Source organism: Acidocella sp. C78, from assembly GCF_907164655.1.
The window spans coordinates 1-56,812 of record NZ_CAJQZK010000083.1 but is presented as its reverse complement, the minus strand read 5'-3'; the positions used below and the strand labels follow the sequence as shown (position 1 = coordinate 56,812).

General features: G+C 63.5%; 53 protein-coding genes and 1 tRNA gene (1 of these 54 cut by a window edge). 24 read left to right on the top strand and 30 right to left on the bottom strand.

Going from position 1 to position 56,812, the window contains the following annotated elements; translation table 11 throughout:
- The 5 genes from ACIDOCELLA78_RS92345 to ACIDOCELLA78_RS92325 all read left to right on the top strand — a co-directional run.
- Positions 1-1,025, top strand: the 3' portion of a protein-coding gene (locus tag ACIDOCELLA78_RS92345; RefSeq protein WP_201729239.1) for a glutamate-5-semialdehyde dehydrogenase. Its footprint begins 238 nt before the window's first position; the window shows 1,025 of its 1,263 coding nt (coding positions 239-1,263); its start codon lies beyond the left edge, outside the window; the stop codon is at positions 1,023-1,025.
- Positions 983-1,666, top strand: coding sequence for a nicotinate-nucleotide adenylyltransferase (locus ACIDOCELLA78_RS92340; RefSeq protein ID WP_307850923.1), 684 nt, complete (start codon positions 983-985; stop codon positions 1,664-1,666). Before ACIDOCELLA78_RS92345 ends, ACIDOCELLA78_RS92340 begins: the two co-directional genes overlap by 43 nt.
- A 155-nt stretch (positions 1,667-1,821) precedes the next feature.
- The gene (rsfS, locus tag ACIDOCELLA78_RS92335; protein ID WP_374223260.1) at positions 1,822-2,187 is read left to right on the top strand and encodes a ribosome silencing factor; all 366 of its coding nucleotides are present in this window, start codon (positions 1,822-1,824) and stop codon (positions 2,185-2,187) included.
- Positions 2,184-2,660, top strand: coding sequence for a 23S rRNA (pseudouridine(1915)-N(3))-methyltransferase RlmH (locus ACIDOCELLA78_RS92330; RefSeq protein WP_249676289.1), 477 nt, complete (start codon positions 2,184-2,186; stop codon positions 2,658-2,660). Before rsfS ends, ACIDOCELLA78_RS92330 begins: the two co-directional genes overlap by 4 nt.
- A 54-nt stretch (positions 2,661-2,714) precedes the next feature.
- A tRNA-Met gene (locus ACIDOCELLA78_RS92325) sits at positions 2,715-2,789 on the top strand.
- 242 nt (positions 2,790-3,031) lie between these two features.
- Here the strand turns inward: ACIDOCELLA78_RS92325 and ACIDOCELLA78_RS92320 are convergent.
- The 5 genes from ACIDOCELLA78_RS92320 to flgF form a co-directional block, all read right to left on the bottom strand.
- Positions 3,032-3,786, bottom strand: a protein-coding gene (locus tag ACIDOCELLA78_RS92320; RefSeq protein ID WP_374223207.1) for an IS5 family transposase whose coding sequence is annotated in 2 segments (ribosomal slippage) — positions 3,032-3,463 and positions 3,466-3,786 — 753 coding nt in all. Because the reading frame shifts where the segments join, the coding sequence is not laid out codon by codon here.
- Between the two features lie 212 nt (positions 3,787-3,998).
- Positions 3,999-4,778 carry a flagellar basal body L-ring protein FlgH gene (gene flgH / locus ACIDOCELLA78_RS92315; RefSeq protein WP_201729244.1) on the bottom strand — a complete coding sequence of 260 codons (780 nt, stop codon included), beginning with the start codon at positions 4,776-4,778 and terminating at the stop codon, positions 3,999-4,001.
- The gene (gene flgA / locus ACIDOCELLA78_RS92310; RefSeq protein ID WP_201729238.1) at positions 4,771-5,769 is read right to left on the bottom strand and encodes a flagellar basal body P-ring formation chaperone FlgA; all 999 of its coding nucleotides are present in this window, start codon (positions 5,767-5,769) and stop codon (positions 4,771-4,773) included. Before flgA ends, flgH begins: the two co-directional genes overlap by 8 nt.
- 10 nt (positions 5,770-5,779) lie before the next feature.
- The gene (flgG, locus tag ACIDOCELLA78_RS92305; protein WP_201729237.1) at positions 5,780-6,562 is read right to left on the bottom strand and encodes a flagellar basal-body rod protein FlgG; all 783 of its coding nucleotides are present in this window, start codon (positions 6,560-6,562) and stop codon (positions 5,780-5,782) included.
- A gap of 27 nt (positions 6,563-6,589) precedes the next feature.
- A complete protein-coding gene (gene flgF / locus ACIDOCELLA78_RS92300; protein WP_201729236.1) occupies positions 6,590-7,333 on the bottom strand; it encodes a flagellar basal-body rod protein FlgF in 744 nt (247 codons plus the stop codon).
- A 168-nt stretch (positions 7,334-7,501) separates the two neighbouring features.
- Here flgF and ACIDOCELLA78_RS92295 point away from each other — a divergent pair, with 168 nt between their 5' ends.
- The 8 genes from ACIDOCELLA78_RS92295 to ACIDOCELLA78_RS92260 all read left to right on the top strand — a co-directional run bounded on the left by ACIDOCELLA78_RS92295 (position 7,502) and on the right by ACIDOCELLA78_RS92260 (position 16,638).
- On the top strand, positions 7,502-8,098 hold the full coding sequence (locus ACIDOCELLA78_RS92295) for an ImuA family protein (RefSeq protein ID WP_249676284.1): 597 nt from the start codon (positions 7,502-7,504) through the stop codon (positions 8,096-8,098).
- The gene (locus ACIDOCELLA78_RS92290) at positions 8,037-9,323 is read left to right on the top strand and encodes a DNA polymerase Y family protein (protein ID WP_201729235.1); all 1,287 of its coding nucleotides are present in this window, start codon (positions 8,037-8,039) and stop codon (positions 9,321-9,323) included. The genes ACIDOCELLA78_RS92295 and ACIDOCELLA78_RS92290 overlap by 62 nt, the downstream gene beginning before the upstream one ends.
- Positions 9,323-11,938: an error-prone DNA polymerase gene (locus ACIDOCELLA78_RS92285; RefSeq protein WP_249676280.1), complete on the top strand. Its 2,616-nt coding sequence runs from the start codon at positions 9,323-9,325 to the stop codon at positions 11,936-11,938. Before ACIDOCELLA78_RS92290 ends, ACIDOCELLA78_RS92285 begins: the two co-directional genes overlap by 1 nt.
- Positions 11,939-12,056: 118 nt before the next feature.
- Positions 12,057-12,446 (top strand): OB-fold nucleic acid binding domain-containing protein, encoded by a 390-nt coding sequence (locus ACIDOCELLA78_RS92280; RefSeq protein ID WP_249676277.1) that lies wholly within the window; start codon positions 12,057-12,059, stop codon positions 12,444-12,446.
- A gap of 117 nt (positions 12,447-12,563) precedes the next feature.
- Positions 12,564-13,031 (top strand): flagellar basal body-associated FliL family protein, encoded by a 468-nt coding sequence (locus ACIDOCELLA78_RS92275; protein WP_249676274.1) that lies wholly within the window; start codon positions 12,564-12,566, stop codon positions 13,029-13,031.
- A gap of 49 nt (positions 13,032-13,080) precedes the next feature.
- Complete coding sequence (locus ACIDOCELLA78_RS92270) at positions 13,081-13,605, top strand: DUF6468 domain-containing protein (protein ID WP_201729233.1); 525 nt, start codon at positions 13,081-13,083, stop codon at positions 13,603-13,605.
- Positions 13,595-14,320 carry a hypothetical protein gene (locus ACIDOCELLA78_RS92265; protein WP_201729232.1) on the top strand — a complete coding sequence of 242 codons (726 nt, stop codon included), beginning with the start codon at positions 13,595-13,597 and terminating at the stop codon, positions 14,318-14,320. The genes ACIDOCELLA78_RS92270 and ACIDOCELLA78_RS92265 overlap by 11 nt, the downstream gene beginning before the upstream one ends.
- Positions 14,317-16,638, top strand: coding sequence for a hypothetical protein (locus ACIDOCELLA78_RS92260; RefSeq protein ID WP_201729231.1), 2,322 nt, complete (start codon positions 14,317-14,319; stop codon positions 16,636-16,638). The genes ACIDOCELLA78_RS92265 and ACIDOCELLA78_RS92260 overlap by 4 nt, the downstream gene beginning before the upstream one ends.
- A gap of 58 nt (positions 16,639-16,696) precedes the next feature.
- Here ACIDOCELLA78_RS92260 and ACIDOCELLA78_RS92255 read toward each other — a convergent pair whose 3' ends face one another.
- The 13 genes from ACIDOCELLA78_RS92255 to ACIDOCELLA78_RS92195 form a co-directional block, all read right to left on the bottom strand.
- Entirely contained in the window at positions 16,697-17,179 is a 483-nt protein-coding gene (locus ACIDOCELLA78_RS92255; RefSeq protein WP_201729230.1) for a nuclear transport factor 2 family protein, read from the bottom strand.
- 28 nt (positions 17,180-17,207) lie between these two features.
- Positions 17,208-18,407, bottom strand: coding sequence for a pyridoxal phosphate-dependent aminotransferase (locus ACIDOCELLA78_RS92250; RefSeq protein ID WP_201729229.1), 1,200 nt, complete (start codon positions 18,405-18,407; stop codon positions 17,208-17,210).
- 31 nt (positions 18,408-18,438) lie between these two features.
- A complete protein-coding gene (locus tag ACIDOCELLA78_RS92245; protein ID WP_201729228.1) occupies positions 18,439-20,628 on the bottom strand; it encodes a hypothetical protein in 2,190 nt (729 codons plus the stop codon).
- Positions 20,629-20,632: 4 nt separating this feature from the next.
- Positions 20,633-21,418 carry a hypothetical protein gene (locus tag ACIDOCELLA78_RS92240; RefSeq protein ID WP_201729227.1) on the bottom strand — a complete coding sequence of 262 codons (786 nt, stop codon included), beginning with the start codon at positions 21,416-21,418 and terminating at the stop codon, positions 20,633-20,635.
- Positions 21,419-21,468: 50 nt separating this feature from the next.
- Positions 21,469-22,341: a DUF1217 domain-containing protein gene (locus ACIDOCELLA78_RS92235; protein ID WP_201729226.1), complete on the bottom strand. Its 873-nt coding sequence runs from the start codon at positions 22,339-22,341 to the stop codon at positions 21,469-21,471.
- Between the two features lie 21 nt (positions 22,342-22,362).
- Positions 22,363-22,704 (bottom strand): flagellar biosynthesis regulator FlaF, encoded by a 342-nt coding sequence (locus tag ACIDOCELLA78_RS92230; protein WP_201729225.1) that lies wholly within the window; start codon positions 22,702-22,704, stop codon positions 22,363-22,365.
- A 33-nt stretch (positions 22,705-22,737) separates the two neighbouring features.
- Positions 22,738-23,136 (bottom strand): flagellar biosynthesis repressor FlbT, encoded by a 399-nt coding sequence (locus tag ACIDOCELLA78_RS92225; RefSeq protein ID WP_201729224.1) that lies wholly within the window; start codon positions 23,134-23,136, stop codon positions 22,738-22,740.
- A gap of 70 nt (positions 23,137-23,206) precedes the next feature.
- The gene (locus tag ACIDOCELLA78_RS92220; RefSeq protein ID WP_201729223.1) at positions 23,207-24,100 is read right to left on the bottom strand and encodes a flagellin; all 894 of its coding nucleotides are present in this window, start codon (positions 24,098-24,100) and stop codon (positions 23,207-23,209) included.
- A 96-nt stretch (positions 24,101-24,196) separates the two neighbouring features.
- Positions 24,197-25,258, bottom strand: coding sequence for a flagellin (locus ACIDOCELLA78_RS92215; protein WP_201729222.1), 1,062 nt, complete (start codon positions 25,256-25,258; stop codon positions 24,197-24,199).
- A complete protein-coding gene (flgK, locus tag ACIDOCELLA78_RS92210; RefSeq protein ID WP_201729221.1) occupies positions 25,255-26,715 on the bottom strand; it encodes a flagellar hook-associated protein FlgK in 1,461 nt (486 codons plus the stop codon). The genes ACIDOCELLA78_RS92215 and flgK overlap by 4 nt, the downstream gene beginning before the upstream one ends.
- A 43-nt stretch (positions 26,716-26,758) precedes the next feature.
- Positions 26,759-28,303 (bottom strand): flagellar hook protein FlgE, encoded by a 1,545-nt coding sequence (gene flgE / locus ACIDOCELLA78_RS92205; RefSeq protein ID WP_249676255.1) that lies wholly within the window; start codon positions 28,301-28,303, stop codon positions 26,759-26,761.
- 94 nt (positions 28,304-28,397) lie between these two features.
- Complete coding sequence (locus tag ACIDOCELLA78_RS92200) at positions 28,398-28,691, bottom strand: hypothetical protein (protein WP_201729220.1); 294 nt, start codon at positions 28,689-28,691, stop codon at positions 28,398-28,400.
- A gap of 168 nt (positions 28,692-28,859) precedes the next feature.
- Positions 28,860-29,090 (bottom strand): hypothetical protein, encoded by a 231-nt coding sequence (locus tag ACIDOCELLA78_RS92195; RefSeq protein WP_201729219.1) that lies wholly within the window; start codon positions 29,088-29,090, stop codon positions 28,860-28,862.
- A gap of 115 nt (positions 29,091-29,205) precedes the next feature.
- Between ACIDOCELLA78_RS92195 and ACIDOCELLA78_RS92190 the strand changes: the two genes are divergently transcribed.
- The 5 genes from ACIDOCELLA78_RS92190 (at position 29,206) to ACIDOCELLA78_RS92170 (ending at position 36,031) form a co-directional block, all read left to right on the top strand.
- Positions 29,206-29,955: a flagellar hook-length control protein FliK gene (locus tag ACIDOCELLA78_RS92190; protein WP_201729218.1), complete on the top strand. Its 750-nt coding sequence runs from the start codon at positions 29,206-29,208 to the stop codon at positions 29,953-29,955.
- 48 nt (positions 29,956-30,003) lie between these two features.
- Positions 30,004-30,756 carry a flagellar hook assembly protein FlgD gene (locus tag ACIDOCELLA78_RS92185; RefSeq protein ID WP_201729217.1) on the top strand — a complete coding sequence of 251 codons (753 nt, stop codon included), beginning with the start codon at positions 30,004-30,006 and terminating at the stop codon, positions 30,754-30,756.
- A gap of 738 nt (positions 30,757-31,494) precedes the next feature.
- Positions 31,495-32,322: a response regulator transcription factor gene (locus ACIDOCELLA78_RS92180; protein WP_201729216.1), complete on the top strand. Its 828-nt coding sequence runs from the start codon at positions 31,495-31,497 to the stop codon at positions 32,320-32,322.
- 419 nt (positions 32,323-32,741) lie between these two features.
- The gene (locus ACIDOCELLA78_RS92175) at positions 32,742-33,065 is read left to right on the top strand and encodes a hypothetical protein (protein ID WP_201729215.1); all 324 of its coding nucleotides are present in this window, start codon (positions 32,742-32,744) and stop codon (positions 33,063-33,065) included.
- On the top strand, positions 33,065-36,031 hold the full coding sequence (locus tag ACIDOCELLA78_RS92170) for a glycosyltransferase (RefSeq protein WP_201729214.1): 2,967 nt from the start codon (positions 33,065-33,067) through the stop codon (positions 36,029-36,031). Before ACIDOCELLA78_RS92175 ends, ACIDOCELLA78_RS92170 begins: the two co-directional genes overlap by 1 nt.
- Here ACIDOCELLA78_RS92170 and ACIDOCELLA78_RS92165 read toward each other — a convergent pair.
- From ACIDOCELLA78_RS92165 to ACIDOCELLA78_RS92130, 8 genes are all read right to left on the bottom strand, one after another.
- Positions 35,991-36,959 (bottom strand): L-threonylcarbamoyladenylate synthase, encoded by a 969-nt coding sequence (locus tag ACIDOCELLA78_RS92165; protein WP_201729213.1) that lies wholly within the window; start codon positions 36,957-36,959, stop codon positions 35,991-35,993. The genes ACIDOCELLA78_RS92170 and ACIDOCELLA78_RS92165 overlap by 41 nt on opposite strands.
- Positions 36,956-37,378 (bottom strand): 30S ribosome-binding factor RbfA, encoded by a 423-nt coding sequence (rbfA, locus tag ACIDOCELLA78_RS92160; protein WP_201729212.1) that lies wholly within the window; start codon positions 37,376-37,378, stop codon positions 36,956-36,958. Before rbfA ends, ACIDOCELLA78_RS92165 begins: the two co-directional genes overlap by 4 nt.
- Positions 37,348-40,026 (bottom strand): translation initiation factor IF-2, encoded by a 2,679-nt coding sequence (gene infB / locus ACIDOCELLA78_RS92155; protein ID WP_201729211.1) that lies wholly within the window; start codon positions 40,024-40,026, stop codon positions 37,348-37,350. Before infB ends, rbfA begins: the two co-directional genes overlap by 31 nt.
- A gap of 55 nt (positions 40,027-40,081) precedes the next feature.
- Positions 40,082-40,840, bottom strand: coding sequence for a DUF448 domain-containing protein (locus ACIDOCELLA78_RS92150; protein WP_201729210.1), 759 nt, complete (start codon positions 40,838-40,840; stop codon positions 40,082-40,084).
- On the bottom strand, positions 40,773-42,287 hold the full coding sequence (nusA, locus tag ACIDOCELLA78_RS92145) for a transcription termination factor NusA (protein ID WP_201729241.1): 1,515 nt from the start codon (positions 42,285-42,287) through the stop codon (positions 40,773-40,775). The genes ACIDOCELLA78_RS92150 and nusA overlap by 68 nt, the downstream gene beginning before the upstream one ends.
- A gap of 30 nt (positions 42,288-42,317) precedes the next feature.
- Complete coding sequence (gene rimP / locus ACIDOCELLA78_RS92140) at positions 42,318-42,842, bottom strand: ribosome maturation factor RimP (protein WP_201729209.1); 525 nt, start codon at positions 42,840-42,842, stop codon at positions 42,318-42,320.
- Between the two features lie 136 nt (positions 42,843-42,978).
- On the bottom strand, positions 42,979-43,605 hold the full coding sequence (locus ACIDOCELLA78_RS92135; protein ID WP_201729208.1) for a phospholipid-binding protein MlaC: 627 nt from the start codon (positions 43,603-43,605) through the stop codon (positions 42,979-42,981).
- A gap of 39 nt (positions 43,606-43,644) precedes the next feature.
- Positions 43,645-44,454: a VacJ family lipoprotein gene (locus ACIDOCELLA78_RS92130; RefSeq protein WP_249676234.1), complete on the bottom strand. Its 810-nt coding sequence runs from the start codon at positions 44,452-44,454 to the stop codon at positions 43,645-43,647.
- Positions 44,455-44,652: 198 nt separating this feature from the next.
- On the opposite strand from ACIDOCELLA78_RS92130, the gene metF reads away from it, so the two are divergent.
- The 3 genes from metF to ACIDOCELLA78_RS92115 are packed head-to-tail and all read left to right on the top strand — an operon-like array spanning position 44,653 to position 48,685.
- The gene (gene metF, locus ACIDOCELLA78_RS92125; protein ID WP_201729206.1) at positions 44,653-45,585 is read left to right on the top strand and encodes a methylenetetrahydrofolate reductase [NAD(P)H]; all 933 of its coding nucleotides are present in this window, start codon (positions 44,653-44,655) and stop codon (positions 45,583-45,585) included.
- Complete coding sequence (locus ACIDOCELLA78_RS92120) at positions 45,582-47,768, top strand: ATP-dependent helicase (protein ID WP_201729205.1); 2,187 nt, start codon at positions 45,582-45,584, stop codon at positions 47,766-47,768. Before metF ends, ACIDOCELLA78_RS92120 begins: the two co-directional genes overlap by 4 nt.
- Positions 47,768-48,685 (top strand): 50S ribosomal protein L11 methyltransferase, encoded by a 918-nt coding sequence (locus tag ACIDOCELLA78_RS92115; protein ID WP_201729204.1) that lies wholly within the window; start codon positions 47,768-47,770, stop codon positions 48,683-48,685. Before ACIDOCELLA78_RS92120 ends, ACIDOCELLA78_RS92115 begins: the two co-directional genes overlap by 1 nt.
- A 46-nt stretch (positions 48,686-48,731) precedes the next feature.
- Here the strand turns inward: ACIDOCELLA78_RS92115 and ACIDOCELLA78_RS92110 are convergent, their stop codons facing one another.
- Positions 48,732-49,001, bottom strand: a complete 270-nt coding sequence (locus ACIDOCELLA78_RS92110) for a DUF1127 domain-containing protein (RefSeq protein ID WP_201729203.1) — start codon at positions 48,999-49,001, stop codon at positions 48,732-48,734.
- A 165-nt stretch (positions 49,002-49,166) separates the two neighbouring features.
- On the opposite strand from ACIDOCELLA78_RS92110, the gene ACIDOCELLA78_RS92105 reads away from it, so the two are divergent.
- The gene (locus ACIDOCELLA78_RS92105) at positions 49,167-50,924 is read left to right on the top strand and encodes an aminopeptidase P family protein (protein ID WP_201729202.1); all 1,758 of its coding nucleotides are present in this window, start codon (positions 49,167-49,169) and stop codon (positions 50,922-50,924) included.
- 13 nt (positions 50,925-50,937) lie between these two features.
- On the opposite strand, the gene ccmB is transcribed toward ACIDOCELLA78_RS92105, so the two are convergent.
- Both ccmB and ccmA read right to left on the bottom strand, forming a co-directional pair.
- On the bottom strand, positions 50,938-51,591 hold the full coding sequence (gene ccmB, locus ACIDOCELLA78_RS92100; protein ID WP_201729201.1) for a heme exporter protein CcmB: 654 nt from the start codon (positions 51,589-51,591) through the stop codon (positions 50,938-50,940).
- The gene (gene ccmA, locus ACIDOCELLA78_RS92095; RefSeq protein WP_201729200.1) at positions 51,588-52,193 is read right to left on the bottom strand and encodes a heme ABC exporter ATP-binding protein CcmA; all 606 of its coding nucleotides are present in this window, start codon (positions 52,191-52,193) and stop codon (positions 51,588-51,590) included. The genes ccmB and ccmA overlap by 4 nt, the downstream gene beginning before the upstream one ends.
- Positions 52,194-52,310: 117 nt before the next feature.
- Here ccmA and acnA point away from each other — a divergent pair, with 117 nt between their 5' ends.
- Together acnA and ACIDOCELLA78_RS92085 are read left to right on the top strand one after the other, a co-directional pair.
- Positions 52,311-54,998: an aconitate hydratase AcnA gene (acnA, locus tag ACIDOCELLA78_RS92090; protein ID WP_201729199.1), complete on the top strand. Its 2,688-nt coding sequence runs from the start codon at positions 52,311-52,313 to the stop codon at positions 54,996-54,998.
- Positions 54,999-55,099: 101 nt separating this feature from the next.
- Positions 55,100-55,801: an SDR family oxidoreductase gene (locus tag ACIDOCELLA78_RS92085; RefSeq protein WP_201729198.1), complete on the top strand. Its 702-nt coding sequence runs from the start codon at positions 55,100-55,102 to the stop codon at positions 55,799-55,801.
- Positions 55,802-55,962: 161 nt separating this feature from the next.
- On the opposite strand, the gene ACIDOCELLA78_RS92080 is transcribed toward ACIDOCELLA78_RS92085, so the two are convergent.
- Positions 55,963-56,812: UDP-glucose/GDP-mannose dehydrogenase family protein (locus ACIDOCELLA78_RS92080; RefSeq protein ID WP_201729197.1), on the bottom strand; the 850-nt coding region annotated here is incomplete at its 5' end.

Here is a 56,812-nt window from a genome sequence, read left to right as displayed (position 1 = left end):
TCGAGTCGATCGCCGCCGGCATCGAGGCGATCGCCGACCTGCCCGACCCGCTCGCAGGCAGCCTCGCCGAATGGACGCGGCCCAACGGCCTCGTGATTCGCCGCGTGCCGCAGCCACTCGGCGTGATCGGCATGATTTATGAAAGCCGCCCCAATGTCGGCGCCGATGCGGCGGCAATCTGCATCAAGTCGGGCAATGCGGTGATCCTGCGCGGCGGCTCGGAAAGCTATCATTCGAACACCGCGATCTATCTCGCGATGACCAAGGGGCTGCGCCAGGCCGGGTTTCCCGATGGCTCCGTGCAGATCGCCCCGAATATCGACCGCGCCTTCGTCGCGGCGATGCTGGGCGCGTCCGGGCAGATCGACCTCATCATCCCGCGCGGCGGCAAGTCGCTGGTCGAGCGGGTGCAGCGCGAAGCCCGGGTGCCCGTGCTTGCCCATGCCGAGGGACTCAACCACACCTACATCCACGCCGAGGCCGATCTCGAAATGGCCCGATCCGTTCTCGCCAACGCGAAAATGCGGCGCACCGGCATCTGCGGCGCCACTGAAACCCTGCTGATCGACGCAGCCATCGCCCCTGCCGTGCTGCCGCATCTCATCGAGGATCTCGCCGCCCTGGGCTGCACTTTCCGCGCCGATGACCGCGCGCGGGCGATCGTGCCGCACCTTCCGGCCGCCGGACCCGACGATTTCAACACCGAGTGGCTCGATTCGGTGCTCTCGGTCAGCGTCGTCGACGACATTGACGCCGCGCTCGACCATATCGCCCGGCACGGCTCGTCGCATACCGAGGCGATCATTACCGAAAACGCCGATGCCGCCGCCCGCTTCCTCGCCGGCACCGACAGCGCGGTGGCGATGTGGAACGCCTCGACCCAGTTCTGCGACGGCGGCGAATTCGGCTTCGGCGCCGAGATCGGCATCGCCACCGGGCGAATCCATGCCCGCGGCCCGATCGGCCCGGCGCAACTGACGACATTCCGCTATCACGTCGTCGGCACCGGCCAGGTGCGTCCCTGAGCAAAGACCGGCTGCCGCGCTTCGGCGACCGCAGGCCGCTGCGCATCGGCCTGCTCGGCGGCAGCTTCAACCCCGCGCATGAAGGCCATCGTCACGTCGCGACAGCAGCGCGGCGCGCCCTGCGGCTCGATCAGGTCTGGCTCATGGTCTCGCCCGGCAACCCACTGAAAAGCCGCGCCGATATGGCCCCCTTCGCCGAACGCCTCGCCTCCGCGGCGCGCCTCGCCGATGGACGACGGCTGGTGGCGACCGGGATCGAAGCCGCGCTCGGCACCCGCCGGACGGCCGACACCCTGACCCAGCTCCGCCGCCGCTTTCCCCGCGCAAACTTCGTCTGGATCATGGGAGCCGACAACCTCGCCCAGCTCCCCCGCTGGCACCGTTGGCGGGACATCGCCGCCGGCGTGCCGATCGCCGTGCTGCCGCGGCCGGGCGAAACGCGCGCCGCGCTGGCCGGGCGGGCCGCCGATGTGCTACGGCATGCGCGGATCGCCGCACGTTCGGCGGCAGCCCTCGCCGGCAGCCCGCCGCCGGCCTGGACCTGGCTGCCCGCGCGCGAAAATCCGTTATCAGCCACCGCGCTGCGCGCCCGTGCCCGCAAGGCCCGCGCGTCGCACGGCATTCAAGGAGACCGGCCATAGCCCGCCCGCCGACCCGCCCGACCCCGCCCGCCACCGCATCGCGCAAGCCGGCGCCGAAGCGCAAACCGCCGCTTCCCGCCGAGGTTGCGCCCAAAGCCCCCGGAACCCCGCGCAAGAAGGCCGCCATCGCCGGCCCCGCGCCGCAAGCCGCCCGCATCCGCCGCAGCGCGGACAAGGCGGCCGAACGGCTCGCGCAGATGGAACAGGTCATCACCGAGAGCCTCGCCGACGACAAGGCCGAGGATATCGTGACGATCGACCTTGCCAGCCGCGCCAGCTTCGCCGACCGCATGGTGGTCGCCACCGGGCTTGCAGACCGGCAGATCGCCGCGATGGCGACCCATTTGCTCGAGAAGCTCGCCGCGATCGGCGTCAAGCGTGTGCAAGTCGAAGGCGCCGGCGGATCGGACTGGGTGCTGGTCGATGCCGGCGACATCGTCGTCCATCTCTTCAAGCCGGAAGCCCGCGAGCTCTACGCGCTCGAAAAGATGTGGAGTGCGGATCTGGACGAACCGGCTTGACGGTTGCGGGCGCCCGGTTGCGCATCGTCGCGATCGGGCGCGACACCAGGGGGCCGGAGGCCGACCTCGTCGCCCGCTACGCCGAACGGCTTCAGCCACGGCCGGAAATCGTTTCCCTGCCGGACGGCACCGGCAGCCCGGCCGAGATCAAGCGGCGCGAGGCCGATGCCATCCTCCGCCGCCTTACCGCCGACGATCTGGTCATCGCCCTCGATCTCGATGGCAAGACGCCTGACAGCGCCGCCTTCGCCGCGATGCTCGCCTCCTGGCGCGAATCCGGCCGGCCGCTGGCCTTCGTGATTGGCGGCGCCGAGGGGCTGGAGCGGCGCATCATCGAACGCGCGGATGCTGTGCTGTCACTTGGCCGGCTGACCCTGCCCCATCTTCTCGCCCGCGCAGTTCTCGCAGAACAGCTCTACCGGGCACAATGCATCCTCACCGGGCACCCCTATCACCGGGCGGGGCGGCCATGAAGACAACATGATTGACTTGCCTCTCCGGTGAGGCTACCTCAGCGCCAGCCATGGGGCGGCGTAGCTCAGCGGTAGAGCAGGGGAATCATAATCCCTTGGTCGGTGGTTCAAATCCGCCCGCCGCTACCACGGCTTTCAATTCCATTTTTGTTTTGGCTTGTGAGCAGATCCCGGTTTAGCCGCGTCTGTGTCAATTGTATTCGACTGTTTGTGGATCGTGTAACTGTCGCACAGCGCAGAACTTGACCTGCCGTCCACGATGATGACTTTGAATCGCTGTCGATATTGACATCAATCGGTAAAACCCGAGCCGTATGACAGATTGACGAGGCTTGCCCGCCGACAGGAGCGGCTTCGCCTAGGTTCTGGACTCAACTGATCCAAGATGTGACGGCGAGGACGAGGCAGATACCTGCGAGGAAATTTCGTGCGGTTTTGTCGTAGCGTGTGGCGATGGCGCGCCAGTCCTTGAGCCTGCAGAAGGCGCGTTCGATGAGATTGCGCTTTCTGTAGGCGACGGGGTCGAAGGGCGGAATGGCGCGGCGGTTGGGCATGGGCGAGATCACGGGCCTGGTGCCTTGGCGGGTGAGGAAGGCGCGCAGGTCATCGGCGTCGTAGGCTTTGTCGGCGATCAGCTCTTCTGGTGGCGGTATTGTGGGCAGAAGCGCCCTGGCGCCGCTGATGTCGGAGGCCTGTCCCGGCGTCAGGAGGAGTGCGGCGATGCGTCCCTGCTCATCCGCGACGGCGTGGATCTTGGTCGTCCGTCCACCCCTCGACCGGCCGATAGCCTGGCTTTGCGCCCCCCTTTACCGCCCGCGGCCGCGCGATGTGCCCGAACCGAGGTGCTGTCCACCATGGCGATGCGCGGCGGATACGCGCAGGCGACCAGGGCCGCAAAGATCTCCTGCCAGAGGCCACGCTGGCTCCAGCGGTTGAACCGGTTGAACACCGTGGTTCGTGGCCCATAGGCCTCAGGAAGCGCTCGCCATCGCAAGCCCTCGCGAAAGCGATGCAGGATGCCGCTCAGCACCCGGCGGTCATCAACCCGAGGCTTGCCGCCAAGCTTCGGCAGCAATGGTTCGATCGCAGCCCATTGCGTGTCGTTCAGCCAGAAAAGTTCCGCCATGTTCCAAGTCCTCCAAACAGACTTGAATCAGACGCTCCGTAGTCATGGCAATAGGTACAGAACCTAGAGCATCATCCGATCAGATGGAGTCATCTGATCGGATAAAGATGCTCTGATTATCAATATCATAGAGCACTACATCCGATCCGGATGGATCGGAAAGTGCTCTAGATGACGAGCCCGCCCTTGCGGTCAGCGCCTCTACCGCAAAATCAGAACGGGACGATATCGTCGAGAATCTGCTGACCGTAGCGAGGCGATTGCTGTCCGCTGACAATGCCGCGGCCGCCATAGGATATCCGCGCTTCGGCCAGTTGGTTCGACTGGATGGTGTTGCTGCTCGAAATATCCTGCGGCCGGCAAATGCCGGAGACGGTCAAAACCCGCAATTCATGATTGACCCGCATTTCCTGCTTGGCCATCACCACGAAATTTCCATCCGGCAGTACCTGGGTGATCTCGCCCGCAAGCGAGAGCGAAACCGCTTCGTTGCGCTGGATCTGCCCGGTGCCGGTCGAATTGCCGGCGCTGGACACCGACACAAGGCTCGACGGGCTGACAGCCTTGCCGATCACCCGTGGGATCAGGCTCTCCAGACCGAACAGGTTCGGCACGCCGAGGGATTCCGACCCGGTTCGACCAAGTGTCGTCTGGTCTTTCAGATTGGCATTGTCATTGATGTTGATCAGGATGGTGATGATATCGCCAACCTGTGAAGCCCGCTGATCCTTGAAGAATGCGCGCGCGCCCCGCCGCCAGAGACTGTCGGGCTCGGTCGGCGCCTTCCGAAGCGGCGGCATCGGCATGCTCACAGGACGCCACGATGGCTCCTTGGTCGGATTGACGATGGGCGACATCGGCGGCGGCCGGCCGACATAGGCGAGGTTCGAAAACGTGCCGCAGCCCTGCAATAGCGATACGGCGGCAAAAACGGAGATCCTCAGCCCGCGTCGACGCTGTTTCGACAGGAAGACGAGAAAGGGTTCAGCCATTCTGTCCGACCATGCGGTTGTAATATGGCACCGTTCCGTTCTGCGGCGTGGGATGGCTGCCGGGGATGACGTGGGCATGATTCTGGCCATCCACCACGGCCTGCACCACCTCGCGCGAGCTGGGGTTCAAAACCGGGATCACCGCACCTTCCGGGCCAGAAGCCAGCGCGACACCCTCGGCGGTCACTTCAAGACCGGGCGTCTCGACCGCGAGGCTGACCGTCGCCCCACGGGTAACCATCATGACCCGGGCGATGTTTTGCCGGCTCAGCGGGGTGCCCGCAGCAAGGCGGCGGCTGATCTGCATGCCGAGAACCTCGGATGCGCTGGTCAGCATGCCCTGTGGCAATGCCGCCCTCGCGACCCATGCCATCTTGACGTCATTGATGGTGACGACATCGCCGGGTTGTAGCGTATGACGGGCGACAATCACCCGCTCGGCGGGTGCCGCGATTCCGGAAATATCGAAGCTTTCTGGCTTCATGCCCGTGGCGCTGATCAGGACGGAGGCGGCGAACTGACCATTGACCTGATCGTAGCGAATATTGTTGACCACGATATCAGGCAGCGCGCCGGGCGGGATCATCGGCAGGCGATCGGAGCCCAGCTGAACCACGAAATGATCAGGCGCCCCCGCGCCGAGCAGGGCGGGCCGCAACGCGCGCGTGATCGAAGCAGCCCGGACCGGCACGCCCGGGCGCTCGATGACCACGACATTGTCGGGGCCACCGCCCGTCCAGCCGACGCCATAGGCACGGGCAATGGCCGAGAGCTGCGCTCCGCCCACCTCGATACGCTGACCCGGCGCAGGGGCTGGGCCCAGCACATCCTTGGCCTTCGGCCCCGCATCGCTGAACAGATCCTGGAGCTGAACGACGGAGCGGTTGATCGTGACGATCCCGCGCGGCGCCGGCGCCGCGACCGCGACACCGGCGGCAAGGCCGATCATGACGGTCAGAACCGCAATCGTGCGTCCGGTCGATCGGGGCATGTCGCAATCCTCAGAGTTGCGTCAGGGTCTGAAGCATCTGGTTGGTTGCGGTGACGACCTGGCTGTTCATGTCGTAGGCGCGCTGGGCAGTGATGAGATCGGTCACTTCACTGACAACGTTGACATTCGAGTTCTCGACGAAGCCCTGCATCACCGTTCCGAAACCAGGGGCGCTGGGCGCGCCGGTCACCGGGTTGCCGGAGGCGGCGGTCTGGAGGAAGAGGTTCCCCCCCTGCGCGGCAAGACCGGCATCGTTGGGAAAGACTGCGAGCTGCAACTGACCAACCGTTTGCGGCGCGGTCTGCCCAGGCAGCGAGACCTGAACCTGGCCGGAGGCGTTGATCGTGACATTCGTGGCGTTTGTCGGAACCTGGATGCCCGGCTGCACGATATACCCATCCGCCGTCACGATCGTGCCATTCGGCGACAGCCCGAACGTGCCATCGCGCGTGTAGGCGAGCTGGCCGGAGGGCAGGGTCACCTGGAACCATCCGTTCCCGGAAATCGCCATGTCGAGCGTGTTGTTCGTCTGCTGAAGATTGCCCTGCTGATCGATCCTGTAGATCGCGGCGGTCTTCACGCCGAGGCCGATCTGGGTGCCGGAGGGCACGATCGTGCCGGCATCCGAACTGTTCGACCCCGCACGCCGCAGATCCTGATACAGCAGGTCCTGGAAGGCGACCCGCTGGGCCTTGTAGCCCGTGGTCGTCATGTTCGCGATATTGTTGGAAATGACTTCCACATTGGTCTGCTGGGCCTGCATACCGGTGGCGGCGATGTCGAGTGCGCGCATTCTTGCTTTCCTGTCAGGACAGTGGCGTCAGCTGGTCGTGCCGCCGAGGATCTGGGAGATGGCGGTCTGGCTGCGGCTCTTCTCGGAGGTCAGGAACTGGGCGAGCATCTCGTAGTTCCGGCTGGCCTGGATCATGTTGGTGATTTCCGTGACCGGCTGGACATTCGATTCCTCGATCGCCCCCTGCACGATCTGCGGGTTGGGCGATGGAATCGGCGGAGTTGTCGTCTGGAAGAGATTGGCGCCCTGGGCAGTCAGGGTTTGCGGGTTCGCAACGGTGACAACGCCGACCTGCCCGATAATGCCCTGCTGGGTGCTGACCGTCCCATCGGCCGCGATGGTCAGCGCGCCGCTCTGCGGCGGCACCGTGATGGGCTGACCGTTCGTGCTGAGAAGACTGTAGCCATCGGCATTGGCGATCGTGCCGTCGGGCATCAGGTTGAACTGCCCGTCCCGCGTCAGGCGGGGACCGTTCGGGGTCTGGACGGTGAAATAGCCGCCGGCCGGAAGTGCGAGATCGAGAGGATTGCCGGTGTTGCGGATGGTCCCCGGCTGCGCGTCGCGCCACGTGCCGTTGGCCTGGGTATAGGCTTGGGTGGACCCGCCGGGCGGCGCGGTAACGCCGCGCATGTGATCGAGCCAGGATGTCGAGGCGAGGTGCAGCGACTGATAGCCGGGCGTGGACGCATTGGCGATGTTGTTCGCGATCACGTCGACATCGCGGGATGCCGTCAGCATGCGCGAAAGAATGATCGTGCTGGTATTCTGCATCCTGACCTGTCACCCTTTTGGGACGTCACACCGGAACGTGCAGGGAAACAATGGCGGTTAAAGCTTAATGTTCGGCTAAGCAGGCGAATAAATTTGCCCCGCCACCATCGCGATATCGGGATTGACGCCCGCCCGAAAAAGAACAAAATAAGAACAAAGGACAGGATCATGACCAATGTGGCGCTATTTTCCGGCCTGCCATGCCCGGAGATCCAGCCGGGGACGGTGCATGAAATCGCCGGCGATCAATCCATCATGAGTTTCGCGGCGTTACTGCTTGGCCGCACGCGAGGCGCGCCGGTCTGCTGGGTCGGCACCTCGGTCGATCTCTATCCGCCGGGGCTCGCCGGGCTGGCGCTCGATCCCGGCCGGCTCGTGCTTGCCGAGGCGGAGCGGGAGCAAGACCGACTGGCGCTGCTCGAAACCGCCCTGGCCGGTGGCCTGCACGCGGCTGGGCCGGTGGAGCGGATCTCCCGTCTCGCGGTGCGCCGCCTCGCACTGGCGGCACGGCGGGGCCAGGCTGTCGGGCTGGTGCTGAACATGGGAAAGGCAAGTGATTCCAATGCGTTCTCGACGAGATGGCGAATTGGCGCAGAACCTTCCGGGCCGGATGGCGCGCGGCGCTGGCGGGCCGAGTTGCTGCATGCGCGCGGCGTGCCGCCGGGCGCCTTCGGCCTAGAGCTGGGCCATGACGGAGCGACGCATGCTTTCGATCTGGCTGGCGGCGGGATTGCCCGCCAGCAACCCCTCAGACGCGCCAGCTGAGCGCGCCCTCGATCAGCTCGCCCTGCGCTGCCAGGGCTTCACGCCGCTGGTGGCGCCGGACCCGCCGGATGGTCTCCTGCTCGACATCACCGGCTGCGCCCATCTGTTTGGCGGCGAGGCCAGGCTGTGCGCGCGGATCGGAGCCATGCTGCCCGGCGCCCGGATCGCGATCGGCGGCACCGCGATGGCGGCGCGGGCGCTGGCCCGGCACGGCATAACGTCGGACGCCAGACTCGACACTCTGCCGGTGACAGCTCTTGGGCTGGAAGCACCGGTTGCGCGGCGGCTGCACCGGCTTGGAATCAGACGGATCGGCGCGCTGACGCGCCTCTCGCGCAGCGAGATCCGGGCCGGTTTCAGCGAAGACCTGCTGCTCAGACTCGACCGCCTGCACGGAAGGGTCGCCGAGCCGCTGCATTTCCTGCCGCCGCCGGCCGCATGGCGCGAGGCGGAATCGCATCACGAGCCACTGCTGACGGCCGAACAACTGCGGGCGGCGCTGGCCCGGCTTGTCATCCGCCTCTGCGACAGGCTGGAGGCGGCCGAATGCGGCCTGACGATTTTGCAGGTCCGGTTCCGGCGGGTCGATGCGCGCGTGGTCGGGGAGACGATCGGCTTCGCAGCCCCCGCGCGCGATGCGCCGCATATCTGCCGCCTGCTGGCCGAGCGTCTGAACCGGGTCGATCCGGGATTCGGCGTGGAAGGCCTGGAGATCGAGGGAGAGGTGGCAGCACTGCCAGCGGGACAGCCGGAGCTGGGCGGCGCTTTTCGGCCGGAACACACCCAAACCTTCGACCTTCTGGCCACCCGGGCCCGGCTGTCGCGGCTGGCGCCAGTGGCGAGCCATGTGCCGGAGCGCGCGATGCGCCGGATTCCGGTAACGGAACCGCCGCCAGGCTGGCCACCCGCCGGCCATCCACGGCCGGTCCGGCTGTTCGTCCGCCCCGAGCGGATCGAGGTGATCGCGCCGGTGCCCGACGATCCGCCGCTGCTGATGCGATGGCGCGGAGCCAGCCATCGCATCACCCGCGCCACCGGGCCGGAGCGGATCGCACGCGAATGGTGGCGTCACGAATCCCCTGAGGCAGCCGGCCGCGCCGAGGTGGAGATGCTGCGCGACTATTACGCGATCGAGGATGAGGCGGGGCAACGTTTCTGGGTGTTTCGCACCGGGCTGCACGGCGGCGCGCGGCCGCCCCGATGGTTCATCCACGGGGTATTCTGATGACAGAATATGCCGAGCTTGCCGCCGCCAGCGCGTTCAGCTTCCTCGAAGGCGCGTCGCACCCGCAGGAACTGGTCGACCAGGCCCTGTTCCTCGGCCATGCGGCGCTGGGCATCGCGGACCGGAACACCGTCGCCGGCGTGGTGCGCGCGCATGTCGCGGCGAAGCGGCGCGGTCTGCGCCTGCTGGTCGGCAGCCGGCTAGGCTTCGAGGATGGACCGGACGTCATCGCCTATCCGCGCGACCGCGAGGGCTGGGGTCGGCTCTGCCGGCTGCTCAGCCTCGGCAAGGGGCGGGCAGCGAAAAGCGGCTGCCGGCTTCGCCTCGACGATCTGGAGGACCAGGCGGCCGGGATGGCGCTGATCGTGATGCCGCCGCCCTGGCCCGATGCCGCCTTCGCCGCCAGCCTCGACCGGATCGCCGGCTTCGGCGCCCTGGTCTGGCTCGGGGCGGCGCGCCGCTATGCGCCGGACGACGCCGCGCGGCTGGAGGCGCTCGCCGCCCTGGCCGGACGGCGGCGGCTGGTGGCGGTGAACGACGTGCTGTATCACGCGCCCTCGCGCCGGCCGTTGCAGGACGTGATGCGCTGCATCCGCCATGGCTGCACGATCGCCGAGGCCGGTCTGCGCCTCGAGCCGCATGGCGAGCGCCACCTCAAGCCGGCCGCCGAGATGGCCCGGCTGTTCCGCGGATATGAAGGGGCGATCGCGGCTCAGGCCGAGATTCTGGAAGCTGTAGGCTTCACCCTTGGCGACATACACTATGAATATCCCGACGAGCCGGTGCCGCCGGGCAAAACCCCCGACGGCCATCTCGCCGACCTCGCCTGGGCGGGAGCGGCGATCCGCTATCCCGGCGGCGCGCCGGCGGCGATCACCGCGACGATCCGCCGCGAGCTCGACCTGATCGCCCAGCTCGGCTACGCGCGCTATTTCCTGACCGTGAACGATATCGTCGGCTTCGCCCGGCGGCAGGGGATTCTCTGCCAGGGGCGCGGCTCGGCGGCGAATTCGGCGGTCTGCTACGCGCTCGGCATCACCGCGGTCGATCCCGCCGAGATCGACCTGCTGTTCGAGCGCTTCGTCTCGGCCGAGCGGGGCGAGCCGCCGGATATCGACGTCGATTTCGAGCATGAGCGGCGCGAGGAGGTGATTCAGTATATCTATGGCCGCTACGGCCGCGCGCGGGCGGCGATCGCGGCGGCGGTGATTCACTATCGGCCGCGCAGCGCGATCCGCGATGTCGGCAAGGCGCTCGGCCTGGAAGCGGCGACGATCGAGACGCTGGCGGCGCAAAGCTGGAATCCGGGCGATGCGCTGTGGTCGGACGAGCGGCTGCGCGAGGCCGGGCTCGATCCGGCCTCGCCGGACCTGCGGCGGGCCATCGGCCTCGCGCGCGAGCTGGTCGACCTGCCGCGGCATCTGTCCCAGCATGTCGGCGGGTTCGTGCTGACGCGCACCCGGCTCGACGAGATCGTGCCGGTCGGCCCGGCCGCCATGGCGGAGCGCAGCTTCATCGAATGGGACAAGGACGATATCGACGCGCTGGGGCTGATGAAGGTCGACGTGCTGGCGCTGGGCATGCTCACCTGCATCCGCAAATGCTTCGCCCTGCTGGGGATCGCCGATCTGGCCGACGTGCCGCGCGAGGACCCGCGCGTTTACGACATGCTGTGCCGGGGAGATGCGCTCGGCGTGTTCCAGGTGGAAAGCCGGGCGCAGATGAACATGCTGCCGCGGCTGCGGCCGCGCACCTTCTACGACCTGGTGATCGAGGTCGCGATCGTCCGGCCGGGGCCGATCCAGGGGGATATGGTGCATCCGTATCTGCGGCGGCGGAACGGGCTGGAGGCGACGAACATGCCCTCGCCCGCCCTGCGCGCCGTCCTCGGCAAGACGCTCGGCGTGCCGCTGTTCCAGGAGCAGGCGATGCGGATCGCCATCGAGGCGGCCGGCTTCACGCCCGGCGAGGCCAACGAACTGCGCCGCGCCATGGCGACCTTCCGCAGCCCCGGCGCGATCGAGCGATTCTTCACCCGGATGGTCGAGGGCATGGTCGCGCGCGGCCATGAGCGCGATTTCGCGGAGCGCTGCTTCCGCCAGATCGAGGGTTTCGGCACTTACGGGTTTCCCGAAAGCCATGCCGCGAGCTTCGCGCATCTGGTCTATGTCTCGGCCTGGCTGAAATGCCACCACCCGGCGGAATTCGCCGCCGCTTTGCTGAACTCGCAGCCGATGGGGTTCTACCAGCCGGCGCAGATCGTGCGCGATGCGCGCGAGCACGGCATCGCCGTCCGCGCCGCCGATGTGGCGGCGAGTGCGTGGGACTGCACGGTGGAAAACGGGGCGCTGCGGCTCGGCCTGCGGATGATCAGGGGCTTCAGGGCCGACTGGGCGGCACGGATCGACGCCCTGCGGGCCGAGAGGCGAATCGGCCTGCCCGAACTTGCGTCGCTGCCAAAAGCCACACTCGAAGCGCTGGCCGAGGCCGGCGCCCTGCGGTCTCTGGGCATGGGGCGGCGCACCGCGCTCTGGCAGGCCGGCCTGGTGGACAATGCGCCCCCTTCCCCGCTCGGGCCGCTTTCCTGCCCTGCCGCCGCCCCGAACTGCCCCTGATGCAGCACGGCGAGCACGTGGCCGCCGACTATCGCGCCACCGGCCTGTCCCTGCGCGCGCATCCACTAGGCTTGCTGCGAAGCCATCCCCGGCTGCGCGCACCATCACCTGCAAGGACATGGACGAACGCGTCCAAGACGGCGGCCAGGTCCGCCTTGCCGGCCTGGTCACGGTGCGCCAGCGCCCCGGCAGCGCCAAGGGGACCGTATTCATCACGATCGAGGATGAAACCGGCATCGCCAACCTGATTGTCTGGCCCGCCCGCGTCGAGGCACTGCGACAGGAGATCGTCTCCGCCCGGCTCCTCGGCGTGCGAGGCCGGGTGCAACGCGGCGTCGAGAGGGATGTCACGATCGTGCATGTTCTGGTCGATACGCTTGCCGATTTATCGCCCCTGCTCGACCGGCTCGACCGGCTCGACCCGCCAGAGGCAGCGAGCGAGGCGGGCGGTCAAGGGAAATCGAGGCCGGAACGGCGAACAGCGCCACGAAGCCGTGATTTTCACTGATGCCCAAACGGAACATAACCATCCATTAATATTCATCCAAGATAATCGCCTCAGAGGATCAGAGGACAATCTATGGCCAAGCCACCGACAGCCGCAAAAAATGCAGCCGACGAAACCTTGCCCGAAGCCGAGGGCGAGGCGGTGCCGGCAAAGCCGTCAAAGCGCAAGCTGATCTTCATCGGCGGTGCGGTCGCCGCGTTTCTGCTGCTGATCGGCGGCCTGTGGATCACCGGTATCCTGCCGCGCATGCTCGGGGAGAGACCACCGCCGAAAGTAACCGGGCCGGTTTACGTCAAAATCCCGGAAATCGTCGCGAATCTCGACGTCCCCAATGGCCAGGACTCCTATGTGAAACTTGAAGCCACCATCGAACTTGCGGATCAGAAATCCGCAAAAATCGCGACGGCCGACATGCCCCGCATCGTCGATGTGTTCCAGACCTATCTCCGTGCCATGCGTCCAGGCGAACTGCGCGGCGCATCCGGCACCTACCGCCTGCGGGAAGCCCTGATCGATCGCGTCGAGGTGGCGACGGCGCCTGCCGTGGTGAAAGACATCCTGTTTCAGGAACTGATCGTTCAATAATACTGATATCTACCAGCGTCGAAGCAAAAATTGTCGAAATGGTGAAAAAATGCTGACCTATATCCTGACTTATGGCGCATGGGGATTTCAGAGCGTATTATTTGGAGTTCTTGTTTTCACGCTGGTTTATGCACGCCGCCTGGACAAATCCATTCTCCAGATGCGCGCCGATCGCCATGCCCTGCAGGAACTGGTCGACCAGATCGGCACATCGGTCAGCTCCGCCATATCCGCCACCGAACGTCTGAAGGAGCAGGCCGGCCAGAGTTTCACCGCCCTGGAGGAGGCGTGCAAGGCCGCCGCCGCCTCCACCACCCGTCTCGACGAACTGATCAGCCAGGCCAATATCGCCGCGGACACCCAAAAGCGCGCCGAGAGCAAGGAGGGCTTCGATATGTCCGATACGTCTGCGGCCGTGATCGACCTGAAGCCTCAAGACGCCGTAGCTTCGCCGCGCGGGGTGCTGATGGCAAAACCAAACCCCCTGCACCGTTCGAACCAATCCCGGCGCCCCGCGAAGCTGCAAAGCAGAGCCGAGCGCGACCTTGCCCGGATGCTGCTAGATGCCACCTGATGAGCTGCAATCCCGCGGACTGCCACGCCTACTGCCGATCGTGACGTTTTGTCTGTGCGGAACCATTCTCTTCAAGTCGGCCGGGCTTGTGGATGCAGCTTTCGCGGGCGCCTCAACGTCCGAAAAGGCGTCCACAAGCCTTCACCAGGCCCAGGACAAGCATTCCGGAACAAAGAGCGGGAATTCCGCTCCCTCGGCCTACGAACCCGTGGCCAACTGGAAAGACAAGCCCCCGCCTCCTCCTCTCTGCAAGCCAGACCCTCTGGACCAGACCGGCGAACGCAAGCTTTTGCTTCAACTCAAGCAACGGGCCGAGCAGCTTGATTCGCGCGCCGCGGCACTGAACCGCCAAGAGGCGGAACTGGCCGTGGAAAAGGAAGCCATCGCCAAGCAAATAGCGGCGATCAAGCCGCTGGCGCAGAAGCTTGAGCAGATCAATGCCGCTCACAAAGCCGCAGATCAAAAGAAATGGACCGCTTTGGTTTCAACCTACGAAACGATGGATCCCCGGAGCGCTGCACGCATATTTGACGGTCTCGATCCCAAAATCGTCCTGAATGTGATCCAGCGCATGAGCAGCCGAAAATCGGCGCCCATTCTGGCCGACATGAGCCCAGAAAAGGCACAAATCGTCACAGAGAAGCTCGCCGGCATGACGGCCATGACGCCCAAGCCTCAACCAGTCGCATCCCTTCTGCCTGATGGTGCACCATGACCCGCTCCCGCATGGCCGCTGCCAACAGGAAAAAATTCAGATATGTCGCCTATATATCGCTTGCGCTCGGCGGAGGTATTCCGCACGCAGCCTTCGGCAATTCATCGTCATACTGGTTTCGTATCCTGGTGCCGGATAACCTGGTGCCCGCCAATGTCGGACAATCCATTTTCGAAGAGGGAGGCAATTCTTATCTGGTATTGGCTGGCAGCTTTCCAATAAAAGCATATGCGCTCAAAAAAATAACTGGCAATCAGAAAGCCGCCGTCATTCATCTTCAGAATTCCACAGTTCTCAAGATACCGACACCTGCAGGGCAATCATTATCGACGCAGGCCGGCAACAGCTCAATCCATGTCAACCTGACCCAATCGGCGCCCCAAAACAACGTCAAGATTTCTTTCGACAAGGGCTTTATAAACCTCGGTTGCACCGATGCCGGGCCCATCGTCACAATGGCCGATCCACAAACCGGAAGACCCTTGTTGATCGGTACCGTGACCGGGACAACGGCCTTGAGCGACGCGCCAAGCGGGCCAGGATACAGGTTTTTGCCAACATCCCGAGGCATTGCCGTCATCGCATCGTCCGATGAGGTCGCGCTGTCCCGTCAAGCTGGCGGGTTCAGCCTGGGCTCCCTGAAAGCCGGCACCGGTCTGCCAATCGGTAATCCGCTTCTGGTTCCTCCCCTTACTGCGGCTTCAAGAACACCCGATGGCCTTGATCTTCCACGTTACAATCTGATCGGCCTACGACAGCGACTAGGGCTGCAACGCATCGCCGTGACCCAGGCGCCGGCTCTCGATAAAGAAGAAGCAACATTCAAGCTGGTTCGGGTGATGCTCGCACTCGATATGGGCCCCGAAGCCATCGGCGCACTTGACCGGCTTGCGCAAACTCAACCACTGATTACAGAAGGCGAGCAATGGAACCTTTTGCACTCCGTCGCGAATATCATTTCCAATAACCCCGCGGGGGCACTAGATAATCTCGGAAAAATCAAAAATAATTCAAAAATAAAAGACACACTAAGCGCCTTGGCATACGCCAAGAAAGGCAAATATAAAAAGTCCATCAATGGAATAAAGTCTGGAATAAATTATATATTATCTCTTCCGACACTAATAAGAAATGGTATTCTTCCAACCGTTGCAAAATCACTTATAAATACAAGTAATTTTGATACATTCAAGAAATATATGAATTTTTTTCCAAAAAACTCAATATTTAATTTTTATATTGGGAACTATTATGAAAAAAATGGCAATCTCAATAAGGCAATTTCTATCTACAACAATATCCTTCACACGCGAAATAATAAAGCATTTGGACTTGCCAATTCACATAAGATATATCTCGAATACAAAACACATAAATTAAGCGCACATTCCGCAGCCGATCAGCTATTGCGTCATGTTTATGACTGGAGAGCGGCGAAGCACGAATTAAATCTTCGCATGGAGGTGGCAAAATTGTATGCAAAAGCCAATGATTGGCCCTCCGCGATGTCAGAACTCAAGCATGATTTAATGCTATTTCCCAGCAAATCCAACAAAATCAATCGCCTTCGACAAAAATTATTTTCAGATCTAACGAGTTCCAACCAGTTATCCAAGCTCGGGCCATTAGGGTCAGCATCGATCCTCCAAGATAATATTGACCTTATTCCAAAAAATAATAATGAGTTAAAATATGTGAAATATATGATAAATAATTTTAATCAATTAGGGCTTCCAGAAAACTCAATTCCTGCGCTTGAATATCTCATACAAAAAAATGAAAAACCAGAAAATCTGCCTTCACTTGGACTAATGTTGGCAAATGAACAATTCAAGAATAATCAATTCAATTTTGCAAAGAAAACACTAGATAAAACGAACGGATTATCCAATAACGACGACATAATTCAGAAAAGACGCACGTTATACAAGCTCATTTCAGAAAAACTGAATCCAACTGTAACGAACCACCCTTCCAGCAAAAAGAGTCACCTGATTGCTGAAGCAGATCACTCGCACACGCAAAAAAACTGGCAAACTGAAGAAGAAAGACTCTCTAACTATGCATCAAAATATCTCAAAAATATAAATAAATTGAACAAGAAACAGTCAGATATTATAAACCAGCTCGCGACAGCGGCTTATAAAAACAATGACAAAAAAACAATTGATAATTTGCGCCAAACCTATCTCAATCGGATACTTCCTGGACCAGAATCAGCACTATTTCAAATAATAACTAGCGAGCCTATTTCTAAAAATTCAGATCTTCAGGATGCAATAAGGAAGATTAAATCCCTTGAAGATGTCACAAAGTGATTCTTATTTATATGACGCGATTCCCGTCCGATTTTCAATATGAAAATTTTTGCAGTTTTTAAGGTCGCGAACCGAAACCCAACATCTCTATCCCAGGATGATGCTCTGGACGGGCGCCCAAAGGCCACAAAAACCGTCTTTCAGCGGCGTCAATTGGTTTGTCGTTGATACTAGCTTCGCGGCGTCTCATCAGGCCATTTTCATCAAATTCCCACTGTTCGTTGCCATAGGCCCGAAACCACTGGCCATCTGCACACCGGTATTCATACTGAAACCGCACAGCGATACGATTATCGGTAAATGCCCAAAGCGCCTTGGCAAGCCTATATTCCAGCTCCCTTTCCCACTTTCGTTGGAGAAACGCGATAATCGAAGTGCGCCCCACGAAAAATTCATCTCTGTTGCGCCAGGCGCTGTCTTCAGTATACGCGCCAGCCACGCGCACAGGATCTCGGGAGTTCCAAGCATCTTCCGCAAGACGAACTTTCAACGCCGCGCTTTGCGAATCAAAAGGTGGAAAAGGGGGCTTCTGGACGGTCACGGCAATCACCTCAAGTGTTTTACTTGAATTAGACCAAAGCTTTGCAGAAATCCACGATGCGGGAACACGCGATGTCGAGGTCCATGTCAGCCGCGGCCGTCGATAGTCGAATATGACCCGACATGGCAAAAGCTGTCCCCGGAACAGTCGCCACAAGAGCTTCCTCAAGCAGTGCGCCGGCAAAGTCCTCGTCGTTTACCAGCAGACGGCCTCTTGGAGTACGGCGCCCAAGGAGGCCTTTTACTGACGGAAACGCATAAAATGCGCCTTGGGGAGGAGAGCAGGAAAGACCAGGTGCCCGAGCGAGCGCGTCAACAACCCTGATGCTTCGCTGGTGATAGACAGCTCGGCGCTCCTCCAGAATGTCCTGGGGACCATCGAGTGCAGCCACCGCCGCAGCCTGACTGATCGTTGACACACCAGCTGTCGAGCTGCCCTGCACAACCAGCATCCCATCGAGCCAATCGCGTGGCCCCGTGCAAAACCCCAGCCGCCAGCCAGTCATCGCATAGGACTTCGATACACCAGACATCGTCAGAATGCGGTCTGACAGGTCTGGCGCTTCGGCAGCCAGAGTTTTGCACAACCCATCGAAAACCAGGTGCTCATAGATATCGTCCGATACCACCCGTAATTGAGGGTGTTTTCGCAACACCTCTGCAATGTCACGCAGCATGGCCGCATCAGCAACAGCCCCGGACGGATTGTTGGGGAAATTCAAGAGAAGTAACTTACTGCGCGGTCCAATCGCCGCGGAAAGGTCCGACGCAGAAAGCCGAAAGCCGTTTTCCGCCGGGCACGGGACAAAAATAGGGCTCCCGCCCGCGAACTCAACGACCTGAATATACCCGGCCCAGCACGGCGCGGGGATAACCACCTCGTCACCTTGTTCAACAACAGCCATAACGGCATCGAAAATTGCCTGCTTGCCGCCGTTTGTTACCAAAACATCCGTCGGCGCCACCTTGAGCCCTTGATCTCGTCCAAACTTTCGAGCGACAGCACAGCGCAGGGCCTCAGTGCCCGCAATCGGCGGATATCGTGTCTGCCCGTCAAGTGCAGCTTTGTGAGCGGCTTCAATGACGTGATTGGGCGTCGGAAAATCAGGCTCGCCGATGGCCAGCGAAATAACATCACGACCCGCAGCTCGGAGAGAGCGTGCAAGCGCAGCAGTTGCAAATGTAGCGGCAGGTCGGGTCCGGGTGACACGTAAAGAAAACGGGTTCATCCCGCCTCAGCACCACACCCGACCAAAATATTCAAGTGCATGCGCCGAGTTGGCAGCATTCCTTCCAAGCGCTCCTTAGCGCGTTCCCAAGATTTCGTCCGAAGCGCGGGGCATCACAAAGTGGGCTTTCCAAAACCCGCTGCCGGAGACCCGCACGAAGGCTCGCTAGGGCTTCCAGATCCGACGCCATCGCAACGGCCTTATCAACATAGGAATCCGTACTATCGGTCACGCAATCACAAAGACCGACATTGGAAAGATGGCTGACTGAGTGCCGCGCAGCAAAAAAGTCTCCAGCTAGTGTGATGACAGGAACCCCCATGAACAAAGCTTCGCACGTCGTCAATCCGCCAGAATAAGGTATCGGATCTAGAGCAACATCAACATCTTGATATCCAATTATAAATTGATGGTGCCCAGCACGCCCCCGCAATTCAAGTCGGTCAAGATTTATGCCAATTTCAGCTGCCCGCTTTAGAAACCTATCCGGAACACCAACTTCAGAAAATTGTGGGCATCGCAAAATTAGCCGTGAATTTGGAAGGTGAGACAAAACTCTTCCCCACAGAGAGAGAGATTCGTCAGTAATTTTTGAAAGATTATTAAAGCAACCGAAAGTAACATATCCATTTGCACGGGCAGGAAGCGCCGTAACTGAAGGCGGGTCAGGTGGCGGCGAGTAACAAACATAGCCATCAGGGAGCCGCAATAAACGTTCTGTGTAAAACTGCTCATAACCCACAGGCGTTTCCCACCGGTCCGTGAGTATCCAGTCCACACGCTTCATACCCGTTGTAGATGCTTGTGTGCCAACCCACTTTATTTGAACCGGCGAAGGCCGGTAAGCCAAAGCACCCAATAAACCACCGTCACCGATACCGCTTAGGTCAATAAGGATATCAATCATATTCTCGGCGATCAACTCTGCAATCTCTCTGACCCCCATGCCAGTGCATTCGTGCCATGACGCACTGAAGCCGGAAAGTCTTTTTGCAAACCGATCGTGGTCAGTATAGTGCCCGAAGCAATGCAGCTCGAACATTGACCAATCCAAATTTTCTAGCCCAGCGAAAGTAAGCCAACCAACAGGATGCTGCCTCAATGTATGTGAGAGAACTCCCACCCGCAGAACCTTGTCGGGTCGGAAATCAGTTATCTTTGCGAGGGGAGGACATTCTTCGGGTAGCGTGGAAGCCAATCTCCGCATAGCGGCAAAGAGATCACCAGCTGTTGTACCGTATTTATAAGGAAGCAAAGTACTTTCCGTTTGATACAACAAACCTTTTTCTGCGTAAGGAGCCGCAGTTTGAATATCATCAATTGAACCTGAAATATTACCAGACGATGCACGAATAGTAGCACGATTAAGAAGAACAGTTGAAGAACTTTCAGGTGGAATTATTAATGAGTCTAATAGATCAGCCGCCTCTCCATATCGATATTGCCGACCAAGAGAAACGGCCAAATCATTTGTTATATCGATATCCCCCGGCCGCTGCTTGAGCGCATCTCGGAGAAAAAGTTCAGCCCGCTCAGGCTCTTGGCAAGATAATTCGAAATCCGCATGAAGTTGGAGTAAGTCAGGATCCCCGGGCTGAAGCTTTAACGCCGCTTCTGAAAATGCAATCGCCTCCTGAAGATAGCCCAGGCGACGCGATTTCCGCGCCTCAAGGGCAAGCTGTACGGCGGGTGTCCATTGGGGTACCTCAACCGAGATATCAGAACTACCGGACACTACCGCAAGGACGTCACTGTGCATCATTGCATACCGCAAACAATGTGGCGCTAATACGCCTGCTCGAGTGACAGCCTCAAGGGATAATCCAACAACTCCAAGTGCAAGACACGCAATCGAAAATGCATGCCATGCCTCATCATTATCTGGCGCCCGCCTGGTAGCTTCCTCAAGATATGAAAATGCTTCAAGAGGATCATTGTCTCGCAGCGCCAAAACACCCGCAGCAATGAACGGTTCATTACGACATATAGGCAAAGATGTCGCCCTGCGATAATATTCCCGGGCCTCTACAATCTTGTTTTGCCCACGCATATATTGCGCAAGCCTAATCCATGGCTCATCCCAACTAGGAGCAACGTAAGCTGCCATTTCAAGTAAACACAGCGGAGATTTATCAGAGCAATCTACCTCAGCAGCTAACGCCATCGCTATAAAATCGGCCGCCCGCCGTCTATCTTCCGCCACCACGGCACGCCCATTCATAGAATCAAACAGTCCGCGGTAAAGAGCGCGTCGCGGCGTTAAATAATGTTGTCGCCTCCTCCCAATTACCTGTATTTGTGGCCACCTGTACGGCAAGAAGGCAAGTATCAAGATTGGCAATGCCGTCAATAATAAGATCGCTGATAAGAGATGAGGCTTCCTCAAAGGCACCACGCGCAAGGAGTGAAGAAATCAAGACATGCGTGAGTTCCAATTTCTGTGTTTGATCTCCATCAGCACGAGACCCAAATCGATCAAGGGCCGCCTTCGTAGCGATTTCCGCCTCACCAGGAGCCGACCGCGCTAAAGCACGTAAAATTTGTAGATTATCTGGCATATCGACCAAAGCCTCACGCAAGCAAACAACTCCTTCGTCTTCCTGCCCGAGTTCTAGCAATGCTCGACCAAGCATAGATTTCGAAGTCGCATCTCGTGGATTAAAGGTAATTGCTTCCGCTGACGCTTTTGCGGCCTCGATCCAATCATGTTCATCGAGGCTGATCTCAGCGGTCATGCGTAGCAAAAGCGGATGACCAGGATGCTCAATAAGCGCATCCGCCACGATCTGTTTGGCGCGACCGCGATCACCCAGGCTAAATTGAATCATGGCTTCAAGCACCGCAATCATACCAAAATCTTCGCCAAGGCGCCTCAACGACGGCAATAGAAGCGCGGCGGCATTCAACTGTCCGCGCTCAATCAACTGCCGCACTCGATTTCGAATTATTTCATGCGTACTCGGTCTTACAGATATAAATTCGAACGGAATATTGCTTTCTACTTCATTCATTTTATGTTCCTTTTGAACATCTTTATTTTTCCTCGACGTACTCGATTATACTATGCAGTAAGAGAACTGGCTTGAACAGCAAGAGAGATCAGGTTAGCCGATGCACCATTACCACCCATTTGACTCGCTTGGGTCACGGCTAGGAAACGGTCTGTAAAAGACTGCACAAAATTCTTGTCCTGAAATTTCGTTACGTCCAGGCGACTATTTATCGCTTGCTCTTGTGCATTTAGAGGCTGAAACGCTATTTGCTGGGGTAATCCGAGCGCTGTTGTGACAACCGATCGCATGACAGCGTCACCTAGAATTTGCGTGGCGTTCGTAAATTTTGAGGCATTTTGAATAAAATAAAGGGCATTAGATAAACCAGGCGTTTGCTTATCAAGAGACTGACGCCATAATACCTCTGCATAAGCATTTGTCAAAGTTGAGATTGTTGACTGCTTTTTAATTACTGACAGCCCCTGCGAGTAAAATTGATATAGCTGTGCTGTTGCCAGCCATTGCGTGTTCGTTGAGGCTAATTGATTTGCGAGACCGTTGGGGTCTTTTGGATTCGATAGCAACGCCTTTTGCGCAAGCGCCGGAAATCCTGCCTCTGCACCCAGTCCATTTGCAGTCAGAAGTACCTTTAGAACTGTTGGATTTGATAATAGTTCTTTAGGTGATTTTGCTTTGTTAACCGCCTTTGTAAAAGCGGCGATATCCCTCTGAACTTGAGGAGTTTTAGCCTGCGCTTGGATATCTTTCGTCTCATTCCGCTGCGCGATGTCGAGGGCAAGGATGGGATTTTGTGAGCTAAATGTTGTTGCGCCTACTGTTCCACCGTAACTCGCCTGAAGCAGAGATACTGTGTTGGATGATGAACCAACGCCGGATGCCGCAAATAGCGAATTTATGTTGGACGAAAACGAAACAGACACAGATTGCTCCGTAGCTTTATGTTACGCCCTACCACTCAAGCCATTTGCAAAATTATCGCAAATTGTTGCAATGAAATCAACGTCTATGGTTTCTAAATTCATCTGTCTAAGAACAGTGTTTGCAACAGATACAATTTGAACTCGCAATGATTCTGGTAATGGATTTAGTGGGTCTAGATTTGTAGCTAAAACTGTTTGCCAAACTCTTCTTGCTGTAGACAGCGCCTTGACACGTTCAAGTTCATTATCTGCCGACCGTAATAACACACTGACGCTACGAAAGACCTCTGCGTCCTGCTGCCGCTGATCACGGAGGCTATTGGCGGACTCGTAAGCTTTAAGAGCTTTTGCTTGATAAGACATCGATGATCCCTTTTGGTGACCCACATTTCGTTATCACTGACATGACCCCAGGACCGCTGCCTCGTGCCGCATGATCCTCCGTGACAATTTTAGAGCTTCGTAACAATCATCTGCCTTCGCACATTCAAGCGCCCGGTCTAGAATTTCCCGGGCTAGGGGGGAGGTGGTTGCCTGCTTGAACTGCTCGATAAGCTCACGCGCCCTTAAAAGGGCAGATTCACGTTCTTCAGTTGTTCCAATATATGCAGTTTGTAGAGCAAAATATATCTGCTTCGCTGGCGTATTTACTTCATCCGGACGTAGTATTTGCTTTCCGAACATGAAGCGAGCCTTCGCGGTTAGCTCTATCCGCGATTTTGTGCGGAAGCGGATCGGTGCGCCATTCAAAACCATGATATCGCCTTGGCGAAGCTCCAGCACCAGAACCGACATTCGAGTATCCTTTTTAAGGCGGGAGACGGAGCCGGCCTGCCTAGTCTCCAGGCCGGCCCCTGGCTGATGGCTAGATCAGCTTCGTGAGAATTGACGGCTGCTGATTCGCGATGGAGAGAGCCGATGTCGCAAGCTGCTGCTGGATCTGGAGGGACTGAAGCTTGGCAGACTCAGCCGCCATGTTAGCGTCAACAAGCGCTCCAAGACCGTTGCTCAGAGCATCCATTTTGTTTTGATTATATGTAATTTGGGCGTCGATTTGGTTAGTTAAATTACCATATGTATTTAGGTAAGAACCGACACTGGAGACCTGTTTGCTGAATGAGCCAGTGGCGGTCAAAAAGTTCGCAACTGTTGCGTAGCTGTATGTGCCGGAAGCAACTTTTGCGAGCGACGCTCCGATTGTAGACAACGCACTGTATACACTGCCGAGGGAGTTTGCTGTGATCGATATTGTGTTGCCGTTAGCATCAAGTGACACGTGCAGGGCAGAGGACGTAAATGTGGCCGAAGATGTTTTGAGAGTGCCGCTGCTGGACCCAATCAGGGTCTGCCCATTATATCCGGCTCCCTGGATATAAAATTGGAGATTTTTTAGCTGAGACGTAAACTGAGCTGCGTACTGTGACTTTTGGGAGTCCGAAATCGACGAGCTCGACAAGTTCACCAGCGTCGAATCCATGCTCTGCATCAGATTCGAGATATTGGTCAGGGCGGTATTAGTCGTCGAAAGCAGCCCCTGGGTATCACCAAGCTGCTGGTTTGCCGCCGTAAGGCCGGAGATGTTGGTACGGACCGACTGGGCCACCGCGAACGCGGCACCGTTGTCAACGGCGCTGCTGACAGAATAGCCCGTCGAAATCTGGTTCTGAACGCTGTTCAGCGCCGTGTTAATTGAGTTGAGGGTTTCAACGCCCACCATAGCGGCGGAGTTGGTGATAATCGAGCTAACCACACCGGACATGCTTTGTATCCTTGGCTATCATTCAGTCTTTGGTCCGCATTTTGCGGAGATGACGTATATTACGCCGCACTCGTTAACGCCCGATGAAGTTCGGCCTCAAATATATTGAGTGAGGCTCATCGTTTTCACCGCGGCGATAAGCTGATAAGAAGCCTGCAATTGCGTTTGCGTTGACGACAAATGCGTGAGAGTCTTTGCCATATCAACCTGATCGAAGCCTGCAACCTGGTTTGTGAAGGCCGTGTATGTGTTCTGCAGATCAGATATTTGCGTATTCACCAGCGCCTGGTTATTTCCGAGCGCGCCAGCATCCTGAGCCATCGTGTTGATTGCGTTTCCGAGGCTGGACGACATCGCGCTGGCAAAGCCGTTGAAATTCGGATTTGATATCTGACTAGAATTGAGACTGCCAATCGCGGAAAGCGTTGTGAGAATGTCCTTGATGTAGGACCCAGTTGTGTTGCTTCCCGTCGACTGCCCGATGAACTGGTTACCGCTAGCGACGATCCCCGTGGTGATCGGTACCCCGCCGGCACCTAGAACAACCGGAGCGGCCGCGTTGCTCGATAAAGTGCTGGAGAATGGGCTGTTCGATGCACTCGTCGCCGCCGCGAACACACCCGAAACCGAAAGGTTGCTGGTCGCACTCTGGATACTCACGTAAAACGCGGCACTGGTAAAACTGGTCGCGTTCGGCACCGGCGGTATCGTGCTGTCCTGCCCGGCGAAGATATACCTCGTGCCATCCTGGCTGTTCAGCAGGCTGGCAATCTGGGTCACCGCTGTTCGCGCGGTTGCCGCCGCAGTGTCTAGCGCTCCGCTCGTGAGCGAGCTTACACTCTGGAATTGTTGCAGCGCCTTTGACGCGATATCGCTGATCGTCTGGATCGCATTCTGCTGCACGCCCATTTGCCCCTGGGCAACCTTCAGATTTGAGATCGTATTATTGAGCGTATTGAGCGATGCGTTGACGGTGAGCGTGGGGCTGGCCGATCCAGCCTGCGCGCTCTCAAGACCCGCATAGGTCGTTGCGACATATCCCGTCTGTGACTGGATCGTCAGCTGGCCGAGCTTCTGATTGATGACGTCCGAATTCGCCGCGAGCTGCTGGATCAGCCCGAAATTGCCGGTGGAGAGTCCTGATATGGATGCACTCATTGGACCATCGCCTGCACCGCCTGCCACATCTGTTGGGCGATCGTCACCGTTTTGGCGTTCGCCGCGTAAGCGTTCTGCAGCGTGACGAGCAGACTCATCTGCTGATCTATATTCACGCCACTGGTGGACGCAGCCTGCGTCTGCAAGGCTGTTGAAAGGCTAGTCGCATTCGTCGCGGCAGTTTTTGCCGTACTGCTGAGCGTTGCCTCGTTGGCGGTGAAGTTCGAGGCAACGGTCGTAAGCGATCCGGAACCGGAATAGGGGAGCGTCGCGGTGCCTGACGCATCCGTATAGGTGGAAATCGCTGCGGGCTGCGCCGACCCACTCAGTGTTGTGGTTCCGAGCGCGGCGTTCAGAACATTTTGGATCAGCCCGGTGAAGCCCGCCGGACCATTAGAGGGGTTTGGTGTAAACAATACCCCACCGGATGAATTCGTTACGGTATTGGTGCCATCGCGCACCAGCGCGGGATTGGCGGTAACGGTGGGGTTAACGGTAATGGATGCCGAATATCCGTTGCCAGCACTGGTTGGCACCGCACCCGAGGGATCCGTGAACAGGCTCAGACCGGCATTGGCGAACCGGCTTGAGAGAGCCTGGGAGAACGAGTCGAGGCCTGCCTGGATTTGAGGAAGCGTCGTGTTGACGAGCTGCTGAGCACCGCCAAGCTCGCCACTGAAGCTGACGGCGGTACCGCCGACTGAAAATGTGGTCCCGCCCGCGGTCGACGAAACATTGACCTGGGACTGGCCGCTCAAGGGCAACTCGATCCCGTTCGGCGAAAACAGGGAAACAGCGCCGTTGGCTTGCGTGATCGTCTTCGCACCGGTCAGGGAGGCGACGGTCTGAATAGCCAGGTCGCGCTTGTTTGTCAGATCCGCGGTGCTTTTGTTCTGCTGCCCGAGATTGATGATCTGCGCATTCAACGAACCGATCGTGGTTAGCGTGGCGTTCAGTTTCGTGACGTCAGCAGCAACCGTAGTCCCGGTTGATTGCACCGCCGATTGGACGGTATTGGCAATCGTGTTGATCTGGCTCGTGAGAGACTGGGCGGCATTCACGACAGAGAGCTGCTGAACCGCGCTTGAGGGATCGGTCAGCAAGGTCTGGAAGCCAGATTGCAGATTGGCCACCAGGCTAGGCAGGTCATTGCTCTGGCCCGGCGTCCCCATGACCTGATCGATCCCGGACAAGGTCGAGGAGACGATGCCCTGATAGGAATTCTGCGCCAGAGACTGATTGACCTGCGTCTGAATGGCCGTGTTGAGCTGCCGCGTCGCGGGACCGGCGATGACGCCAGACCCTTGGCCACCGGCGGTTTCGGTCGAAAGATTGACGGTCTCGACCGAATAGCCGGGCGTCGTTGCGTTCGCCACGTTCTGCGACACGACGGCCATCTGCTGGTCGATCGCGCTCAGCCCGCTGCTGGCGATCGCGAGTCCGGTTCCGATGCTCATAATCTCTTATTATCCGGTGAAATGATTACGGAAAGGTAAACGATTACTGAACCATATTAACCGTTGTCTGGAGCAGCTGTTGTGCCGCGGTGACGACTTTCGTATTCGCGGTATAGGCTTGCTGGGCGTTGATCAGATCCGTGAATTGCGTCGCAATATCCACGTTGGAATTCTCGATCGACCCCGTCACGAGCGATCCGCCGCTCCCGCCAACGGCGTTGACCGTGGCAGACCCCGAAGCCTGCGTGGCTGTTTCGAGCTGGCCGCTCTGGTTCTGCAGCGCATCCGGCGATGCGAAGGAGGCCAGCGGCACCTGCGCCACGAGTTTGGAAAACCCGTTGGTGTAATTCGCGGTGATGTTGCCCTGCGTGTCGATCGACAAATTGCTGAAATTGCCGGACGGCGATCCGTTCTGGGTAACCCCCTGCAGGTTCAGCGTCGTCCCGGCATACTGGGTAAGCCCGGTGGTGCTGCCAGGCGTACCGAAATCCAGAGTGATGGGCTGGGATGTGCCGCTGAATGTCGGCGAAATCTGCAACTGTCCGCCCGTTGCGGTGGCGCTCGAGCCGGTAGCGGGGGTGATGGAATTCAGCGTGCCGTTCCCATTGAACACGACATTGGCCGTGAAGGTCTTCCCGCTCGTATCATTCGGCGAGGACGCCGTCAGCGTCCAGGTTGTTGTTGGCTGACCCGCGGTAGTCGTTGATGTTGGAGAGGAAAACTGGAGATCCAGCTGCTGCAGGTTGCCCAGCGAATCATACGTATCAACCTGCGTCGTCACCGGCGTGGTTGTCGGCGTGGTCGGCAATGTCGCTGAAATCGTCACATTCGAGGTCGGCACCGGCGGCGAGGCCCCCTGGGAGACCTGGATCGGCGCGAGCGCCGAGGTATTGATGGTTCCTGTCGTGGGATCAGCGGACCAACCGTCGAGATAGGCGCCGGAGCCGTTCACCAGATAGCCCGATGCATTCAGCTTGAAGTCGCCCGCACGCGTGTAATATTGCTGGGCATTGAAGGTCTGGGTGGTTTTGCCGCCAACTGTTGTGCTGGCGCCCGGAAGTGACACTGTGAAATATCCGTTGCCGTTGATCGCCATGGCAAGCGGATTGCTCGACTGGGTGATCGTCCCCTCGACCGTATTGGTATATTCGGGGTTGGCCACCACCGAGTCAGGCCCGTTGCTGGAAGCTGTGCTCTGGACGAGATAGTTGATGAAATGGGTGTTGACGCCCTTGTAGCCGGTCGTCTGGGCGTTCGCGATATTGTCGCTGATATTGGTGAACGCGGCAGACTGGGCCTGCAGACCACTGACCGAAGTATCCAAAGCACCGAAAATCGACATCCTGTCCTCAGCTCCAAATGGTTGACGGCTCATCCGCCGCGCCGCCAGCGTCGCCTTGTGGGCGAGAGGAAACGCGCTCACCCCGCTGCTGCACGAACCATGCCAAGACGCAGGAGCGCGCCCTGCCGCCGTTTCAACGCCGCCCGGCAGAAGAAACCCGGCAGAAACGGCCGGCCCATTCGGTCCAACCCGGCAGTTTTTGCCGCCCGACCGCAAGTCTGCGCCGCGATCGCCGTGCGTTTTCATCAGGCGCGTCTTGGCAAGTTTTTTGCTTATTAGCTCGCATGACCTCTGGAACCGTCATCTCCGTCGCGCCCGGCCTGCCCGCTCCACCGCCGCCTCAGGGCGGCAGCCAGATCTCGGCGCCGTCCAGCGCTGAGGGAAGGGACAAAAGCTCGGCCGCCACCGCCTCCGGCACCGCCAGCAGCCAACCCTCCTCGACGACACCGTCCACCGCGCCACGCCTATCGGCGGTCGCAAATGGACAGGCCGATGCAAAGACGACGGCGGGCAGCGGCCATGCGCCTTCCTTCGGCGCCGCGCTGGCCGGGGCGGCCAAAGGATCCGGTGAGGCGAAATCCACCGCCGCTGGCGGCACGGCCCAGGCCGCATCCAGTGCGAGCGCAGATCCCAAGGGCAAAACGTCCGGCAAAACGGCTGCTCGCCCTGCCGTCGATGCAGCGGGCGCGCCGTTGCAGATCGCGCAACCCGACCCTGGGGGAGCCCAGCCGGCGACGCCAGCCGCAGCGGCGCCGGCAAGTGCCTCTACCGGACAGGCGAAGGACAATTCGCACAAATCCGATCACACCGCCTCGACATCTGGCGCAAGCGCGGCTCCAGCAAGCGCGCTCCCTGCCGCCCAGCCTGCAACGCCGCCAGCACCAACCGGGCCCGTCATCGCGATCGTGACCACGGCGGCGCACGCGGTCGCCAGCGGCCCAACGACCCCCGCAGCAGCCGACGGGAACGCTGCGCCATCGATTTCCGGCAAGCCGGCGGCCAGCAGCACCGCGACGACCTCGGCCTCCGGCAACACGTCCGCCGGCGCCGCGTCCTCCGCCGCGGCCGGTTCCGCCGGCAGCCCACCCTCCGCCGGACCGACACCTGCCGAAACAGCCCTGGCGCATGAGGCCGCGGCGCGGTTTCATATGGCGCTCGCCGCCGCCACGCCCGGGCACGCCGAGCCGGCCCATGCGAAACCGTCCTCAGCGGCCGGGACAACCGGACAACCCGGTACGACCGTATCGCCCGGAACCGTTTCCTCGCCCCTGCTCGCCGCATCGGCCGCGGCCCCGTCACAAACTGGCGGCGCAACTGCCTCGGGCGCTGCCGCAAGCGCCAGCCCGGCTTCGGCGTCGAGCCAGATTTCCGCGGCCCTGGTCAATGTCAGCAAGCTCGACGCCTCTCACGGCGCCGCCGGCGCGGCATCGGGCACCCGCCTGACCATCGCGCTGGCGCCGCCGGCTATCGGCACCGTCACGCTGCAGATCGACCGTCATTCCGATGGCAGCTCCTCGGTCACAATCGGGGCCAGCCATGCGCAAACGCTGCTCGACCTGCGGAACGACCATACGACTCTCGATCAGGTCCTGACCCAGGCCGGCCTGCCAGCAGCCAACCGGAGCATCAGCTTCAACCTGATCGAGCCGCGCGCGAGCACCGCAAGCCAGCCGCAACCCGGATTCGGCGGCGGCTTCGGGTTTTCCGGCGGCGCGCCCCAAGGTGGGTCTGCGGGGGGCTCTGGAGGGGGCTCCGGGGGCGGTTCGGCGCGAAACGCCGCGCCCGTTTACCAGGTCCCGTCCATTGCCGCCGGCCCCGCCACAACCTCTGTTGCGGAAGCCGTAGGGCTTCCGGCCAATGTGACGCTGCGCCGCTTCGGCGTGAATGTCATGGCCTGACCGTTTGTTTCACCCGCCGTTCCGAATTCGATCCCAAAGGAGCCCATGATGACCAGCAGCGTCGCCTCAGTCGCCTACCAGCAGAGCCAGCTGACCGCCGCCGCCAACGCCGCCGCTGCCGGGATCGGCGGCGCAAGCTCCAGCACGAGCGCCGCCAGCAGCGCGGCCGCGTCCAGCACCGGTGGCAGTTCGACGGCGAACGCCCTGAGTTCGCTCTCCTCGAACTACAACAACTTCCTGACCATGCTGACCACGCAGTTGCGCAATCAGGACCCCACCAACCCTGTCAGCTCAAGCCAGTTCACCTCCGAGCTGGTGCAGTTCTCGCAGGTCGAGCAGCAGATCAACACCAACCAGAGCCTGACGCAGTTGCTGCAACTCACCCAGGCGGGCGACCTTACCCAGGCCAGCGCGATGCTTGGCAGCAAGGTCACCGCAACATCGAGCCAGCTGCCGCTGCAGAACGGCACGGCGACGCTCAACTTCAATGCGCCCACATCCGGCCCGGTGGCGGTCGCGGTTTACAACAGCGCCGGCCAGCAGATTCTCGACAGCGCGATCAACGCCACCGCCGGCAGCAATTCCTGGACCTGGAATGGCAAGGACGCGTCCGGCACGCAGATGCCGGACGGTGCCTATAACGTCGCCGTGGTCGAAGGCGGGGCGAATGGCGCCACCACCACCCTCCCCTTCACCATCACCGGCACGGCCACCGGCGTGACGAGCAGCGCCAACAGCGTTTCGCTGCAACTCGGCAACGTCGCGATTCCCTTCACAGCTGTCACCAACGTCACGAAATGAGATACGACCGGCCGGGCGGTTCCCCGCCCGACCGGCGCCAGCCCCCGATCTCCATCCCGCGGGCCAACTCCGTTTTCCCTGACGGGGGAAGCGCCCTCTCAGGCAGGTCGTGAATATGAATGGGGCCAAGCAAGAGAATCATCCGCGCCGGAAGGATCGGATGCTGCTCAGGTCTCGCGCATTGGTCTTATTGCGTCATAAATACTGACATAAAAACCGTCCCCTGTCACCGGAGCACTTTCCGATCCATCCGGATCGGATTCAGTGCGCTATAATATTGATAAACAAAGCATCTTTACGCGATCAGATGTCTCCATCTGATCGGGTGATGCTTTCGCAGCACGGCTGAGCCCGTCAGCGCCGCGCTGTATTTCAAAAATCGCATATCACTCCACGGACAGACGAGCCGGCCACAATGCCCTCACAACGGGCGCGACAGGTCGAGGACTGATTATGGTGGTTTTTCTGCTCCAAATTTTCTAAATCTCTGAAAACATGACGTATTTTTATTTTTACAATCAAACGAAAAATAATTCGTATTATTTACCAAAGTGTAAATTATTCTATAAATTGTAAATATACGATTACAATATTTTCTTTCTTAATATTTATCTTCTTACAGAATCAAATTGTCCCATCTCTTGTGCATTTAGAGTATTCGTTTATGTAAAACCGAGTGAATTATCTGAATCGAAACGAAACGGATAATTTTGATTACGAAATAATGAGGATACCTCGATGAACTCGCTCTCCCAGAACGGCAAATTTGATATGGAAATTGATATAAAAAAATACAACATATCTCTGTTCTGTGAATCTGAAGATATCAATATCGATTTTCCTAATAATTTATTTAACGTTAATTATTTTGAAATAAAAAATAATATCCAAAAGAATATCAAAGACAACATAATTGTAAGTGACGTATTTATATTTGTGCTAAACGGTGACAATTTTTCCTCTCTGGCCAGTATAACCGAGATTCGTGACCTGACGCGTAGGCCGATCATAGTCCTTGTAAAGAATTACAGCGAGGCGGTGGCTGTGACCCTGTTCCGGATCGGCGCCGACGAGGTTCTCGATGCCTCGATCGGCATGCACGATCTGGAAATCCGCATCGGCAACATGGTCAGACGGCAGGCCAAACATGCCCCCAGAGACATGGAAACGCCCAGCGTCGCGATTGCGGATTTCCTGTTTCTCAACATCCGCAACCGTGCGGTGCTCCATGAAATTTTCACGCCCTATGAGCTGATGGCGCTCAGCCTCCTCGTGCGCAATGCCGACAAGATTCTGTCACGCGGCGACATGGCCTCAGCCATCAAGGGCCGAGCCGTCGGCTACAACGATCGCAGCATCGACAACCTCATGTCGCGTATCCGCAAGAAACTCCGCAACCTTGGTCTTGAGAAATACAAGATCCGCAGTTTCAATTCCGTTGGCTATCACTTCATCTCCGGCGGCGAAAACTTCATCGCCGATCTCGACAACGCGCTGCAAACCCAGATTTACGCGGGCATGAATCCCCACGACCCCGAAACACCATCATCGGATACCGACTGGTAATCACGCCCCACGTTTGCGAACAGCAAAGAGGCGGCCTCCGCGCGGATGACGGATCGCGCGCGGAGGTCTGCACGTTCTCGCCGTGCATCTCCGCCGGGGCAAATTGTCAGCCCCCAGCCCGATGGGAGAGCGATTGTCCTCATCAGCGACCCTGCAAAGCAGAATTATTTTTTAGATTTTATTGAAACAAGTTGAATAATAAATAAAATTGTAATCAATCAAATATATTTTATCTATTTCATATAATACATATTATATTTTTTATATAGATAGTGAATTTATTCCTTCGTTCACCCGATATTCAAACTTGTATTATGTATTTTCATATTTTATCGGTCATGCGTTCAGACCACAGGAACCTGACAGATGAACAAAGATTGCACATCGCCCGGCTTCCGCAGAACTCCCGTTATCAACCCATGATCAAGAAGAGCCATGCGAGGCGGATCGCCGGTTCCTGCCTCAACCGGCTTGCCGATCTGGTTCGTCCCCATCAGCGGTTGCGGCGTCTGGCGCTGGCCTGCCTGCACGCCACCCCCTGGCTCGACAGGTGGCAGCGCAGTCTCCGCCATCAATCGCTGGCCGGCGCCGCCGGCGAACGGGTAATCGGCAAGCCCCGACGGCCGCGCCCCACGATCCGGGCCAGGCAGTTCCACCATCGCCGCGATCTCGCAAACCTCAGCGCCACGGCCGGACGACTGTATCTGCAAATGCTGCGCGCCAGCGCCAACCGGCAGGGCTGATGCGCCTCGTCATCGATGTTCAGGGCGCGCAGACCAAAGGCAGCGCGACACGCGGCATCGGCCGCTATACCCTGGCACTGACACAGGCGATCGCTCAGCTGCGCGGCAACCACGAAATCATCGTCGTCGCCAGCGATGCCTTCCCCGAGAGTCTCGCCCGGCTGCGCAACGGCATCGCCGATCTGCTGCCACCGGGCTGCTTCCGGGTCTGGCAGTGCCCACGGGGTCTGAGCCCGCATACCCCGGCCGGACTCGCCCGCAGGCGGGCCGCCGAAATGGTCAGGGAAGCTTTCCTCGCCGCGCTCAGGCCTGACGCGATCCTGATCTGCAGCCTGTTCGAAGGCGGCGACGATGATTGCGTCGCCAGCATCGGCATGTTGCACGACATCCCCACCGCCGTGGTGCTCTACGACCTGATCCCGCTCATCCACCGTGAAATCTACCTCTCGCCCTGCCCCGCACGGGAAGCCTGGTACGAGGCGCAGCTCGCGCATCTCCGGCGTGCCGATCTCGTGCTCGGCATTTCCGGCTCGACCTGCCGCGAGGCCGAAACCATGCTCGGCCTGCCGGCGTCGCGCATCGCCGCCATCGGCGCCGCCGCCGACAAGGCGTTCCACCGCGAGGCGCTGCCGGCGGATGCGGTGCAGGCGGTCCGCGCCCGGCACGGGCTTCGCGAGCGCTTCGTGATGTATACCGGCGGCATCGACCACCGGAAGAACCTCGATCGGCTGGTCGCCGCCTTCGCCCGCCTGCCGGCGCACCTGCGCGCGGCGCACCAGCTCGTTATTGTCTGCGCCGCCGACGCCGCGGCGCGCGAGCGGCTGCAAACCCTCGCCCGGCGGGAAGGGCTGGGGCCGGCCGATCTGGTGCTGCCCGGCTTTGTCCCGGAAGACGAGCTGATCGCGCTCTACCAGGCCTGCACCCTCTTCGTGTTCCCGAGCTGGCACGAGGGCTTCGGCCTGCCGGCGCTTGAAGCCATGGCCTGCGGCGCGCCGGTGATCGCCAGCAACACATCGAGCTTGCCCGAAGTCGTCGGGTGCGACGACGCGCTGTTCGACCCGATGGAGACCGGGGCGATCGCGGCGAAACTCGAACAGGCGCTCGACGATGAGCCGTTCCGCCGCCGCCTTGCCGCGCACGGACTTCGCCAGGCGACGACCTTCTCGTGGCACGCCACCGCCCGTCGCGCGCTCGATGCCATCGACGCCCTGCCACGCCGCCCGCCGGCTCCGGCGCCCACGCCACAGCGCCCGCGCCTCGCCTATGTCTCGCCGCTCCCGCCCGAGCGCAGCGGCATCAGCGAGTACAGCGCCGAACTCCTGCCCGAACTCGCCCGGTTCTACGAGATCGAACTGATCGTCCGGCAGGACGAGGTTCTGCCCGCGTGGCTCGGCACCCAGTTTCCCATTCGCACGCCGGATACGCTGCGCGAGACCCCTGCCCGCTACGATCGCGTGCTATATCATGTCGGCAATTCCGCCTTCCACGAGCACATGTTCGACCTGCTGGCCGAAGTGCCGGGCGTCGTCGTGCTGCACGACGTCTGTCTCTCCGGCGTCATGCGGTGGCTGGAGGACAACCGGCAGAGCGCCGGATTCTTCGCCCGCGCGCTCTATCGCAGCCACGGCTATGCCGCCGTCGCGCGCGGCACGCGCGACGCCGGCGAGGGACTCGCCCCCTACGCCTGCAATCTCGACGTGCTCGAAAACGCGGTGGGGGTCATCGTCCACAGCGCCGGCGCGGCGCGGCTGGCCGCGGAGATCCACGGCCCGGCGATGGTGCGCGACTGGCAGGTGATCCCGCTGCTGCGCACCCCAGCGCCACCGATCCCGCGCGGCGCGGCGCGGGCAAGGCTTGGCCTGCCCGCCTCGGCCCTGCTCACCTGCAGCTTCGGCATCCTGGCGGAAACCAAGCTGAACCACGCCCTGCTCGATGCCTGGCTCGCCAGCGGGCTGGCCGAAAACCCCGACGCCCTGCTCGTCTTCGTCGGCGAATCGAGCAGCGATGCCTACACCGCCGCCCTGCTCGACCGCATCGCCGGCAGCCCCGCTGCCGGGCGTATCGCGATCACCGGATGGACCGACGCCGCCACCTATCGCGACTATCTCGCCGCCGCGGACATCGCGGTGCAGCTGCGCGCCGCCTCGCGCGGGGAAACCTCCGCCGCGGCGCTCGACTGTCTGAACAGCGGCATTGCCACCATCGTCAACGCCAACGGATCGATGGCCGAACTCGATGAGAGCATCGCCGTGAAGCTGCCGGAGGATTTCGAACCGGCAAGTCTGGCCGCCGCCCTCGAACGCCTCGCCGCCGACACCGCGGCACGGCAGGCACTCGGCGGCCATGCGCGCGACCATGTCCGTCACCACCACGCACCTCGCGCCTGCGCCGAGGCCTATCATCAGGCGATCGAGACGGCATGGCGGCGGGCGCTGATGTCGGTCCAGGGGGCGATCGCGCGGATCGGCCAGCTCGCCCCCCCGTTATCGCGGGCCGAACTCGGCGAGGCCGCCGCATGCCTCGCGCAGAACCGCGAACACGGCGGACTGCGTCAGCTGCTCGTTGAAATCCCGCCCGAACCCGGGCCCGACGCCGCCCAGCGCAGCCTGCTGGCCAGGCTGCTGCGCGCGCCGCCAGCGGGATTCCGGGTCGAGCCGATCCGCTTCGAGGCGGCGTCCTGCCGCTACGCGAGATGCTGGACGATGGACCTGCTCGACCTGCCCCGCGCCGGCTTCACCGATGATCACGTCGAGGCGCATGATGGCGATATCGTGCTGTCGCTGCCCGCAGGGCACGCGATGCAGGAGACACGGTACGCATTCACCCGCCGCTGGCAGGCCCTTGGCATCCGGTTCGGCCAATTCGACGATTACATCCGATCGGATGATGCTCCCTACGCTGCCCCGCGCTGTCCGCCGCAGCGCCTCAGCCCCGCGGCGCGGCCGCGCGCGCAAGCCGGTCGTTGATCGCAACGCCAAGCCCCCGCAAAGGCACCCGCGCCACCGCGATGCGCCGAAGCCCGGCGGCGATCGCGGTATCGTCCAGCTCATGCAGGGCATCGAACAGCCGGGCGGCGGCCTCGACCAGATCGCCCGCCGGCGAGAGATTGAGCCTGACCGCGGCTGCACCACCCGGCTCCGGCCCGAAACCGAGCCAGGCCTCTTCCGCCTCCGGCGTCTCGGCATCGAGGCGCAGCGGCAACACCGGCGCGTAGTGCGACGCCAGCATTCCCGGCGCCTTCACGTCTCCCCCCGTCCCGCTTGCGAGATCGATCGGGCCAAGCACCGCTTCCAACGCCTCGCGGGACACGCCGCCGGGGCGGAGAATGGCGGCACGCGGTCCGGTGAGGTCGAGAATGGTGGACTCAAGCCCAACACCGCAGGCTCCGGACTCCAGAATCCCGGCAATCCGCCCCTCCAGCCCGGCGAGAACATGCGCAGGGCGCGTCGGGCTCAGCCGGCCGGACAGATTGGCCGAAGGCGCCGCCACCGGCCGGCCGGTGGCGGCAAGCAGGGCGCGCGCCACCGGATGGTCGGGCACCCGAACGGCGAGGCTGTCGAGCCCGGCAGTGACGAGGGCGGCGATGTCGCTCTCGTCGCGGCGCGGCAGAACCAGGGTCAGCGGCCCCGGCCAGAACGAAGCCGCCGCCCGCGCCGCCCGCGCATCCGCCTGCGCATGGCGGAACGCCGCATCGGCGTCGGGCAAGTGACTGATCAGCGGGTTGAAGCGCGGCCGGCCCTTGGCCTCGTAGATCGCGGCGACCGCGCTGGCATTGGTGGCGTCCGCCCCCAGTCCATAGACGGTCTCGGTGGCGAACGCGACGAGTTGGCCGGCGGCCAGCAGCGCCGCGGCCCGGGCGATTCCGGCCGCATCCGCGGCAAGGCGCTCGGTCATTCCTCGTCCGGCTTCAGCAGGTCTCTGGCGACTTCCGGCCGGTGCAGCAACTGGTTGATCCGCGTCGCCTCATCCAGCGCGTGATCGGGCTGGAAATGCAGCTCGGGGACGAATTTCATCCGCAACCCGTGGCCGATCGCGCCGCGCAGATACGGGCCGACGCGCCGCAGCGCCGGCAGATAGCGCTCGATATCCGCGGCGCCGAGCCGGGAGACGAACACCGTCGCGTGCTTGAGGTCCGGGCTCATCCGCACCTCGGCTACCGTGACATGCACGCCCGCAAGGTCGGGATCGCGGAACTCGGTGCGAGCGAACAGTTCGGCAAGCCGGTGGCGGAGATCCTCCGCCACCCGGCGCTGCCGTTGCGAGGGCCCCTCGGCGCCGCCCTTTACGCCGGAACGGTTTCGGTCTCGTAGCATTCGACCACGTCGCCTTCGCGAAGATCGGAGAAGCCGGCGAAGGACAGGCCGCATTCATAGCCGCGCGCGACTTCCCGCACATCGTCCTTGAAGCGCTTGAGCTGCGACAGCTCGCCCTGGTGGATCACCACGCCCTCGCGCAGCAGGCGAACGCCGGCGCCGCGCTTGACCTGCCCCTCGGTGACATAACAGCCGGCGACCTTGCCCACCTTGGTGATGTTGAACACCTGGCGGATTTCGGCGTAGCCGAGGAACTTCTCGCGCTGGATCGGCGCGAGCTTGCCCTTCACCATCGTCTCGATGTCGTCGGACACCTGGTAGATGATGCTGTAGTAGCGGATATCGACACCATCCCGGCTGGCCAGGGTACGGGCCTGCGCATTGGCGCGCACGTTGAACGCGACGATGATCGCGTCCGACGCCTTGGCAAGCTGCACATCGCTCTCGGTGATCTGGCCCACCCCGGCGAGCAGCACGCGCACGCGCACCTCCTCGTTGCCGAGTTTCTGCATGGTGACCTGGATCGCCTCGGCGCTGCCCTGCACATCGGCCTTGATGACGAGCGCGACTTCCTTCTGCTCGCCGGCCTGGATGCGGGCGAGCATCTGGTCGAGCGTGCCGCGCGCGGCGGCCCCGGCGGCGGCGGCATGCTCGCGCATCCGGCGCTGGCGGAACTCCGCGATCTCGCGAGCCCGTCCCTCGCTCTCGACCACGACGAACACCTCGCCCGCCCCCGGCACGCCGGAAAGCCCGAGAATCTCGACCGGCGTGGATGGGCCGGCTTCCTTCACCGTCTGCCCGCGATCGTCGATCATCGCCCGCACGCGGCCCTGCTCGGTGCCGGCGACGATGATGTCGCCCTGCCGCAGCGTGCCCTTCTGCACCAGAATCGTCGCCACCGGGCCACGGCCGCGATCGAGGCTGGATTCGATCACCGCGCCTTCGGCGGTGCGGTTCGGGTTGGCCTTGATGTCGAGCAGTTCGGCCTGCAGCAGGATCGCCTCCTGCAACGCGTCGAGCCCCTGCCGCTTCAGCGCCGAAACCTCGACATCCTGGGTCTCGCCGCCCATCGACTCGACCGCGATATCGTATTGCAGCAGCTCGCTGCGCACGCGGTTGGGGTTGGCATCGCCCTTGTCCATCTTGTTGATGGCGACGATGATCGGCACGTTCGCCGCCTTGGCGTGGCGGATCGCCTCGACCGTCTGCGGCATGACGCCGTCATCGGCGGCAACGACCAGCACGACGATGTCGGTGACCGACGCGCCGCGGGCACGCATCGCGGTGAACGCCTCATGGCCCGGCGTGTCGATGAAGGTCATCTTCGCGCCGGAATCGAGCGTCACCTGATAGGCGCCGATATGCTGGGTGATGCCGCCGGCCTCGCGGGCCGCGACATCGGTCGAGCGCAGCGCGTCGAGCAGGCTGGTCTTGCCGTGATCGACATGGCCCATGATGGTGACCACCGGCGGGCGCGGCTTGAGATCGGTCTCGGTATCCTCCTCGCCCTCAAGCCCCTGCTCCACATCCGATTCCGACACGCGCTTCGACTTGTGGCCGAATTCCTCGACCACGAGTTCGGCGGTGTCGGCGTCGATCGTCTGCGTCGCGGTGGCCATGACGCCGAGTTTCATCAGCGACTTCACCACCTCGGGCACGCGCGCGGCCATGCGGTTGGCGAGTTCCTGAACGGTGATGGTCTCCGGCAGGATCACCTCGCGGACGACGCGCACCTGATCGGAACGCAGCCGTTCCAGCTCGGCCTGTCGGCGCTCGCGGTCGCGCTGGCGGCGCACCGAGGCGAGCGAGCGGACGCGCTCGTCATCGCCGGACAGCGCGGCCTGAACGTCGATCCGCGCGCCGCGGCGGCGATCGTCGACGGCCTTCTTCGGCGCCGGCACGGAAGGCTTGCGACTGGGCGCGGCGCCGCCGGGGCCACCGCCACCGGGGCGGCGCGCCGGGCGCGGCGCTTCCTCTTCCTCCTCGCGCCCGCCACGGCCGGCGCGCAGGCGAAGGGTTTCGGATGCAGCACCAGCCGGGGGCGCGGCCGCCGGCCGGCGCGGGGGCACCGCGGCGGGGCGGGCGGCGGATGGCGCAGCGGCGGCGGGCTTCGGCGCAACCGGCGCTACGGCCGCTTCCGGTGCCGGCGTCGTGGCGGCGGCAGTCTCCTGCTCGGCCTTGCGCCGCGCGGCGTCTTCCTGCTCGCGGCGCTGCGCCTCTTCCTCCTCGGCGCGGAGACGGGCGGCTTCCTCGGCGGCGCGCGCCTCCTCCTCGGCCTTGCGCCGGGCTTCCTCGGCGGCGGAGAGGATCGAGATCTTTTCCTGCTCGCGCCGCTCGGCCTCGGCCCGTGCCGCCTCGCGCTGCTGCTCGACCACGGCGCGCTGGCGCGCGGCCTGCTCAGCCGCGGTCAGCGCCCGCGGCGCGGCGGCGCCACCGCCCGAACGCGGCTGCCCCGAAGGGCGTCCCTGCTCGGCGGCGCCGGCAGCGCCCCGCTTCTTGCGCACCTCCACCTGGACGACCTTGGATCGTCCATGGCTGAAGCTCTGGCGCACGGAACCGGCATCGACCGTCCGCCCCAGCTCGCCCCGGTTTGCCGGGCGCAGCGAGAGCCGCCCCTTGGTTTCGCCTTGATCCTGCTCGTCGCTCATTCAATCCGGTCCGTAATCAATTCTGTGTCTTCATCAGCATCTTGTCGGCGGGCGGTCAGATCTGCCGGCCACCCCGGTCGGTCTTCTCTCTGCCCGCTCCCTGCGGCGGTTGCAATCGCAAGGCCGCAGGTTCGGTATCGGTCACCCCCGCCAGCCGGACGGAGTCGGCCTCGATCTGGACGGCGAGCCGTCCCGGCCCGATCGCCACGTGCACCGAGCGTTCCCGCCCGAACACCGCCCCGAGCCGCGCCGCGTCCAGCGGCCGCACCACCCTGGTTTCGCGGCGCTGGACCAGCCGTTCCTGCTCGGCCAGGCTGCCATCGGACGCCTCGACCAGCAGGGCGCACTGCCCGGCGGCAATCTTTTCCTTCGCCTTCTCGAAACCGCACACGGCCTGACCGGCGCGGCGCGCCAGCCCGAGACGTTCTGCAATCCGCTGTTCCAGCGTGCTGGCCACGATTTCCGCCAAGCCAGACGGTGCCACCAGACGCCGCCCCGCCGCGCGGGAGAATGCGTTGGCCTTCACCGCCTTGTCTATCACATCCCGGCGCGCACTCAACCACAGCCCGCGACCGGGCAGGGTTGCAGCGGCGTCGAAAACCAGCGCATCCGACGCCAGCGCCTCCGGGGGCGCGACGAATCGCAGCATCGTCTCCCGCGGCAGGCGCGCGCGCGTCACCAGGCAGCGGCGCAGGGGCCCGTCCTCGGCCGCGTCGTCTTCCGCAAGCCCGGCCAGTGTGTCGGGATCAGCCAGCGTCCTGCTCTCCCTCGAACCAGTGGGCGCGCGCCGCCATGATGACGGCGTTCGCCGCATCCTCGTCCATCGCCTCGGCGCCGACGATCTCGATCAGCTCGTCGGAGGCGAGGTCGGCCAGATCGTCCAGCGTCTTCACCCCCTTCTCGCCGAGCGCCACCAGCATCGGCGCGGTCAGCCCCTCCGTCCCGGCGAGGTCGTCGGCAACGCCGAGGGCGCGGCGTTTGTCCTCAAGCTCGTTCGCCTTGCGTTCGAGCGCGGCCTCGGCGCGGCGCTGCAGCTCGGCGGCGATCCCCTCGTCGAACCCCTCGATGGAGGCCAGCTCATCGACCGGCGTGGCCGCAAGGTCGTCCACCCCCTCGAAGCCTTCCGTCACCAACAGGCCGGCGATCACGTCGTCGACATCGAGCGCCTCGACGAACAGGCCGGAGCGGCGGCGGAACTCTTCCTGCCGGCGCTCGCTTTCCTCGGCTTCGGTGAGGATGTCGATGTCCCAGCGGGTAAGCTGGCTGGCGAGGCGGACATTCTGGCCACGTCGGCCGATGGCGAGGCTGAGCTGGGTGTCGGGCACCACGACCTCGACCTTGCCGGCCTCCTCGTCGAGCACGACCTTGGACACTTCCGCCGGCGCCAGCGCGTTGACCACGAAGGTCGCCGGATTCGGGCTCCAGGGAATGATGTCGATCTTCTCGCCCTGCAGCTCGGCCACCACCGCCTGCACGCGCGAGCCGCGCATGCCGACGCAGGCGCCGACCGGGTCGATCGAGCTGTCGCGGCTGATCACCGCCATCTTCGCGCGCGAGCCCGGATCGCGGGAAACCGCCTTGATCTCGATGATCCCCTCGTAGATTTCCGGCACTTCCTGGGCGAACAGCTTGGCGAGGAAGCCGGGATGGGTGCGCGAGAGGAAAATCTGCGGCCCGCGCGGTTCCTCGCGCACATCGTAGATGAAGGCGCGCACCCGGTCGCCATTGTGCAGATTCTCGCGCGGAATCGTCTCGTCGCGCCGCAGCAACGCTTCCGAGCGGCCGAGATCGACCATGAGGTTGCCGTATTCGGTCCGCTTGACCACGCCGGTGATGATCTCGCCGACACGATCCTTGTATTCCTCGAACTGCCGCTTGCGCTCGTATTCGCGAACGCGCTGAACGATCACCTGCTTCGCCGTCTGCGCCGCGATGCGGCCGAAATCGATCGGCGGCAGCGGGTCGACCAGAAATCCGCCAACCTCGATCTCGGGCTTGAACTTCCGCGCGATATGGATCGGGATCTGGGTTTCCTCGTTCTCCACCGTCTCGACCGCCTCGGTCCAGCGCGAGAGGCGCACATCGCCGGTCTTGCGGTCGATCGTCGCCCGGATGTCCTTCTCGTGGCCATACTTGGCGCGGCCGGCCTTCTGGATGGCCTGCTCCATCGCCTCGAGCACTTCTTCACGGTCGATCTGCTTCTCGCGGGCGACCGCGTCGGCGACGAGCAGAAGTTCGGGGCGGGCTATGGCGGTGTCCATGGTCATCTCGCTCTGTTCACGGATCGTGGGTCAGTTGGCAGACGGCGGGGTTTCCGTCGCCTTGATGAGGTCTTCGGTCAGCACGAGCTTGGCGCGGCGGATATCGCCATGCGGCAGCTCCACCGTCTCGCCGGAATCGAGCTTCACCCGCGCATGGGCGGCATCGGCGCCAAGCACCGTGCCGGTCAGGCGCTTGCGGCCCGAGGCGGTCGGCACGTCGAGATCGATGCGGGCGAGATGGCCGGCATAGCGGTTCCAGTCCTTCACCCGGGTCAGCGGCCGGTCGATCCCGGCGGAACTGACTTCCAGCGTCCAGGCCGAGCTGATCGGATCATCGACGTCGAGCACCGCCGAAACCAGGTGGCTGATCCGCTCGCAATCATCGAGCGAAAGCTGGGTCTGGTCGGCGCGGTCAGCCATGATCTGCACGGTCGGCGTCTGCTTGCCCATGATCGCGACGCGCACAAGCTCGTAGCCGATCGATTCGAGGCCCGGCGCGATCAGCTCGGCGATCCGGCCCTCAAGGCCGCTATGGGTGGGTCTGGTATCGTTCACAGGAAACTCTCGGCATATCCGGAAAACAAAAAAGGCGGCCGGTAAGGGCCACCTCCATAACGCTGGAGATTTTGATTTCTCTCAATATAGACCGATCACCGCCCCCGGGCAAGGGCGGCGATCGTCCGGCGGCGGCTCAGCCCGCCGCGATGCGGCTGATCTGCTGCTTCATCGCGTCGAGCAGGGCACTCACCTCGCCGCCATGATCGTTGATCACGCTGGAATAATCGGAGCGCTCGGTGATCCTGAGCGACGTGCCCTCGACCACGACATCGACGATGCGCGGCGCGCCGCCCACCGTATCCACGACCCATTGCACATCCGCCGGCGACTGGCCCGGCCGGGTGACGGTGGTGGCGACCATCTGCCCCTCCGGCCCGGGCTTCGCCCCGTCCACCGCGAAGGTCACACCCTTGTAGGCGCGGATCTGGTTGGTGATGTTGTAGGCCAGCGTCTGGTGGAACAGATGCAGGTATTCCTGCTGCTGCGCCGGCGTCGCCACCCGCCAGTAGCGGCCGAGCACGAAGCGGCCGATCTGGTCGACCGCGACGATGCGGTCCACCAGCGCGCGCAGCTTGGCCGACTTGGCCTGGTTCGAGCCAGGCCCGTTGACGATCGAGACGAGCTGGTCGCCGGACTGCTTGATGAAGTCCCGGGCCGTCGTCGCGTCCGGTGCCGCGGCCAGGACGGTCGCGGGCAGCGCGCCGAGCATCGGCAGCACGGCGAATGCGCCGAGCAGAACGCGGCGGAAGGAAGCAGCCATGAGGGGAAATCCTTTCTGCTGTGGGTCGTCCCTGAAGCCCTACGGCGCGCCGTAGGGGCGCGGATGCATCGCGTTCCGCTCTTTCGCCGGATACCAGGCCGGCGGAGTCGCGATGTCGCGCTCGTTGATTGTCTTCAACTGTGCGGCACGATGTTGGCGATAAAGGCTCCGGAATGTGGCATAGGGGTCGAGCGACGATTTCTTGATGTTGCCGATCGTGCCGATCAGGTTGGCCCGCGTGTTGACCACGCCGAGCCCGTCCGAGCCATAATTGAAGATGGTCAGGCCGGTCGAGGGCGGGGCGGCGGCGGTGGGCGAGAGAAACAGCCCGGCGGGCAGCACCGCGGCATCCCGCAGGTCGGACGGGCCGGCGAAGGGCAGATAGAGATACGGCCCTTCCGGCACGCCATAGCCGGCCAAAGTGAGGCCGAGATCGGTATAGACCCGCCGGTAGCCGAGCGCGCCCGCGGGGTCGAAAATGCCGCCGATCCCCACCGTCGAGTTGAGGAGGAAGCGGACCAGCGTGGTTCCGGCGTCGCGCGGCTTGCCGGCGGCCATGAACTCGACGAGCTGCGCCGGCGCATCCATGTTGTTCATGAAATCGCCGACATGCTGGCGGATCGCCGGGGTGGTGACATGGCTGTAGCCCACCGCCACCGGCCGCAGCGCATAGGCATCCAGCACGTTGTCGAACCGGTAGAAGGCCTGGTTCGCCGGTTTCAGCGGATCGTTCTGCTGGCGATAGGCCTCGTAGGCCGCCTGGTTGCTCCGCGGCGGCGGCGTGGCGCAGCCGGCGAGCAGAACCGGCACGGCCAGCAACGACAGCAGCGATGTCTTGACGATACCCACGAGCCTCTCCTTGTCTCGGCGTCCGGAACGGCGCCGCATCGTTGCGTGGCGTCCGCCCGGGGGTCTGCCCGACCGGCGCGCACGCTCTATATCGCCGGTATGTAGCGTCGCGGCCGGGCGGATCAACAGCGCCTCTCGCCGCGGGCCAGCCTTGCCACCGGCGGCACTTGCTGCCACGAGACGACCGAGGAGTTTTCGATGAGTCACACCCCGCCCCGCGCCGTCCTGGAACGCTGGCTGTCCGGCCCGCGCATCGCCCCGCTGCCCGCCCGCGCGCAGCCGGCCCAGGCCCCGGCGATTTCGTTCGAATTCTTCCCGCCCAAGACCGAGGCGCTGGAAACCCAGCTCTGGGCCTGCATCCGCCGGCTCGAACCGCTGGCGCCGCGCTTCGTCTCGATCACCTACGGCGCCGGCGGCTCGACGCAGGAGCGCACCCACGCCACCGTCACCCGCCTGGTGCGGGAAACCACCCTTGTTCCGGCAGCGCATCTGACCTGCGTCGGCGCCTCGCGCGGCGAGGTGGATGATGTCGCCCGCCGCTACTGGGATGCCGGCGTGCGCCACATCGTCGCCCTGCGCGGCGATCCGCCGGGCGGCACCGCCTATGCGCCGCATCCCGAGGGCTACGCCTATGCGGCGGATCTCGTCGCCGGCCTCCGCCGCGTCGCCGATTTCGAGATCTCGGTTGCCGCCTATCCCGAAACCCATACCCAGGCGGCAAGTCCGCAGGCCGATCTCGACAACCTCAAGCGCAAGCTCGATGCCGGGGCAACGCGGGCGATCAGCCAGGTCTTCTTCGAGACCGGCCATTTCCTCGACTTTCTCGACCGCGCGCTGGCCGCCGGCATCACCGCGCCGATCATCCCCGGCATCATGCCGGTTTCGAATTTCGCCCAGGCGAAGCGGATCAGCGAGATGGCCGGCACCCATGTCCCGGCCTGGATGGGCGAGATGTTCGACGGGCTGGACGACGATGCCGAGACCCGCAAGATGGTCGCCGCCAGCATCGCCGCCGAGCAGGTCCGCACGCTGCAGGCCAACGGCATCGACGAGTTCCATTTCTACACCCTCAACCGCGCCGACCTCACTTACGCGATCGCGCGCATCCTGGGTGTGAAGCCGGCCAGGTGAGCGACTATCTCGACAGGCTGAACACCGCCCAGCGCGAAGCCGTCGAGGCGGTGGACGGGCCGGTTCTGGTGCTCGCCGGCGCCGGCACCGGCAAGACCCGCGTGCTGACCACCCGCTTCGCCCATATCCTCCTCACCCGCCGCGCCTTTCCGAACCAGGTGCTCGCCGTCACCTTCACCAACAAGGCGGCGCGGGAGATGCGCGAGCGCGTCTCCGCCCTGCTCGGCGAGCCGGCGGAGGGGCTCTGGCTCGGCACCTTCCACGCCCTCGCCGCGCGGATGCTGCGCCGCCACGCCGAGCTTGTCGGCCGCACCGCGAATTTCTCGATCCTCGACCCCGACGACCAGCTCCGCCTGCTCAAGCAGGTGATGGAAGCGCGGCGGATGGACGTGAAGCGCTTCACCCCGCAAGGGCTGATGGGCACGATCCAGCGCTGGAAGGATCGCGGCCTGCTGCCGGACCAGGTGCCGCGCGAGCTGGATATCGACTGGGGCGCCGAATCCGCGCGCGATCTCTACGCCGCCTATCAGGAGCGGCTGCAGGCGCTGAACGCGATGGATTTCGGCGACCTGCTGATGCTCGCGACCGACCTGCTGAAGCGCGAGCCCGAAATCCTCGCGCAATATCACCGCCGCTTCCGCTACATCCTGGTCGACGAATACCAGGACACCAACCTCGTCCAGTATTACTGGCTGCGCCTTCTGGCCCAGGCCTCGAAGAACATCTGCTGCGTGGGCGACGACGACCAGAGCATCTATTCCTGGCGCGGTGCGGAGATCGAGAACATCCTGCGCTTCGAGCAGGATTTCCCAGGTGCGAAAATTGTCCGGCTGGAGGCGAATTACCGCTCGACGGCGCCGATCCTGCGCGCCGCCTCGGCGCTGATCGCGCATAACGAGGGACGGCTCGGCAAGACGCTGCATGCCGGGCGGAACGATTCCGAGGGCGAGCAGGTCGAGGTGCTCGCCTTCTGGGATTCGGACGAGGAAAGCCGCGCCGTCGCCAGCCGGATCGAGGCGTTGCGCGCCGACGGCCACCGTCTCGCCGAATGCGCGGTGCTGGTCCGCGCCGGCTTCCAGACCCGCGGCTTCGAGGAGCGCTTCATCACCATCGGCCTGCCCTATCGCATCGTCGGCGGCCTGCGCTTCTACGAGCGGGCGGAAATCCGCGACGCCATCGCCTATCTGCGGGTGCTCGCCCAGCCGGCGGACGATCTCGCCTTCGAGCGCATCGTCAACACGCCCAAACGCGGCCTCGGCGACACCGCGCTGCGCACGCTGCACGACCGCGCCCGCGCCGATGGCGTCCCGCTCGCCGAGGCCGCCGCCCGCGTCGTCGCCGAGGGCGGGCTGCGCGGCAAGGCGCGGGACGGGCTGCGCGACCTGCTCGCCCAGTTCGCCGAATGGCGCGAGACCCTGCGGCTCGATGGCCATGTCGTCGCCCTCTCCACCCTGCTCGATGCGAGCGGCTACATCGCGATGTGGCAGGAGCAGAAAACGCCCGAGGCGGCCGGCCGGATCGAGAACCTGAAGGAGCTGGTCCGCGCCGTCGCCGAGTTCGAGACGCTCGGCGGCTTCCTCGAACATGTCGCCCTTGTGATGGACAACGACAACGAGCCGGACGACGACAAGGTCGTGCTGATGACGCTGCACGCGGCGAAGGGGCTGGAGTTCGACAGCGTGTTCCTCCCCGGCTGGGAAGAGGGCGTGTTCCCCAACCAGCGCTCCCTCGACGAGGGCGGCGGCCGCGCGCTCGAGGAGGAACGGCGCCTCGCCTATGTCGGCATCACGCGGGCGAAGCAGCGCGCCATCATCTCCCACTGCGCCAACCGCCGGATCTACGCCAACTGGCAGAGCAGCGTGCCATCCCGCTTCATCGAGGAACTACCGGAGGACGCGATCCGCACCGGCGGCTCCGCGTCACTCGCGCAGCGCAACGCGCCGCCCGTCTTCGCCACCGCGCGCCCGCTGGTCGCCGCACGGCGGGCGAGCGGCGAGCACGCCGATGCCTGGGCCGCCACCCCGCGCCCACCCCGCACCGACAGGATCACCGAAGGAACCCGCGTGTTTCACCAGAAATTCGGCTATGGCGTCGTGATCGACGCGGAAGACGACCGGCTCGACATCCGGTTCGACAATGCGGGCGAAAAACGCGTGCTCGACCGTTTCGTGGAACGGGCGTGATGGCGCGGGGGAGCGCGGAAATGCTCGAGCGCGTCACCGTGACGGTGCCGGAGTCAGCACTCGAATCCTTCGAGGCGGCGCTGGCTTCCTGCTGCCGCAGCGTCGGCTTCTTTCTCGACGAGGCGAACGATACCTGGATCGTCGAAGGGCTGCGCGAGCCAGGCGGCGCGGATGGCGACCTCGCCGCCGCCCTGCTGCTGGCCGCGGCCGCGAGCGGCGTCAGCCCCGCGGTCGAGCGGGCGCTGGTGCCGGCCGGCGGCTGGCTCGCCCGCAGCTACGAAGGTTTCCCCGAACAGCTCATCGGACGCCGCTTCGCCATTCGCGGCACCCATGTCACAACCCCGCACGTGCCCGGCCGCATCACCATCCTGCTCGATGCCGGCCTCGCCTTCGGCACCGGCGAACACGGCTCGACGCGCGGCTGCCTGCTGGCGCTGGAGCGGCTCGCGAAACGGCGCGCGCCGGGCCGAATCCTCGATCTCGGCACCGGCTCGGGCATTCTCGCCATCGCCGGAGCAAAGATCTGGGGAAAGCCGGTCCTCGCCACCGATATCGACCAGCGGGCGGTCCGGGTCGCCAGCGCCAACGCGGCGCTCAACGGTGTCGCTCCGCTGCTGCGCGTCATCCGCTCGGAGGGCTGGTCGGCGCCGCTGCTCGCCCGCCGCGCGCCCTATGATCTGGTTTTCGCCAATATCCTCGCCCGGCCGCTGGTCGCCATGGCGCATGAACTGGCGGCGCATCTCGCCCCCGGCGGCACCGCCATTCTCGCCGGCCTGCTCGGCCGTCAGGCGCGCTGGGTGATGTCGGCGCATCGCCGCCACGGCCTCGTCCTCAAGGGCCGGATCGACGACGGCGAATGGACAACGCTGATCCTCGGCAAGGGCCGCCTGGCCCCGGACAGCAGAAACCCGGGCTGAGGCTGGCCGCCCGCCCGGGTTTCTCCAGTCATTCGAGCGCGATGGATCAGATCGGGCGCTTGAACGTCCCGTTCAGCACGGCGCGGATATCGGCGCGGCCGATGCCGAGATCCGCCAGCTCGCGGTCGCTCAGGCTCTGCAGTTCACGATAGGCCTCGCGCGCGGCGCGGCGCTCGGCGAACCAGGCGCCAATGCGGGCGAACCCGTTCGCCGCCAGCCGGGCGCTGTCGACCAGAGCCGCGTCGATCGCTGCGGTATGGGCCGCCATCGTGTTGGCGGCCGGGACAGTGCGCTTGTTGTGTGTCGTGGAAGACATGATACTTCACCGTTGTTTAAGGAGCCAAACCTCGATGCGGACAGTCATTGCCGTGCCATCCGTCACCGTGTTTTCGCAGTGCAACATAAGGGCGGCGACTTGGTTTGGGGAGCGATACGTTGCTTTGTCAGCCATGCGTAAAATCGATGGGAATTTTATTAAGATATGATGAAAACGCAGATCGGTTCCCTCCGAAACACGCTGCGCGCACAGGGGCTCGACGGCTTCATCCAACCGCGGAGCGACGAGTTCCTCGGTGAATACGTGCCCGACTCGGCGGCGCGGCTGGCCTTTCTGACCGGCTTCACCGGCAGCGCCGGCCTCGCCATCGTGCTGGCCGACCGCGCCGCCGTCTTCTCCGATGGCCGCTACACGCTGCAACTCGCCGAGCAGACCGATCCTGCGATCTGGGAGCGGCGTCACATCGTCGAGACCCCGCCGGTCGAATGGCTGAAAGCCGCCGCCCCCGGCGCGCGGATCGGCTACGATCCCTGGCTGATGACGGCCAACGCCGTCGCCGTCTATGCCGATGCCGGGTTCACCATGGTGCCGGTGGCCAACCCGATCGACCCGCTCTGGACCGACCGCCCGGCCCCGCCTTCCTCGCCCGCCCTCGCGCATCCGCAGGAACATGCCGGGGAGTCCGCCGCCGCCAAGCGCGCCCGCATCGCCGAAACCATCGCGCAGGACGGGGCCGACGCGGTCATGCTGACCGACCCGCACGCCGTCGCCTGGCTGTTCAACCTGCGCGGGGCGGACCTGCCGCATACGCCGATCGTGCTCTGCTTCGCCCTGCTCCGGCGCGACGCCACGGCGATCATCTTCATCGACCCCGCGCGGGTGCCGCCGGCGACGCGCGCGCATCTCGGCGCCGGCGTCGAGATCGTCCCCCGCGCGGCGCTGGAACAGGGCCTCGCCGCGCTGCGCGGCCAGCGCGTCCGCCTCGACCCGGCGACGGCGCCGATCCGCTTCAGCCAGCTGCTCGGCGATGCCGGGGCGATCACGGTTTCCGGCGGCGATCCCTGCGTCCTGCCGCGCGCGATCAAGAACCCGACCGAGCAGGAAGGCGCCCGCGCCGCCCACCGGCGCGACGGTATCGCGCTCTGCCGCTTCCTCGCCTGGTTCGCCGAAACATCATCCGAAGGCGGCCAGACCGAGCGGAGCGCGGCGGCGCAGCTGCTCGCCTGCCGCGCCGCCGCCCCGGGCTTTCACGGCGAGAGCTTCCCCGCCATTTCCGGCGCCGGCGAGCACGGCGCCATCATCCATTACAGCGTCACCCCCGCCTCGGACCGGCCGATCCGCCGCAACGAGATCTACCTGATCGACAGCGGCGGCCAGTATCCCGATGGCACGACGGACGTGACCCGCACGCTCTGGACCGGGCCGGACGCGCCGCCGCAGGCGCTGCGCGACCGCTTCACCCGCGTGCTCGCCGGCCATGTCGCCCTCGCCCGCGTGCGCTTCCCGCAAGGCACGTCGGGCCCGCAGCTCGACGCGCTCGCCCGCGCGCCGCTCTGGGAGGCGGGGCTCGATTTCGATCACGGCACCGGCCACGGCGTCGGCTCCTATCTCTCGGTGCATGAGGGGCCGGTGAGCTTCCACCGGCTGGCGAAGCCGGTGCCGCTGGCCCCCGGCATGATCCTGTCCGACGAGCCCGGCTATTACGAACCCGGCGGCTACGGCATCCGGCTGGAAAACCTGCTGCTGGTCGTCCCGGCGCCGGTCGAGGGTGCGAAACCGTTCCTCGAATTCGAGCCGCTCACCCTCGCCCCGTTCGACCGCCGGCTGATCGACCCTGCCCTGCTCACCCCCGCCGCCCGCGCCTGGCTCGACGCCTATCACGCCCGCGTGCTGGCGACGATCGGCCCGGATCTCGGCGCCGCGGCGCGCGCCTGGCTCGAAGCCGCCTGCGCGCCGCTGTAATGCCGCGATAAACTCAGCCGACCGAGGCCCGCAGCGCCGCCCCCGCGGCCAGCGGGGCGATCGGCAGGAACAGCGCGAGCAGCCCGCCGAGCATGGCCAGTTCGGCGAAGGGCGACTGCGCCACCGCCCCCGCCGCGCCGAAGATCACCGCCGGGATCATCAGCGGCAGGGCGATCAGCGGCAGCAGCACCGTGCCGCCGCGCGCGCCCAGCGTCACCGCCGCACTCATCCCGCCCACCAGCGAGAGCAGCATCGTCCCCGGCAGCAGCGTCGCCAGCAGCTGCGGCACCGCATCGCCGCCGAGCCGCAGCATGATCGCGACCGGCCCGGCGATGAGCAGCAGCGGCAGCCCCGTGGTCAGCCAGTGTCCGACGATCTTGCCGAGCGCCACGGCGCTGGCCGGCAGGCCGGAGAGCATCAGCTGGTCGAGCGAGCCATCCTCGAAATCGGCGGCGAACAGCCGGTTGAGCGGCAGCAGCGCCGCCAGCAGCGCGATCACCCAGACCACCCCCGGCGCGATGCCGGACAGCACATTGGCCGAGGGCCCGATCGCGAAGGCGAACAGGCTCGCCGCGATCACGAAGAACAGGAGCGAGGCAACCGAGTCGCCGGCATGGCGGAGGGCGAGGATCAGCTCGCGGCGGATCAGCGCGAGAAAGGGTTTCATGCCGCCTGCCCCGCAAGGTCGAACGGCCGCGCGCCGGGCAGGTCGAGCGGCAGATGCGTCGCCGCGATCACCATGCCGCCAAGGCCGAGATGCCGCGCGATATTGGCTTCGAGCCGCCGCACCGAGGCGGCGTCGAGCCCGGTGGTCGGCTCGTCGAGCAGCCAGAGCGGTGCGGCCGAAAGCGCGAGGCGCGAGAGCGCCAGCCGCCGCCGCTGCCCCGAGGAGAGCAGCCGCGCCGGCAGATCGGCGAACCGTTCGAGGTCAACGCTGGCCAACGCGGCCAGCACCTCGGCGCGCGGGCGCCTGCGGTCGAGGCCGAGATTTTCCGCCACGCTCAGCCCCGGCTTGATCGCGTCGGCATGGCCGACGAAGCACAGCCGCGCCGCGTGCAGCGGCGGATCGTCGAGCGCATCCGCCCCCTCCCACAGCAGCGCGCCGGCGGCCGGCGGCGTCAGCCCGGCCACCAGCCGGATCAGCGATGACTTCCCCGCCCCGTTCGGCCCGACCAGCACCAGCGCCCCGCCCCGCTCCAGCCGGAACGAGATGTCGCGGAACACGAGACGTTCGCCGCGGATCGCGGCGAGGCCCTTCGCTTCCAGCATGGCTAGCGACCGGCGCAGGACATGGACGCGGGGGCCACGCCGTGATTAAAGCGGCGCGAAACCGGGTTTTGCTGCGGCGCAACGCGCCGCAGTGGCGCGCGAAGAGGAGCGAACGCGATGAGCATGATCGGACGGGACAGTCTGCAAGTGGAAAAGACGCTGAGCGTCGATGGAAAGGACTACGCCTATTTCGCACTCAATGCCGCCGCTGAAAAGCTCGGCGACATTTCCCGCCTGCCGCGGACACTGAAAATCCTGCTGGAGAACGTCCTGCGCTTCGAGGACGGCTCGGCCTGCACGGTCGATGACGCGAAGGCGCTGGTCGAGTGGACCGCGCAGGCCCATTCCGACAAGGACGTGCCGTTCCGCCCGGCGCGCATCCTGATGCAGGATTTCACCGGCGTGCCGGCGGTGGTCGATCTCGCGGCGATGCGCGACGGCATCCTGCGCCTCGGCGGCAAGGCCGAGAAGGTCAACCCGCTGGTCCCCGTCGATCTCGTCATCGACCACTCGGTGATGGTCGACGTGTTCGGCCGCAAGGACGCGCTGGAAAAGAACGTCGACATCGAGTTCGAGCGCAACGGCGAGCGCTATGAATTCCTCCGCTGGGGCCAGGAGGCGTTCGACAATTTCCGCGTCGTCCCGCCCGGCACCGGCATCTGCCACCAGGTCAACCTCGAATATCTCGCCCAGACCGTCTGGACCTCGGCGTCCAACGGCAAGAGCTATGCCTATCCGGACACGCTGTTCGGCACCGACAGCCACACCACGATGGTCAACGGCCTCGGCGTGCTCGGCTGGGGTGTCGGCGGCATCGAGGCCGAGGCCGCCATGCTCGGCCAGCCGATCGCCATGCTGATCCCCGACGTGATCGGCTTCCGCCTCACCGGCAGCCTGCGCGAGGGCATCACCGCGACCGACCTGGTGCTCACCGTCACCCAGATGCTGCGCAAGAAGGGCGTCGTCGGCAAGTTCGTCGAATTCTACGGCGAGGGTCTCGACCACCTGCCGCTGGCAGACCGCGCGACGATCGCCAACATGGCGCCGGAATATGGCGCCACCTGCGGCTTCTTCCCGGTCGATGGCATCACGCTCGACTACATGCGCCTCTCCGGCCGCGACGAGCACCGCATCAAGCTGGTCGAGGCCTATGCCAAGGCCCAGGGTCTGTGGCGCGAAGGCGCCGACCCGGTCTTCTCCGACACGCTTGAACTCGATCTCTCCACCGTCGAGCCCTCGCTCGCCGGGCCGAAGCGCCCGCAGGACCGGGTGGCGCTGTCGCAAGCCTCGTCCGCCTTCGACGCCGAGCTGACCAAGGGTCTCGGCGTTCCCGCCGGCAATGTCGGCGCCACCGCCGAGGTGAAGGGAAAGAATTTCTCGATCACCCATGGCGACGTGGTGATCGCCGCGATCACCTCCTGCACCAACACCTCCAACCCTTCGGTGCTGATCGCCGCCGGCCTCGTCGCCCGCAAGGCCCGCGCCCTCGGCCTCACGCCGAAGCCCTGGGTCAAGACCTCCCTCGCCCCCGGCTCGCAGGTCGTCACCGAATATCTCAACCGCGCCGGCCTGCAGGACGATCTCGACGCGCTCGGCTTCGAAACGGTCGGCTATGGCTGCACCACCTGCATCGGCAATTCCGGCCCGCTGGATGACGCGATCGCCGATGCGATCGAGGACAACAAGCTGGTCGCCGTCTCGGTGCTGTCGGGCAACCGCAATTTCGAGGGCCGCGTGCATCCGAACGTGCGGGCGAACTACCTCGCCTCGCCGCCGCTGGTCGTCGCCTACGCGCTGCTCGGCACCATGCGCAAGGACATCACCAAGGACCCGATCGGCAAGGACAAGAACGGCAACGACGTCTTCCTGAAGGACATCTGGCCGACCACCGTCGAGATCGCCGCGATGGTGCAGTCCTCGCTCACCCGCGAGATGTTCCTCGATCGCTATGGCGACGTGTTCAAGGGGCCGAAGCAGTGGCAGGCGATCGCCGTCGAGGGCGAGTCGGACACCTATCGCTGGTCCGACAGCTCGACCTACGTCAAGAACCCGCCCTATTTCGAGGGCATGACGAAGGAGCCGGCGCCGGTGAAGGATATCGCGGGCGCGCGCATCCTGGCCCTGCTCGGCGACTCCATCACCACCGACCACATCTCCCCGGCCGGCTCCTTCCGCAAGACCACCCCGGCCGGCGAATACCTGCTCGAGCGCCAGATCCAGCAGAAGGACTTCAACTCCTACGGCTCGCGCCGCGGCAATCATGAAATCATGATGCGCGGCACCTTCGCCAATATCCGCATCCGCAACGAGATGCTGGACAATGTCGAGGGCGGCTACGCGAAGCACTTCCCCTCGGGCGAGCAGCTGTCGATCTACGACGCGGCGATGCGCTACCGCAACGAGGGCGTGCCGCTGGTGGTCTTCGCCGGCCGCGAATACGGCACCGGCTCCTCGCGCGACTGGGCGGCGAAGGGCACCGTGCTGCTCGGCGTCAAGGCGGTCGTCGCCGAAAGCTTCGAGCGCATCCATCGCTCGAACCTGGTCGGCATGGGCGTGCTGCCGCTGGTCTTCAAGGATGGCATGACCCGCAAGACGCTGGAGCTGAAGGGCGACGAGACGATCGACATCGTCGGCCTCGAAACCCTCTCGCCGCGCATGGATCTCGACATGGTCATCCGCCGCGCCAACGGCACGACCGACAAGGTCTCGCTGCTCTGCCGCGTCGATACCGCCGACGAGGTGCTCTACTACCAGAACGGCGGCATCCTGCATTACGTGCTGCGCAACATGGCCAAGGCCGCCTGAGCGCGACCCCGCCGCCCCTTGACGGGGGCGGCCGCATGACGGCTTGAAGAGAGGCCGGCGCCGGAATCACGGCGCCGGCCTTTTCGCTGTCGGGAGGAAGAATGACCAAGGAACGCGTGCTGGTCACCGGAGGGGGAGCGGGCATCGGGGCGGCAACCGCCGCCCGCTGCCGCGATGAGGGCTACGAGGTCGTGGTGATCGACCGGGTGGGCGATGGCATCGTCGCCGACCTGTCCGACCCGGCCGCGACCGAGGCGGCCCTGGCCGAGGCGCTGCGCGGCGGGCCGATCACCCGGCTGGTCAACAATGTCGGCACCGTCCGCCCCGCCCCGGTCGAGGCGCAGACCGTCGCCGACCTCGACGCCGTGGTCTCGCTCAACCTGCGGTGCAGCCTGCAATGCGTGCAGGCGCTGCTGCCCGGCATGAAGGCGGCGGGGTTCGGCCGCATCGTCAACATCGCCTCGCGCGCGGCACTGGGCAAGGAAGACCGCACCGCCTATGCCGCGACCAAGGCGGGGCTGATCGGCATGGCGAAGGTCTGGGCGCTGGAACTCGGCCGCTTCGGCATCACCGCCAACGCCGTCGGCCCCGGCCCGATCCGCACCGAGCTGTTCGATCGGGCAAACCCGCCGGACGATCCGCGCACCGCGGCGATCATCGAGGCCATCCCGGTCCGCCGGGTCGGCACCCCGGCGGACGTCGCGCACGCGATCGCCTATCTGCTCGACCAGCGCAGCGGCTTCGTCACCGGCCAGGTGCTCTATGTCTGCGGCGGCATGACGGTCGGCGCCGCCGGAGCCTAGCGTCCCGAACCTGAAATCCGGTGGATTTCAGATTCAACGTGGACACTAGAAAAAGCAATAATCTAGTGGCCCGCTTGTCCCTGAAATTCCCCCAACGAATTTCAGGAACAGGGCACTAGAGCATCATCCGATCGGATGGAGTCATCTGATCGGAAACCGCTCTAATCCGCGGCGGCGAGCGCCAGTTCCGCCATCTCGCCGGCAAACGCCCGGTGCGGCGCCGGCCGGCCGATCGCGTGATGGTCGAGCCCCGCCGCGCGCATCGCCGCCGGGTCGAACACGTTGCGCAGATCGACGACGACGCGCCCGCGCATCATCGCGCGCAGCCAGTCCGGCGCAAGGGCGCGGAACTCGTTCCACTCGGTCACCAGCACCGCGCCATCCGCGCCGGCCAGCGCCGCCGCGGCTCCCGGCGCATAGACCACCCCGTCCGGCAGGTCCCGCCGCGCCTGCTCCATGCCGGCCGGATCGTAGGCCACCACCTCGGCGCCAAGCTCGACCAGCCGGTGCACGATGGGGATCGCCGGGGATTCGCGCATGTCGTCGGTCTCCGGCTTGAAGGTCAGGCCCAGCACCGCGATCCGCCGCCGCCGCACCGTGCCGCCGAAGGCTGCGAGAATCCGCCCGGCCATCGCCGCCTTGCGCGCCTCGTTCACATTCACCACGGTCTCGACCAGCCGCGCCGGCGCGTGCGCATCCTGTGCGATCCGCATCAGCGCCTGGGTATCCTTCGGGAAGCACGAGCCGCCGAAGCCGGGGCCGGGATGCAGGAATTTCGGGCCGATCCGCCGGTCGAGCCCCATGCCGCGGGCGAGTTCGTGAACATCCGCCCCGACCTGCTCGCACAGATCCGCCATCTCGTTGATGAAGGTGATCTTCATCGCGAGGAAGGCGTTGGTCGCGTATTTGATCAGCTCCGCCGTCTCCAGCCCGGTGCGGAGCAGCGTCACCCCGGCCGGGTTGAGCGGGCGGTAGAGCGCGCGCAGCACCGCCTCGGCCTGCGCGCTGTCG

Bases quoted from the DNA above. Each gene is read 5' to 3' on its own strand.
- flgH (WP_201729244.1), bottom strand. From the start codon at position 4,778: ATGGCTGAACCCTTTCTCGTCTTCCTGTCGAAACAGCGTCGACGCGGG.
- flgA (WP_201729238.1), bottom strand. From the start codon at position 5,769: ATGCCCCGATCGACCGGACGCACGATTGCGGTTCTGACCGTCATGATC.
- flgG (WP_201729237.1), bottom strand. From the start codon at position 6,562: ATGCGCGCACTCGACATCGCCGCCACCGGTATGCAGGCCCAGCAGACC.
- flgF (WP_201729236.1), bottom strand. From the start codon at position 7,333: ATGCAGAATACCAGCACGATCATTCTTTCGCGCATGCTGACGGCATCC.
- ACIDOCELLA78_RS92295 (WP_249676284.1), top strand. From the start codon at position 7,502: ATGACCAATGTGGCGCTATTTTCCGGCCTGCCATGCCCGGAGATCCAG.
- ACIDOCELLA78_RS92290 (WP_201729235.1), top strand. From the start codon at position 8,037: ATGCTTTCGATCTGGCTGGCGGCGGGATTGCCCGCCAGCAACCCCTCA.
- ACIDOCELLA78_RS92285 (WP_249676280.1), top strand. From the start codon at position 9,323: ATGACAGAATATGCCGAGCTTGCCGCCGCCAGCGCGTTCAGCTTCCTC.
- ACIDOCELLA78_RS92280 (WP_249676277.1), top strand. From the start codon at position 12,057: ATGGACGAACGCGTCCAAGACGGCGGCCAGGTCCGCCTTGCCGGCCTG.
- ACIDOCELLA78_RS92270 (WP_201729233.1), top strand. From the start codon at position 13,081: ATGCTGACCTATATCCTGACTTATGGCGCATGGGGATTTCAGAGCGTA.
- ACIDOCELLA78_RS92265 (WP_201729232.1), top strand. From the start codon at position 13,595: ATGCCACCTGATGAGCTGCAATCCCGCGGACTGCCACGCCTACTGCCG.
- ACIDOCELLA78_RS92260 (WP_201729231.1), top strand. From the start codon at position 14,317: ATGACCCGCTCCCGCATGGCCGCTGCCAACAGGAAAAAATTCAGATAT.
- ACIDOCELLA78_RS92250 (WP_201729229.1), bottom strand. From the start codon at position 18,407: ATGAACCCGTTTTCTTTACGTGTCACCCGGACCCGACCTGCCGCTACA.
- ACIDOCELLA78_RS92245 (WP_201729228.1), bottom strand. From the start codon at position 20,628: ATGAATGGGCGTGCCGTGGTGGCGGAAGATAGACGGCGGGCGGCCGAT.
- ACIDOCELLA78_RS92240 (WP_201729227.1), bottom strand. From the start codon at position 21,418: ATGAATGAAGTAGAAAGCAATATTCCGTTCGAATTTATATCTGTAAGA.
- ACIDOCELLA78_RS92230 (WP_201729225.1), bottom strand. From the start codon at position 22,704: ATGTCTTATCAAGCAAAAGCTCTTAAAGCTTACGAGTCCGCCAATAGC.
- ACIDOCELLA78_RS92225 (WP_201729224.1), bottom strand. From the start codon at position 23,136: ATGTCGGTTCTGGTGCTGGAGCTTCGCCAAGGCGATATCATGGTTTTG.
- ACIDOCELLA78_RS92220 (WP_201729223.1), bottom strand. From the start codon at position 24,100: ATGTCCGGTGTGGTTAGCTCGATTATCACCAACTCCGCCGCTATGGTG.
- ACIDOCELLA78_RS92215 (WP_201729222.1), bottom strand. From the start codon at position 25,258: ATGAGTGCATCCATATCAGGACTCTCCACCGGCAATTTCGGGCTGATC.
- flgK (WP_201729221.1), bottom strand. From the start codon at position 26,715: ATGAGCATCGGAACCGGACTCGCGATCGCCAGCAGCGGGCTGAGCGCG.
- flgE (WP_249676255.1), bottom strand. From the start codon at position 28,303: ATGAAAACGCACGGCGATCGCGGCGCAGACTTGCGGTCGGGCGGCAAA.
- ACIDOCELLA78_RS92190 (WP_201729218.1), top strand. From the start codon at position 29,206: ATGGCGCTCGCCGCCGCCACGCCCGGGCACGCCGAGCCGGCCCATGCG.
- ACIDOCELLA78_RS92185 (WP_201729217.1), top strand. From the start codon at position 30,004: ATGACCAGCAGCGTCGCCTCAGTCGCCTACCAGCAGAGCCAGCTGACC.
- ACIDOCELLA78_RS92180 (WP_201729216.1), top strand. From the start codon at position 31,495: ATGAACTCGCTCTCCCAGAACGGCAAATTTGATATGGAAATTGATATA.
- ACIDOCELLA78_RS92175 (WP_201729215.1), top strand. From the start codon at position 32,742: ATGATCAAGAAGAGCCATGCGAGGCGGATCGCCGGTTCCTGCCTCAAC.
- ACIDOCELLA78_RS92170 (WP_201729214.1), top strand. From the start codon at position 33,065: ATGCGCCTCGTCATCGATGTTCAGGGCGCGCAGACCAAAGGCAGCGCG.
- ACIDOCELLA78_RS92165 (WP_201729213.1), bottom strand. From the start codon at position 36,959: ATGACCGAGCGCCTTGCCGCGGATGCGGCCGGAATCGCCCGGGCCGCG.
- rbfA (WP_201729212.1), bottom strand. From the start codon at position 37,378: ATGCTACGAGACCGAAACCGTTCCGGCGTAAAGGGCGGCGCCGAGGGG.
- infB (WP_201729211.1), bottom strand. From the start codon at position 40,026: ATGAGCGACGAGCAGGATCAAGGCGAAACCAAGGGGCGGCTCTCGCTG.
- ACIDOCELLA78_RS92150 (WP_201729210.1), bottom strand. From the start codon at position 40,840: ATGCGGCGAACGCCGTCATCATGGCGGCGCGCGCCCACTGGTTCGAGG.
- nusA (WP_201729241.1), bottom strand. From the start codon at position 42,287: ATGGACACCGCCATAGCCCGCCCCGAACTTCTGCTCGTCGCCGACGCG.
- ACIDOCELLA78_RS92135 (WP_201729208.1), bottom strand. From the start codon at position 43,605: ATGGCTGCTTCCTTCCGCCGCGTTCTGCTCGGCGCATTCGCCGTGCTG.
- metF (WP_201729206.1), top strand. From the start codon at position 44,653: ATGAGTCACACCCCGCCCCGCGCCGTCCTGGAACGCTGGCTGTCCGGC.
- ACIDOCELLA78_RS92115 (WP_201729204.1), top strand. From the start codon at position 47,768: ATGGCGCGGGGGAGCGCGGAAATGCTCGAGCGCGTCACCGTGACGGTG.
- ACIDOCELLA78_RS92110 (WP_201729203.1), bottom strand. From the start codon at position 49,001: ATGTCTTCCACGACACACAACAAGCGCACTGTCCCGGCCGCCAACACG.
- ACIDOCELLA78_RS92105 (WP_201729202.1), top strand. From the start codon at position 49,167: ATGATGAAAACGCAGATCGGTTCCCTCCGAAACACGCTGCGCGCACAG.
- ccmB (WP_201729201.1), bottom strand. From the start codon at position 51,591: ATGAAACCCTTTCTCGCGCTGATCCGCCGCGAGCTGATCCTCGCCCTC.
- ccmA (WP_201729200.1), bottom strand. From the start codon at position 52,193: ATGCTGGAAGCGAAGGGCCTCGCCGCGATCCGCGGCGAACGTCTCGTG.
- acnA (WP_201729199.1), top strand. From the start codon at position 52,311: ATGAGCATGATCGGACGGGACAGTCTGCAAGTGGAAAAGACGCTGAGC.
- ACIDOCELLA78_RS92085 (WP_201729198.1), top strand. From the start codon at position 55,100: ATGACCAAGGAACGCGTGCTGGTCACCGGAGGGGGAGCGGGCATCGGG.